Source organism: Kitasatospora sp. NPDC059146 (assembly GCF_042786665.1).
Lineage (GTDB): Bacteria > Actinomycetota > Actinomycetes > Streptomycetales > Streptomycetaceae > Kitasatospora.
The window spans coordinates 1-42,088 of record NZ_JBHZCY010000084.1; the positions used below are offsets into that span (position 1 = coordinate 1).

Consider the following 42,088-nt stretch of genomic DNA (forward strand, 5'->3'; position numbering starts at 1 on the left):
TCCGGACCGTCGCAACCCGCTACGACAAGCGGGCCTACGTCTTCCATGGCACGGTCACCGTCGCAGCGATCCGCCTCTGGCTCCGACCATGATCCGCCGGACAGAACCTAGTACTGGAGCGACTTGTACTGCAGGAACTCCTCCAGTCCGTGCCGCCCCAGCTCGCGGCCGAGCCCGGAGTCCTTGTAACCGCCGAACGGGGCCAGCGGGTTGAACCGGCCGCCGTTGAGGTCCACCTGTCCGGTGTCCAGCCGGCGGGCGAAGGCGGCGGCGGTGTCGGTGGTCGCCGCCCAGACGCCGCCGGCCAGCCCGTAGGCGGTGCCGTTGGCGATCTCGACGGCGTGGTCCTCGTCGTCGTAGCGCAGGACCACCAGGACGGGGCCGAACACCTCCTCCTGGGCCACCGTCATCTCCGGGGTGACGTCGGCGAGGACGGTCGGCCGGACGTAGTGGCCGGTGGGGAGTTCGGCCAGTGGCTCCGGACCGCCGGCCACCAGCCGGGCGCCCTGGGCGAGCGCGTCCGCCAGGTAGCCGCGCACCCGCTCCAGCTGCCGGGCGTTGACCAGCGGGCCGATCCGGGTCCGCGGGTCGGCCGGGTCGCCCGGGACGTACTTCTCGGCGGCCTTGGCGGCGAGCGCGACCGCCTCCTCGTACTGGTCCGCGTGCACCAGCAGCCGGGTCCAGGCGCTGCACGTCTGGCCGGAGTTGGCGAAGACGTTGGCGACGTTCACGTTCACCGCGCGGGCCAGGTCGGCGCCCGGCAGCACCACGTTGGCGGACTTGCCGCCCAGCTCCAGCGCGACCCGCTTGAGCCCGCGCCCGGCCGCCTCGGCGACCTGCCGGCCGACGGCGGTGGAGCCGGTGAAGGACACCACGTCCACCTCCGGATGGGCGGCGAGCGCCGCGCCCGCGACCGCCCCGGTGCCGGTCACCAGGTTGAACACCCCGGCCGGGAAGCCGGCTTCGTCCACCAGCCGGGCGAACAGCCGGGCCACCAGCGGGGTGTCCTCGGCCGGCTTGAGGACCACCGGGCAGCCGGCCGCCAGCGCCGGGACGACCTTGGCCACGATCTGGTGCAGCGGGTAGTTCCACGGCGTGATCGCCGCGACCACCCCGGCCGGTTCGGCGAACACCACCGAGTTGCCGATCCGCTCCTCGAAGGGGTAGCCGGCCAGCAGGCTCAGGTACGAGGTCGCCACGGTCAGCGGCAGCCCGGCGTGCACGGCCCCGGCGAAGCCGACCGGGGCGCCCAGCTCGGCGACCACGGTCGAGGTGATCTCGGCCTGGGCGTCGGCCAGTCCGTCCCGCAGCCGGGTGAGCGGCGCCAGCCGCTCCTCGCGGGTGGCGGCGGCCCAGCCCCGGGCCGCCCGGCGGGCCGCCGCGACCGCGGCGTCGACGTCGGCCGCCGCACCGGCCGGTACGGTGGCGAGCACCCGCTCGGTGGCGGGGTTGAGCACGGCGATCGTGCCGGAGTCCCGGGAGGGCCGCCAGGCGCCGTCGATGTACTGGTCGCCGTACTCCGCGTACTCCTGCTCCACGGATCGTCCTTTCCACTGGTCAGCCGCCGTTCGGCCGACAGGGCGAGTCGGAAGGTCAGTCAAGGCGGCCGGACGGCCGCGCACAAGAGCCGATCCCGCCTCGGCCGGACAGGGCACCCGCCGCAGTGGGCGGCGGACTCCGCGGCGGGGGCCTACTGTCGATGGGGGGCGCCTCGTGCACGAGCGGTGATCCGGTCCGTGCCCGGGGCCGGGCAGGCCGCCACCGCGCCGAGGTGCGGCTCGGAACCCGCAGGTCATCCGCACTGCTAAGGAGCATCCCGTGACCGACACCGCGTTGAAGGGCGAACCGCAGCAGCCCGTCGGGCCGGCCGTGTTGGAGGACGTACCGGGATGGTTCTGGGACCACGACCGGCACTCCTTCGAGTGGTTCCTCGGGCGCCAGGCGGAGCGGGGCGTCACCGGCCACCTCATGGAGATGGGCGCCTACCTCGGCCGCAGCGCGATCGTGATCGGGGAGCACCTCCGGCCCGGGGAGACGTTCACCGTCTGTGACCTGTTCGACTCGGACGCGCCGGACGACGAGAACTCCAGCGAGATGGACCACTCCTACCGGAAGACGCTGACCCGCTCGGCCTTCGAGGCCAACTACCTGTCCTTCCACGACCGGCTGCCGGACATCGTCCAGGCCCCGACCTCGGCGCTCGCGGGCGGACGGGTCCCGGCGGGGGCCTACCGCTTCGTCCACATCGACGCCTCGCACCTGTACGAGCACGTGGTGGGCGACCTCCAGGTGGCCCGGACCGCGCTGCAGGAGCAGGGCGTCGTGGTCCTGGACGACTACCGGTCCCAGCACACCCCCGGCGTCGCCGCGGCGACCTGGGAGGCGGTGTTCAACCACGGCCTCAGGCCGATCGTGCTCACCGAGTGCAAGTTCTACGGCACCTGGGGCGACCCGGAGCCGTTCCAGCGCGACCTGCTCGACCGGGTGGACCTCGCCGTCGGCTGCGAGCTCAGCGCCGAGACCCTCAACCACCGGCAGGTGCTGCGGATGACCGGCAGTACGGAGGGCATCCGGCCGTTCCGCCCCTCCCGGCACCGGCCGGGGGCGGCCGGGGCGCCGGCGCCCGAGGACGCGTACCGGACGGCCCGGGACGAGGCCGCGCTGGACCTCGCGGCCCGCCGCGCCCGCGCCGCCGAGGCGCGCCGCCCGGTCAACGTCGCCAAGCGCGCCGCCAAGGACCTGCTGCCCCCGCTGCTCACCTCGGCGATCCGCCGCGCCCGCCGGGGCTGACCCGGGCCGCCCCGGCCTCCCGCCCAGGTCTCCCGCCCCGGCGACGCCGAAGGGCCGGTCGGAAACCCGACCGGCCCTTCCTTGCTGTGTACCCGCTCAGACCCGCGAAGGCTCCGCGGCCCCGGCGGACGCCTCAGCCTCAGCCTCCGCCTCGGCCGCCAGCTCGCGGCGCACCTCGGCCAGCGAGGGGTTGGCCCAGGCGCTGGCGACGCCCCAGTAGTAGAAGGCCAGGCCGATCGCGGCCACGATCAGCAGGTCCCAGCCCTCCGGCAGGTAGCCGTGCCCGCCGAAGTCGGAGCTTCCGGCCCAGGAGACCCCGGCCATCACGAACAGGTAGGCGATCATCCAGGCGCCCGCCTTGAGGTGCGGCTTCAACTGCTCGAAGGGCTTGCGCAGCTCGTACCAGGCCCAGATCGGCAGACCGGCGGCCATCAGCAGGATGACCTTGCCGGTGAGCGGCCAGCGGGCCCAGTACAGCACCAGCGAGCCGAAGACCATCGCGACCGGCGCGATCACCGGCATGGCCTTGAGCTTCACCGGGCGCTGGAGGTCCGGCGCGAGGCGGCGCAGCGCCATCACGGCGACCGGGCCGGTGATGTACGAGATCACGGTGGCGACGGAGACGATCTCGGCCAGCGAGCCCCAGCCGCGGAAGACCGCGAGGAACAGGAAGGCGACCACCAGGTTGAGCAGCAGCGCCGGGCGCGGGATGCCGGTCTTGGCGTCGACCTTGCCGAAGAGCTTCGGCAGGTGGCCGTTCTCCTGCACGCCGTGGATCATGCGCGAGGTGGTGGCGGCGTAGATCATGCCGGTGCCGGACGGCGAGACGAAGGCGTCCGCGTAGAGCAGCAGCGCGAGCCAGTTGATGCCCCAGGCGATCGCGAGGTCCGCGAGCGGCGAGGTGTAGGAGAGGCTGCTCCAGCCGTTCGACAGGTCGGCGGCCGGGATGGCGCCGATGAACGCGATCTGCAGCGCGACGTAGATCACCAGGGCGATCAGGATCGAGCCGATGACGGCCTTGGGCAGCGACTTGCCGGGGTTGCGGGCCTCGCCGGCCAGGTTGAGCGGCGACTGGAAGCCGTTGAAGGCCCAGACGATGCCGGAGACGGCGACGGCGGTGAACACCGCGCTCCAGCCGTTCGGGGCGAAGCCGCCCGGCTGGGTGAAGTGCGAGGTGTCGAAGTGCGCGAGGAGCAGCGCGCCGGCGGTCAGCGTCGGCACGACGACCTTGAACACGGTGATCGCCGTGTTGGTCTTGGCGAACAGCGTGATCGCGAACCAGTTGAGGACGAAGTACACGACCAGCAGCACGCTGGCCAGTGCCACCCCGCTGAGGGTGAGTTCCTTGCCGTCGTACAGGCCCTTGGCCCAGTCGAAGTGCCAGGAGCTCATGTACTGGACGGACGCGGTGGCCTCACCCGGGATGACCGAGACGATGGCGATCCAGTTGGCCCAGGCGGCCAGGTAGCCGGCCAGCGAGCCGTGCGAGTACTGGCCGTACCGGACCATGCCGCCGGCCTTGGGGAACATCGACCCGAGCTCGCTATAGGTGAGCGCGATGGTGAGCGCCACGGCGGCGCCGATCACCCAGGCGAGGATCGAGGCGGGGCCGGCCAGCCTGGCGGCCCGCTCGGCGCCGAACAGCCAGCCGGAGCCGATGATCGAGCCGAGCCCGACCGCGGTCAGGCTGATCGTGCCGAGCGATCGGCGGTAGTTCTGGTGTGATGCCTTGGGCGAATCGGGCTCACTCAACGTATCGGTCCTCTCGCTCGGGGTTCAGCGGATGGTGTCGGCGCTTTTACGGTTTTGGGTCGGTATTCCGGACAAACCCCAGCAGCCTATGGTTCCAAATGGGGCGAATACCTCAGAGGAAGCTCAAACCGCCCGATCGTTGCCATCTCGTGTCCGGTTTCCGGACGGCCGGGACCGCTCAACGAGACCGGCGCCACACCGCCGTCGGCGGTGGATCGCGAGGGGGAGTCGGCCGTGGGCCGGAAAAAAGAAATTCCCCGCGGGATCCTTTCGGATTCCACGGGGAATTTCGATTGTGTCCGAGGGGGGACTTGAACCCCCACGCCCGATAAAGGGCACTAGCACCTCAAGCTAGCGCGTCTGCCATTCCGCCACCCGGACAGGGTGTGTGCTTCGGGGGCTTTTCTCTCGCCCCCTCGGCGACAGAGAGAACATTACCAGGCTTCCGGAGTGCTTCTCACCTGCGTTTCCTCGGCCCCACCGCGGCCTCCACCTCGGCCCCCACCGCCGTCCCCGCCACGCCCCCGTCCGAGGGGCCGGGGCCGTGGGGCGCCCGGCCCGTCCGGACCGGCCCGTCCGGACCGGCCGGGACGGCTCGCGAGGGGGCTCGCGAGGGGGCTCGAACACCGGGCGAAGCGGTGGCGAGGGCGAAGCAAACGATCCGTTAAGCCCCCGCCCGCGATCGATTCCGGTCGGAACCGATCCGACACGGGCAACTTGTCGACGCTGCCACGGAGGCACCGACCGCTCTCCTAGCCTCTGTGGACCGAGGGCGCCATGATGCGGATCGCCTGATTCCCGGGTCGCGGACGAAGGGCGGCTGGACGTGGAGCAGATCAGCGGGGCGGCGAAGGCCGAGCCGAGACGCGGCGCCCGGTCGGGCCGCCGACCGACGGCCGACGGTCCCGTCGAGGGCGTGTGGCGCTTCCGGGTGCCCGCCGTCGAGGCCTCCGTGCCGCGCACCCGCCACGCGGTGCGGGACCGCCTGCTGGCCCAGGGCATGACCGGGGTGCGCTACCAGGAGCTGGTGGACGACGTGCTGCTGATCGTCTCCGAGCTGGTCGGCAACGCGGTGAAGCACGCGGCCGAGCTGTCGCCCGAGGTGACCACCGAGCTGTCGGTGCGCCGGGGCTGGGTGCGGGTCTCGGTCGAGGACGGCGACCCGTACCGGCCGAAGGCCCTGGAGAGCGACACCGGCCGTACCGGCGGGCGCGGCCTGCTGCTGGTGAAGAGCGTCACCATCCAGGCGGGCGGGGTGTGCGACGTCGAGCACACGGGGGAGGGCGGCAAGGTCATCTGGGCCTCGCTGCCCGTCCCCCCGGAGCCCGGGTCCTGACGGGCGCCCTCCCGCACGGGGACGGCGCGACCCCGCACGAGGGCGGCCGCCCCCGGCCGGGGACGGCCACCCCCACGGACTCCCGTCCGCTACCAGTCCCGACCGGCGATCTCCCGGATCCCCGGCAGCGCGGCCTCGAAGACGGTCTCGAACCAGACCGAGAACGGCCGCTCGGCCCGCAGCTCGCGCAGCTCCTGCGCGGTCACGAAGGCGAAGTCCTCGACCTCCTCCGGGTTCGGCCGCACCGGCGCGGTGACCAGCCCGACGAACAGGTGGTTCCACTCCCGCTCGATCAGCCCGGTGGCCTCGTCCGGCAGGTCGTAGCGGACGGTGCCGGCCTCGCAGAGCAGCGCCGGCGCGAGGCCCAGCTCCTCGGCGGTGCGCCGGGCGGCGGCCACGAACGGCGGCTCGTCCGGGTACGGGTGCCCGCAGCAGGTGTTCGACCAGACGCCGGGGGAGTGGTACTTGCCGAGTGCCCGGCGCTGCAGCAGCATCCGGCCCTGGCGGTCGAACAGGAAGACCGAGAAGGCCCGGTGCAGCCGGCCCGGCTGCTGGTGGGCCCAGAGCTTCTCGCCGGTGCCGATGGTGACGCCCTCGTCGTCGACCAGTTCCAGCAGGATCCCGGTGCTCGCGGGGGCGGTGGCCCGGGGGTCGACCGTCACGTCTGTCTCCACGTCCAGGCCGCTGTCGATCTCGGCGGCGAAGTGGGTCGGGTCGGTCGGCGGACTCTGGGGCATGGGGCCTCTTTCGGAAGGGGGGAGCGGGAGCAACGGGAGCGTCGAGCGCGTCGTGGGCACCCGTCGGGGGGCTCGGGACGCGGCGCGGGCACCGGCGCCGTCGTCGGGCTCCAGTCTGCCGTATGGGTGGCGGTCCGGACGGGTCCCACGCACAACCGGGCGGATCATGACGCGGGGCGGTCCGGATCCGTACCGGAAACGGTCCGGGACGCCCCGGAAGGGTCATTCGTCCCGAAGGCCAGTTCGGTATCCGTTCCCATCCTGTTCGATCACCGCACCTCCACCGTGTCGTCACCCCGGCGCCTCCGGCCGCGTTCGGGTGCGTCGCCCGGGTCGCCTACCATCGCTTACGACACGCTGCCCGGATCTGTGCCGGTCCGGCGCGCCGCCGCCGGGCCCGGCCGTACGCCGGGCCGACCGGCGACAGCGCCGCCGGGCCCGTCGGCACATCCCCGCGCGGACCGCACGACGCACCACGGATCAGGAGACCCCGCATGATCGGCCTCGTTCTGGCAGCCGGCGCCGGCCGCCGGCTGCGCCCGTACACCGACACCCTGCCCAAGGCGCTGGTGCCGGTCGACGGGGAGCGGACCGTCCTGGACCTCACCCTGGGCAACTTCGCCGAGGTCGGACTGCGCGACGCGGCGATCGTCGTCGGCTACCGCAAGGAGGCGGTGTACGACCGCAAGGACGCCCTGGAGAGCAAGTACGGGGTCAAGCTCCACCTGGTCGAGAACGACAGGGCCGAGGAGTGGAACAACGCCTACTCGCTCTGGTGCGCCCGCGAGCTGTTCGCCGAGGGCCTGCTGCTGGCCAACGGCGACACCGTCCACCCGGCCTCCGTCCAGCACACCATGCTGGAGGGCAACCAGCGCCTCGTCGAGGAGGGCCGGGCCCCCGGCATCCTGCTCGCCCTCGACACGGTGAAGAAGCTCGCAGACGAGGAGATGAAGGTCGTCGTCGACCCGGCCGCCGGTATGCGCCGCATCACCAAGCTGATGCACCCGGCCGAGGCGACCGGCGAGTACATCGGCGTCACGGTGATCAACCCGGCCGCCGCCGCCGACCTGACCGACGCGCTGCGCGCCACCTACGAGCGCGACCCCCAGCTGTACTACGAGGACGGCTACCAGGAGATGGTCGACCGGGGCCTGCGGATCGACGTCCAGCCGATCGGCGAGGTCTCCTGGGTCGAGGTCGACAACCACGACGACCTGGCGAAGGCCCGGGAGATCGCGTGCCAGTACTGACCCGACTGGTCCCGTCGCCGCTGTTCGCGGAGATCCGCCCGGGCGCGCTGGACGCGCTCGGCGGCATCCTCGCGGACCAGAGGCTGTCGGCCTCGGGCCGGATCGCGGTGGCGATCAGCAACGGCTCCGGCGCCGCGATGCGCGCGCGCCTGGAGCCGGCCCTGCCCGGCGCCGACTGGTACAACGTGGACGACGGCAGCCTCGACAGCGCGGTGCGCTTCGCCGAGGAGATGCGCGGCAAGCACTACGACGCGGTCGTCGGCCTCGGCGGCGGCAAGATCATCGACGCCGCCAAGTACGCCGCCGCCCGGGTCGGCCTGCCGGTGGTCGCGGTGGCCACCAACCTCGCCCACGACGGCATCTGCTCCCCGGTCTCCACCCTCGACAACGACGCCGGCCGGGGCTCCTACGGGGTCCCCGGCCCGATCGGCATCATCGTCGACCTGGACGTGATCCGGCAGGCCCCGCAGCGCTTCGTGGCGGCCGGGATCGGGGACGTCGTCTCCAACATCTCGGCCTGCGCGGACTGGGAGTTGTCGCACACCGTCACCGGCGAACCGGTGGACGGGCTGGCCGTCGCGATGGCCCGCTCGGCCGGTGAGAACCTGCTCCGGCACCCAGGGAACATTCAGGACCAGGACCTCCTGACGGCCCTCGCGGAAGCCCTGGTACTGTCCGGCATCGCGATGAACATCGCGGGCAGCACCCGACCCTCGTCGGGCGCCTGCCACGAGATCTCGCATGCCCTGGACGTGCTGTACCCCAAGCGTTCCGCCCAGCACGGCGAACAGGTCGGCCTCGGCGCGGCGTTCGCCAGCTTCCTGCGGGGCGAGCGCGAGCTGACCGGTCTGATCGTGGAGCGCCTGGCGAGCCACGGGCTGCCGGTGACGGCGGCTCAGACGGGTTTCACCGAAGCGGAGTTCACCGAGGCGGTGCACTACGCTCCGAACACCCGCCCGGGCCGCTACACCATCCTGGAACACCTCGACCTCTCCCCTTCCGCAATCAGGGACGCGTACGCCGACTATGTCCAAGCCGTCAACAGCTGACCCCTCCACCGCGGGCGCCGAGCGGCCCCCGGTGGACCTGACCCGCCGGCCCTCGATCGAGGAACTGCGGGCGGTGATCCACCCGGAGGGCATGCTCCAGCGCCGCAGCGCCGAGCACTGGGCCGGGCGCCTCTACATGCGGAAGATCTCCTTGCGGATCACCCGCGTGCTGTCCACCATGACGGCGATCACGCCCAACGGCCTGACCTACCTGATGATGCTCACCGGCATCCTGGCCGGTGCCGCCCTGGTCGTACCGGGCATCACCGGCGCCGTCCTGGGCGCGCTGCTGATCCAGGTCTACCTGCTGCTGGACTGCGTGGACGGCGAGGTGGCCCGCTGGCGCCGGCAGACCTCGCTCACCGGCGTCTACCTGGACCGGGTCGGGCACTACATGTCCGAGGCGGCCCTGCTGACCGGCCTCGGCCTGCGCGCCACCGACCTGCTGCACCGCGAGGGCGGCGGCTCGCACTGGGAGTGGGCGTTCCTGGGCACGCTGGCCGCGCTCGGCGCGATCCTGATCAAGTCCGAGACGGACCTGGTGGACGTGGCCCGCGCCCGCAGCGGCCTGACGGCCGTCGAGGACAGCGCCTCGGTGCCGCGGTCCGCCTCGGTGGCCAAGGCCCGCCGGGCCGCCTCGCTGCTCAAGTTCCACCGCCTGGTCGGCGCGGTCGAGGCCTCGCTGTTCATCCTGGCGGCCGGGATCGCCGACGCGGTCCACGGCGGACTGTTCTTCACCCGGATCGCGGTCGTGGTGCTGGCGGCCATCGCCATGCTGCAGACCGTGCTGCACCTGCTGAGCATCGTCCTTTCGAGCAGGCTCCGATGACCACTTCCACGTCCTCCACCACCGCGGAGAACTTCCGCCTCGGCGTCGTCATCATCACCATGGGCAACCGGCCCGCCGAGCTCAACGCCCTGATCGACTCCGTCCGCGCCCAGGAGGGCCCGGAGGTCGAGTTCGCCGTGGTCGGCCAGGGCGCGAAGCTGCCGTCGCTGCCGGCCGGAGTGCGCAGCGTCGAGCTGCCGGAGAACCTGGGCATCCCGGGCGGGCGCAACGTCGGCATCGAGCTGTTCGGGCCGGACGGCCGGGAGGTGGACGCCGTCCTCTTCCTGGACGACGACGGCCTGCTGCCGCGCACCGACTCCGCCCGCCTGCTGCGCGAGGCCTTCACCGCCGACCCGGAGCTGGGCATCGTCTCCTTCCGGATCGAGGACCCGGACACCGGCGTCACCCAGCGCCGGCACGTCCCCCGGCTGCGCGCCAGCGACCCGATGCGCTCCTCCCGGGTGACCACCTTCCTGGGCGGCGCGAGCGCCGTGCGCTGCAAGGTGTTCGAGCAGGCCGGGCAGCTGCCGGCCGAGTTCTTCTACGCCCACGAGGAGACCGACCTCGCGTGGCGCGCCCTGGACGCGGGCTGGGCCATCGACTACCGGGCGGACGTGGTGCTGCACCACCCCGCCACCTCGCCGGCCCGGCACGCCGCCTACTTCCACAACGTGGCCCGTAACAGGGTCTGGCTCGCGAGGCGGAACCTTCCGGCCCCGTTGGTGCCTCTCTATCTGGGAACCTGGTTTCTGCTGACCCTGGCCCGACGTCCCTCCGCGGAGGGGCTGAAGGCCTGGCTGAGCGGTTTCCGGGCGGGCTTCCGCGAACCCTGCGGTCCGCGGAAGCCCATGCGATGGCGTACCGTCTGGCGACTGACCAGGATGGGACGTCCTCCGATCATCTGATTGGATCAGAGGATCGATCGCCGTGGCCGGTGACCACACACCGGCCGGAACCCCCCCCGTGACCCCAGGATCCCCATCGGCGCAAGGCCGGCGGACCCCCGCCGACCGGCCGCTCCGACCGATCCCGCGCGAAGGACGAATGTGTCGACAGTGAGTGAACCCGTCAGCCTCTCAGCCCCGAGGGGGGCGGACGCGGGCCTGACCCCGAAGCAGCTTGCGGACAAGTACGGTCTGTCGGTGAGCGGTGCCCGCCCCGGTCTGTTCGCCTACACCAAGCAGCTCTGGGCCAGGCGCCACTTCATCTGGGCCTTCGCCACCGCCCGCCTGGTGGCCCAGTACACCGACGCCAAGCTCGGGCAGCTCTGGCAGGTCGTGACCCCGCTGCTCAACTGCGGCGTGTTCTACCTGGTCTTCGGCGTGATCCTGAAGAGCAAGGACAACTTCCCGCCGAACACCTACATCGCCTGGCTCTGCATCGGCGTCTTCGTCTTCCAGTTCACCCAGAACGCGGTGCAGTCCGGCACCCGGGCGATCTCCGACAACCTCGGCCTGATCCGCGCGCTGCACTTCCCGCGCGCCAGCCTGCCGATCGCCTTCACCGTGATCCAGCTCCAGCAGCTGCTGATCTCGATGGTGGTGCTGGTCATCACCGTGCTGGCCGCCGGCATCACCCCCGGCAAGACCTGGCTGCTGATCGTCCCGGCGCTGTTCCTGCAGACCCTGTTCAACATCGGCGTCTCGCTGATCTTCGCCCGGATCGGTTCCAAGACCAGCGACATCTCCCAGCTGATCCCGTTCGTGATGCGGGCCTGGATGTTCCTGTCCGGCGTGATGTTCAGCATCCAGGACAAGGTCTCGACCTGGCCGCACTACCTCCAGACGATCATGGCCGTCAACCCGGCCTCGGTCTACATGGACCTGCTCCGGCACGCCTTCGCGCCGGTGATCTACAACAAGCACCTGCCCGCGCACCAGTCGCTGCCGCCGCACCAGTGGACCTACGGCATCGCCTGGGCGGTCGGGATCTTCGTCATCGGATACGTCTTCTTCTGGAAGGCCGAGGAGGAGTACGGCCGTGGCTGACACCGACCTGAGCAAGCGCGACGCCGTGGCCGACACCAAGATCGCCCGCGAGCCCACCGTCGTCGTCGACGACGTGCACATCGTCTACCGGGTGCACGGCGCCGGTTCCGGCAAGGGCAGCGCCACCTCGGCGCTGAGCCGCATCATCAGCCGCAAGCGCTCCTCCGGCGTGCGCGAGGTGCACGCGGTCAAGGGCATCAGCTTCACCGCCTACAAGGGCGAGGCGGTCGGTCTGATCGGCTCCAACGGCTCCGGCAAGTCGACCATGCTGGCCGCCATCGCGGGCCTGCTGCCGACCGAGAAGGGCGGCATCTACACCAACGGCCAGCCCTCGCTGCTGGGCGTCAACGCGGCCCTGATGAACGAGCTGAGCGGCGAGCGCAACGTCGTCCTGGGCTGCCTGGCGATGGGGATGTCGCCGGCCGACGTGCGGGCGCGCTACCAGGACATCGTCGAGTTCTCCGGGATCAACGACAAGGGGGACTTCATCTCCCTGCCGATGCGCACCTACTCCTCCGGCATGGGCGCCCGGCTGCGCTTCTCCATCGCCGCCGCCAAGACCCACGACGTGCTGCTGATCGACGAGGCCCTGGCCACCGGTGACCAGGCCTTCCAGCAGCGCAGCAAGAAGCGCATCGACGAGCTGCGCGGCTCCGCCGGTACGGTCTTCCTGGTCAGCCACGACAACAACTCGATCCGCGAGGTCTGCGAGCGGACCATCTGGATCGAGGCCGGCGAGCTGGTCATGGACGGCCCGACCGACGAGGTCGTCGGCCGCTACGAGCGCGGCGAGCGCCCGTAACGCCCAGCCGTCGCAGCGCCTGGCACCGCAGGGCCCCGGCACTCCAGGGCCGGCTCCGGGAACACCCCGGAGCCGGCCCTTCGGCGTGCGCCGCTACCCCGGGTGGCCCGCCGCCGCGGGGGTGAGCGCCACCGTGCGCCGGGCGGGGCGCTCTTCTCGGGCGCGGCGCGTGGTGTCAGGCTGGGGGCGCGGGGGCGGTGTGCCGTACGTGACGCCCGCGCTCGGACGCGTGTCCGAGTCGGACCGGTGGTACCGAGCGGTGTAGAACGGGGGAGTGACTGCAGTGTCGGCTTCGGCCCAGCCCAGAGATACGCCGGTGAACCCTTCCGCGGGACAGACCCTGGAGAAGGCGGGCGCGGAGAACTTCCCGGTCGCCCCCTTCTTCCTGCCCGCGGCCTGGCGCGACGACCTGATGGCGGTCTACGGCTTCGCCCGGCTGGTCGACGACGCCGGCGACGGCGACCTGGCCGATCCGGCCGCCACCGCGGGCCTGCTGGGGATCGAGCAGCGGCCCCCCGCCACTCCTTCGGCCCAGTCCGGCCCGCCGGGCCCGGCGGAGGTCTCCTTCCGGCTCGCCCTGCTCGACGGGCTGGAGCGCGACCTCGACCGGGTGTTCGAGACCGCGCTGCGCTCCGCCGGTGCCGAGCAGCCCCGGCACCCGCTGCTGGGCGCCCTCGTCCCGCTGGTCGACCGGCACGGCCTGACGCCCGAGCCGTTCCGCCGTCTGATCGAGGCCAACCGGGTGGACCAGACCACCGCCCGCTACGCCACCTACGACGACCTGGTCGGCTACTGCACGCTCTCCGCCGACCCGGTCGGCCGCCTGGTGCTGTCCATCGCCGGCGTCTCCACCCCCGAGCGGATCGCCCTCTCGGACGCCATCTGCACCGCCCTCCAGCTGGTCGAACACCTCCAGGACGTGGCCGAGGACCTCTCGCGCGGCCGGATCTACCTCCCCGCCGAGGACCTGGAGCGCTTCGGCGTCACCGAGGAGGAGCTCGCCGAACCCACCGCGACCGGTGCGGTCCGGGAACTGATCGCCTTCGAGGCCGAACGGGCCCGCACCCTGCTCGACCGCGGCGCACCATTGGTAGGTACGGTTCGGGGAAGGCTTCGACTGCTCCTGGCGGGATTCACCGCAGGCGGCTACGCGGCCCTGGCGGCCGTCGAGGACGCCGGGTACGACGTGCTCGCCCGGCAGGCGAAGCCGGACAAGCGCCGCCTCGCAGCGAAGGCGGCGGCCATCTTCGCGAAGGGAAGGTGAACGCCCGAGTGGCGGCATCACCACTGGCGTCGGCCCCGGTCATGGCGGCGTACCGGTACTGCGAGGCAGTCACCGGACTGCAGGCACGCAACTTCAGCTACGGCATCCGCCTGCTGCCCGAGCCCAAGCGACTGGCCATGTCGGCCCTGTACGCGCTGGCCCGCCGGGTGGACGACATCGGCGACGGCGACCTCCCGGCCGACCGCAAGGCCGAGGCCCTGGTGCGCACCCGGGAGCTGGTGGACGAAGTCCGCTCCGGGGCGGTCGCCGAGGACGACACCGACCCGATCAAGGTCGCCCTGGCCGACGCGGCCCGGCGCTTCCCGATCCCGCTCGGCGGCTTCGACGAGCTGATCGACGGCGTGGAGATGGACCTCAAGGGCGCCGAGTACCAGACCTACGAGGAGCTCAAGGTCTACTGCCGCTGCGTGGCCGGTGCCATCGGCCGGCTCTCGCTGGGCGTCTACGGCTGCGAGGACCCGGAGCGCGGGGCGCAGTACGCGGACACCCTGGGCCTGGCCCTGCAGCTCACCAACATCCTGCGCGACCTGCGCGAGGACGCCCTGACCGGCCGCACCTACCTGCCCACCGAGGACCTGGCCAGGTTCGGCTGCGAGCAGGGCTTCGCGCTGCCCAAGCCGCCGGTCGGCGCGGACTTCACCGGGCTGGTGGCCTTCGAGGCCGCCCGTGCCCAGGCCGCCTTCGAGGAGGGCCTGCGGCTGCTGCCCCTGCTCGACCGCCGCAGCCGCGCCTGCACCGCCGCGATGGCCGGGATCTACCACCGGCTGCTCGGCCGGATCGCCGCCGACCCGGAGTCGGTGCTGCGCGGCCGGGTGTCGCTCCCGGGCTGGGAGAAGGCGTACGTGGCGCTTTCCGGGCTCGCCGGGGGGCGTTCTTGATTCTCGCCACGGTTCTGTCACGCTGTGTCAGCGGGGAATCACATCAGGGTGGCGCCGTGTCGACCGCGGCGCCGGCCGTGAGCGCGCCGGCGGCAGCGACCGTCGCCGGGCGGTCCGGCGACTGCGAGGGGGAGGGCCGATGACCGGGCGAGCCGATGCCGCGCGCCCGGCCGCCGTCGTGGTCGGCGGCGGCCTGGCCGGGATCACCACCGCCCTGCGGCTGGCCGAGGCCGGCCACCGGGTCACCCTCGCCGAGGGGCGCCCCCGGCTCGGCGGCCTGGCCTTCTCCTTCCAGCGCGGCGACCTGACCGTCGACAACGGCCAGCACGTCTTCCTGCGCTGCTGCACCGCCTACCGCGGGCTGCTGGAGCGCCTGGGCGCCACCCGGATGACCCACCTCCAGGACCGGCTGGACGTCCCGGTGCTCTCCGTCACCGGCCCCGCCGGGGCCCCGGTGCGGACCCTCGGCCGCCTGCGGCGGGCCGGCCTGCCCGTCCCGCTGCACCTGGCCGGCAGCCTCGCCCGCTACCCGCACCTGTCCCCGGCCGACCGCGCCCGGGTGGTCCGCGGCGCGCTCGCCCTCAAGGGCCTGGACCTCGCCGACCCGGCGCTGGACGGGCTCTCCTTCGGCGAGTGGCTGCGCCGCAACGGGCAGAACGCCGCCACCACGGCCGCGCTCTGGGACCTGGTCGGCGTCGCCACCCTGAACGCCCGGGCCGACCAGGTGTCCCTGGCGCTCGCCGCGATGGTCTTCAAGACCGGGCTGCTCTCCGACCCGGGGGCCTCCGACATCGGCATCGCCGCCGTCCCGCTCGGCGCGATCCACCACGACCGGGCGCTCGCCGAGCTGGAACGCGCCGGCGTGCGGGTGCTGCTGCGCGCCCGGGTCGCGGAGCTCAAGCCGGCCGCGCCCCAGCACGCCGTCCGGCTGGAGGGCGGCCAGTCGGGCACCGGCGAGCTGCTCACCGCCGACACCGTGGTGCTGGCCGGCGCCCAGGACACCGCGGCCGCCCTGCTGCCGCCGGGCGCCGTCCCCCACCGGCTGGAGGACTTCGGCACCACGCCGATCCTCAACGTGCACGTGGTCTACGACCGCAAGGTGCTGCGCCGGCCGTTCTTCGCCGCGCTCGGCAGCCCGGTCCAGTGGGTCTTCGACCGCACCACCCACTCCGGGCTGGCCGGTACCCCGATCGGCCGCGCCCACCCCGGCGCCCAGTACCTGGCGCTGTCCCAGTCCGCCGTCCAGGACGAGATCGACCTGCCGGTCGCCGAGCTGCGCGAGCGCTACCTGCCCGAGCTGGCCCGGCTGCTGCCGGCCGCCGCCGGCGCCGAGGTGCTGGACTTCTTCGTCACCCGGGAGCGCACCGCGACCTTCGACGGGGCGCCCGGCAGCGCCGCGCTGCGGCCCGGGGCCACGACCGGCGTCCCCGGCCTGCTGCTGGCCGGCGCGTGGACCGCCACCGGCTGGCCCGCGACCATGGAGGGCGCGGTGCGCAGCGGCCACGCCGCCGCCGACGCCGCGCTGGCCGCGGCCGGTGCCAGGGTGCCGGTGGACCGGGGCGACGGGCGGTGGCCCAGGTGACGGCGGGGCCCGCGGCCGGAGAGCCCGCCAGAGCCGACGGGCGTACCGTCGGCCCCATCGGCCGTACCGACACCGAGCGCCGCGGCACCACCCGCTTCGGCGCCGCCCGCTTCGACACCAGCCGCACCGACAGTACCCGGCCGCCCCGTGCGGTCCGGCACCACGAGGGAGAGGGAACGCACGTGGAGTCACGCACCGGCATCGCCGTCGGAGGCACGGCGCACGCCGAACCGGTCTCGGTGCCGGAGCTGCTGGCCCGCAGCCGGACGCTCTGCGCCCCGCCGCTACGGGCCACCGTCGCCCGTCTGGCCGCACCGATGGACACCGTCGCCGCGTACCACTTCGGCTGGATCGACCGGGACGGCACCCCGGTGGAGGGCGACGGCGGCAAGGCCGTGCGCCCCGCGCTGGCCCTGCTGTCCGCCCAGGCGGCCGGTGCGGCGCCCGAGGTCGGGGTGCCCGGCGGGGTCGCCGTTGAACTGGTGCACAACTTCTCCCTGCTCCATGATGATCTGATGGACGGTGACGAGACCCGACGGCACCGGGCCACCGCCTGGACGGTCTTCGGCCCGGCCCAGGCGATCCTGGTCGGCGACGCCCTGGCGACGCTCGGCACGGAGGTGCTGCTCGATGCCGGGGTGACCGGCGGCGCGAGCCCCACCGACGCCGCGCGCGCCGTCCGGCTGCTCACCACCGCGACCCGCAGACTGATCGACGGCCAGGCCATGGACGTCGCCTTCGAACAGCGCGACAGCGTCACCGTCGCCGAGTGCCTGGAGATGGAGGGCGGCAAGACGGCGGCCCTGCTGGCCGCCGCCTCGGCGATCGGCGCCGTCCTGGCCGGGGCCGACGACAAGGTCTCGGACGCCCTCCAGCGCTACGGCCACCACCTGGGCCTGGCCTTCCAGGCGGTGGACGACCTGCTCGGCATCTGGGGCGCGACCGAGGTCACCGGCAAGCCGCACTGGGGCGACCTGCGCCAGCGCAAGAAGTCCCTGCCGGTCGCCGCGGCGCTCGCCGAGGGCGGCGCCGCCTCGCGCCGGCTGGCCGAGCAGCTCGCGGACCCGAAGGGCCGGGGCGAGGAGGGCGAGCCCGAGCTCGCCGCCCGGGCCGCGTTGATCGAGGAGGCCGGCGGCCGGGCCTGGACCCAGGAGGAGGCCCGCCGCCAGCACACGACTGCCCTCGCCGCCCTGGACGAGGTGCCCATGTCCGACGAGGTGCGCGAGCACTTCGTCGCACTCGCCGAATTCGTGGTGGTACGAGAGAGGTGACGTTACGTTGACAGCAACCGCGGACGGCCGGCTCGACCCTGAGTACGATTCCGAGCCGGTCGCGGTGGGCGACCGCCCCCCGACCCTGCTGGGTGCGGGGCGGTGGCAGCCCGAGGACACCGACCGGCCCCGGCCGGCCGGTGAGGCGGACCGGCAGCCCGCCGACGCGCGCGAGGCCCTCGCGCGCGCCACCACCCACCTGCTCTCGCTGCAGTCCTCCGAGGGCTGGTGGAAGGGCGACCTGGAGACCAACGTCACCATGGACGCCGAGGACTTACTGCTCCGCCAGTTCCTGGGCATCAGGACGGAGGAGCAGACCCGGGCCACCGCCGAGTGGATCCGCTCCCAGCAGCGGGAGGACGGCACCTGGGGCACCTTCCACGGCGGACCGCCCGAACTCTCCACCACCGTCGAGGCCTACGTCGCCCTCAAGCTCGCCGGCGACGACCCGGACGCCCCGCACATGCTGGCCGCCGCGCGCTACGTCCGCTCCGCTGGGGGCATCGCGGCCGCCCGGGTGTTCACCCGGATCTGGCTCGCGCTCTTCGGCTGGTGGTCCTGGGACCGCCTGCCCGAGATGCCACCCGAGATCATCTTCCTGCCCAAGTGGCTGCCGCTGAACATCTACGCCTTCGGCTGCTGGGCCCGGCAGACCATCGTCCCGCTGACCGTGGTCTCCTCGCACCGCCCGGTCCGTCCGGCCCCCTTCGCGATCACCGAGCTGCACACCGACCCGGACCACCCGTACCCCGACCGGCCGCTCGCCCCCGCCACCAGCTGGGACGGCCTGTTCGAGCGCCTCGACAAGCTGCTGCACGCCTACCACCGCCGGGCCTTCCGGCCGCTGCGCCGGCTCGCCGTCGCCCAGGCCTGCCGCTGGATCGTCGAACGGCAGGAGGCCGACGGCTGCTGGGGCGGCATCCAGCCGCCCGCCGTCTACTCGCTGATCGCCCTGCACCTGGAGGGCTACGAGCTGGAGCACCCGGTGATGAAGGCCGGGCTCTCCTCCTTCGACCGCTTCACCGTGCACACCGAGGACGGCATGCGCTGGATGGAGGCCTGCCAGTCCCCGGTCTGGGACACCTGCCTGGCCACCATCGCGCTGGTCGACGCCGGCGTCCCGGCCGACCACCCGGCCCTGGTCAGCGCCGTCGACTGGATGCTCGGCGAGGAGATCCGCAAGCGCGGCGACTGGTCCGTCCAGCGGCCCGCCCTGCCGGCCGGCGGCTGGGCCTTCGAGTTCGAGAACGAGACCTACCCCGACATCGACGACACCGCCGAGGTGGTGCTGGCGCTGCGCCGGGTCGCCCACCCCGACCAGGCCAAGGTCGACGCGGCGGTGGACCGGGGCGTGCTGTGGAACCTCGGCATGCAGTCCAAGAACGGCGCCTGGGGCGCCTTCGACGTCGACAACACCAGCCTGCTGCCGAACAAGCTGCCGTTCTGCGACTTCGGCGAGGTGGTCGACCCGCCGTCCGCGGACGTCACCGCCCACGTGGTGGAGATGCTCGCCGAGACCGGCCGGGCCCGGGACCCGCGCACCCGCCGCGGCATCGAGTGGCTGCTGCGCGACCAGGAGGCGGACGGCTCCTGGTTCGGCCGCTGGGGCACCAACTACATCTACGGCACCGGCTCGGTGCTGCCCGCCCTGGCCGCGGCCGGCGTCCCGGACGAGCACCCGGCGATCCGCCGGGCGGTGCGCTGGCTGGAGGACCGGCAGAACACCGACGGCGGCTGGGGCGAGGACATGCGCTCCTACGACGACCCGGCGCGCTGGGCCGGGCGCGGCGACTCCACCGCCTCGCAGACCGCGTGGGCGCTGATGGCGCTGCTCGCGGCGGGCGAGGGCCCGGAGGGCCGCTCCAACCCGGCGGTGGAGCGCGGGGTCGAGTGGCTGGTGCGCACCCAGCTGCCCGAGGGCACCTGGGACGAGCCGCAGTTCACCGGGACCGGCTTCCCGTGGGACTTCTCCATCAACTACCACCTGTACCGGCTGGTCTTCCCGGTCACCGCGCTCGGCCGCTACCTCAACGGCGGCCCCGGGATGGTGCGGCCGGGCGGCACGCCGTCGATCGGGGCGAACCGGTGACCACCGCCCCGCTGCTGGTGCTCTGCGCGCTGGGCCCCGAGGTGTGGGCCCTGCGCGGCGGCGACTGGCGCGGCTCGGCCGGCGGACCCCCGGTGCTGGTGCGCACCGGGGTCGGCCGACGGCGCGCCGGGACGGCCGTACGGCGCCTGCTCGGCTCCGCCCCGGGCGGCTACGGCGCGGTCGTGGTGGCCGGATTCGGCGCCGCGGTCGGGCCGGGAGTGGCGCCGGGCGAGGTGGTGGCCGCGGACGGCGTGCGCGACGCCGAGGGCCACCTCTACCCGGTCGACTCCGGGCCGGAGCTGGCCCGGGCGCTCAAGGAACACGGCCTGACCGCGCACACCGGGGTGCACCACACCGCCGACCACGTGGTGCGCGGCATCGAGCGGCGCGCCCTGCACCTCCAGGGGGCGCTGGCCGTCGACATGGAGGCCGCCGCCGTGCTGGCCGCACTGCGGGAGGTGCGCCCGGCGCTGCCGGTGGCCGTGCTGCGGGTGGTGGTGGACACCCCCGAGCACGAGCTGCTGCGGCCGGGCACGCTCCCGGCCGGGGTGCGCGCCTGGCGGACCCTGCGGGCGGCGGTACCCGCCCTGGTCGACTGGTACCGGCAGGAGCTCGACACCCGCTCCGCAGTCCTGAACCACCCCACATCCTCGACGCTCCCCCAGGAGGCGAGCTAGCCATGGCCATGCCGTTGCGCCAGACCGTGCGGGTCGGCACCTACCTGATGCAGCAGAAGCTGCTCAAGCGACGGGACAAGTTCCCGCTGATCGTCGAGCTCGAACCGCTGTTCGCCTGCAACCTCGCCTGCGAGGGCTGCGGCAAGATCCAGCACCCGGCGGGTGTGCTCAAGCAGCGGATGCCGGTCGCCCAGGCGGTCGGCGCGGTCCTGGAGTCGGGTGCCCCGATGGTCTCGATCGCCGGCGGTGAGCCGCTGATGCACCCGCAGATCGACGAGATCGTCCGACAGCTGGTGGAGCGCCGCAAGTACGTCTTCCTCTGCACCAACGCGCTGCTGATGCGCAAGAAGATGGACAAGTTCAAGCCCTCGCCGTACTTCACCTTCGCCGTGCACATCGACGGCCTGCGCGAGCGGCACGACGAGTCGGTGGCCAAGGAGGGCACCTTTGACGAGGCGGTGGCGGCGATCAAGGAGGCCAAGCGGCGCGGCTTCCGGGTCACCACCAACAGCACCTTCTTCAACACCGACACCCCGCAGACCGTCATCGACGTCCTGGACTTCCTGAACGACGAGCTCAAGGTCGACGAGATGATGATCTCCCCGGCCTACGCCTACGAGAAGGCCCCCGACCAGGAGCACTTCCTCGGCGTCGAGCAGACCCGGGAGCTCTTCCGAAAGGCCTTCGCCGGGGGCAACCGGAAGCGGTGGCGCCTCAACCACAGCCCGCTCTTCCTGGACTTCCTGGAGGGCAAGGCCGACTTCGAGTGCACCCCCTGGGGCATCCCCAACTACTCGCTGTTCGGCTGGCAGCGGCCCTGCTACCTGATGGCCGACGGCTACGTGCCCACCTACCGCGAGCTGGTCGAGAAGACCGACTGGAGCAAGTACGGGCGCGGCAAGGACCCGCGCTGCGAGAACTGCATGGCCCACTGCGGCTACGAGCCGACCGCCGTCCTGGCCACCATGGGCTCGCTCCAGCAGTCGCTGCGCGCCATCACCGAGACCGTCAGCTCCAACCGGGGGCGCTGAGCCCGGGCCGGGCCGCCCGGTACCGCAGCCGTCCCGCGTCCTGAGCTCCCGTCCGGCCCGGGCCGTCGTGCCCGGGCCGGCCCCGCCCCGGTGGGCGGAGGCACCACCGCACCGCTCCGAGTCGTGAGGTGTACCCATGTCACTGCTCTCCCGCGTCACGTCCCCGGCCGAGCTGCGCAAGCTCCCGGCCGCCGAACTGCCGCTGCTCGCCGACGAGATCCGCGACTTCCTGATCGACGCCGTCACCCGCACCGGCGGCCACCTCGGGCCCAACCTCGGCGTGGTGGAGCTGACCATCGCGCTGCACCGGGTCTTCGACTCGCCGTACGACCGGATCGTCTTCGACACCGGCCACCAGAGCTACGTCCACAAGCTGCTCACCGGCCGCCAGGACTTCTCCAGGCTGCGGATGAAGGGCGGCCTGTCCGGCTACCCCTCCCGGGCCGAGTCCGAGCACGACCTGGTGGAGAACTCGCACGCCTCCACCGCGCTCTCCTACGCCGACGGGCTCGCCAAGGCCAGCCAGCTGCTCGGCCAGTACGACCGGCACACCGTCGCGGTGATCGGCGACGGCGCGCTCACCGGCGGACTCGCCTGGGAGGCGCTGAACAACATCGCCGAGGCCCGCGACCGGCCGCTGGTCATCGTCGTCAACGACAACGAGCGCTCCTACGCCAGGACCGTCGGCGGACTGGCCCACCACCTGGCCACCCTGCGCACCACCCAGGGCTACGAGCGCTTCCTCGCGCTCGGCAAGGAGGCGCTGCAGCGCACCCCGCTGGTCGGCCAGCCGATCTTCGACGCGCTGCACGGCGCCAAGAAGGGCTTCAAGGACGCCTTCGCCCCGCAGGGCATGTTCGAGGACCTCGGGCTCAAGTACCTGGGCCCGATCGACGGCCACGACCTGGGCGCGGTCGAGCAGGCGCTGCGGCAGGCCCGGAACTTCGGCGGCCCGGTGATCGTGCACTGCCTGACCGTCAAGGGACGCGGCTACCGCCCCGCCGAACAGGACGAGGCGGACCGCTTCCACGCCGTCAACCCGATCGACCCGTACACCTGCCTGCCGATCTCGCCCAGCGCCGGGGTCTCCTGGACCTCGGTGTTCGGGGAGGAGCTGCTCGCGCTCGGCGCCGAGCGGCCCGACCTGGTGGCGATCACCGCGGCGATGCTCCAGCCGGTCGGGCTGGCGCCGTTCGCCAAGGCGTACCCGGACCGGACCTTCGACGTCGGGATCGCCGAGCAGCACGCCGTCACCAGCGCGGCGGGCCTGGCCACCGGCGGGCTGCACCCGGTGGTGGCGGTCTACGCGACCTTCCTGAACCGGGCCTTCGACCAGGTCCTGATGGACGTCGCGCTGCACCGGCTGGGCGTCACCTTCGTGCTCGACCGCTCCGGGGTCACCGGTTCGGACGGCGCCTCGCACAACGGCATGTGGGACCTGTCCGTGCTCCAGGTCGTCCCCGGGCTGCGGCTCGCCGCGCCGCGCGACGCCGAGCAGCTGCGGGCCCAGCTGCGGGAGGCCGTCGAGGTCGAGGACGCGCCGACCGTGGTCCGCTTCCCCAAGGGCAACGTCGGGCCGGTCGTCGAGGCGGTCGAACGGATCGGCGGGACGGACGTGCTGCTGCGCACCGGACCGGCGCCGGAGATCCTGCTGGTGGCCGTCGGGGTCACCGCCGCCGCCTGCCTGGACGCCGCCCGGCTGCTGCTCGCCGAGGGCTTCACCGCGACCGTGGTCGACCCGCGCTGGGTCAAACCGGTCGATCCGGCCCTGGCCCGGCTCGCCGCCGCCCACCGGCTGGTGGTCACCGTCGAGGACGGCGGCCGCACCGGCGGCGTCGGTTCGGCCGTCGCCCAGGCGCTGCGCGACGCCGACGTGGACGTCCCGGTGCGGGTGCTCGGCCTGCCGCAGGAGTTCCTCGGCCACGCCGCCCGCGGCGAGATCCTGGAGGAGACCGGCCTGACCGGCACCGGGGTCGCGGCCCAGACCGCCGTCTTCGCCAAGAACCTGCTACCGACCCGAGGAGCGAACCCGCGCCATGCCGGCTGACCCCGACCGCCCCGCCTTCGACCTCGCCGCCCTCCTCGCCGAACGCGGCGGTGAGCGGTACGAGCTGCACAGCCGCCACCTCAACCCGCAGCTGCCGCGGATGCTCCGCACCATCGGCTTCGACAAGTACTACGAGCGGGCGCAGGGCCAGTACTTCTACGACGCCGAGGGCAACGAGTACCTCGACATGCTGGCCGGCTTCGGCATCTTCGCGCTCGGCCGGCACCACCCGGTGGTGCGGTCGGCGGTCCGGCAGGTGATGGACCTGGACCTGCCGGACCTGGTCCGCTTCGACTGCTCGCCGCTGCCCGGGCTGCTGGCCGAGCGGCTGCTCTCGTACGCGCCCGGACTGGACCGGGTGTTCTTCGGCAACAGCGGCACCGAGGCGGTGGAGACCGCGTTGAAGTTCGCCCGGTACGCCACCGGCCGCCGGCGCGTCCTCTACGCCGACCACGCCTTCCACGGGCTGACCACCGGCTCGCTGTCCGTCAACGGGGAGAGCGGCTTCCGCAAGGGCTTCGAACCGTTGCTGCCGGACACCGCCATCCCGCTCGGCGACATCGGGGCGCTGGCCAAGGAGTTGAAGCGCGGGGACGTCGCCGCGCTGATCGTCGAGCCGATCCAGGGCAAGGGCGTCCAGGCGCCGCCGCCCGGCTGGCTGCGGGCGGCCCAGGCGCTGCTGCACGAGCACAAGGCGCTGCTGATCTGCGACGAGGTGCAGACCGGGATCGGCCGCACCGGCGCGTTCTTCGCCTACCAGCACGAGGAGGGCGTGCTGCCGGACCTGGTGTGCGCGGCCAAGGCGCTCTCCGGCGGGTACGTGCCGGTCGGGGCCACGCTCGGCAAGAGCTGGATCTTCGAGAAGGTGTACTCCTCGATGGACCGGGTGCTGGTGCACTCGGCCAGCTTCGGGTCCAACGCCCAGGCGATGGCGGCCGGGCTGGCGACCCTGGAGGTGATGCGCGAGGAGAAGGTGGTGGAGAACGCCCGGCAGGTCGGCGACCGCTTCCGCGAGCGGCTGACGGCCCTGATCGACCGGTACGAGCTGCTCGCCGAGGTGCGCGGTCGCGGGCTGATGATCGGCATCGAGTTCGGCCGGCCCAGGTCGTTGAAGCTGCGCACCGGTTGGACGGCCCTCCAGGCCGCGCGCAAGGGGCTGTTCGCGCAGATGGTGGTCGTCCCGCTGCTGCAGCGGCACCGGATCCTGACCCAGGTGTCCGGGGACCACCTGGAAGTGATCAAGCTGATCCCGCCGCTGATCATCACCGACCGGGACGTGGACCGGTTCGTCGACGCGTTCACCGAGATCATGGACGAGGCCCACCGGGGCAACGGCCTGATGTGGGACTTCGGCCGGACGCTGGTGAAGCAGGCGGTCGGCAACCGGTAGGGCCGCTCTTCCCGCTCCCGCCCGCGGCTCGGAGCGGGAAGTCGGCCCGGCCGGCTTCCCACTCCGTGGGAGACACCGCGTCAGAGCTCGGTCCGGCGGCGCCGGACGACCACCACGAGATCGACGACGGCGAACAGGGTGAGCAGCCCGAGGGCGACGGCGAAGCCGGTCAGGGTGCCCCGGCCGGGGGCGCCGTCCACCGGGGAGGAGGCCGCCCAGTACGCGAAGCCGGCCGTCCCCAGGGCGAACAGCGGGGTGAAGGTCAGCGACAGCAGGTAGCGGAGCTTGAGGTCGCTGCGGGCGGTGGCCGGCTCGGTGCCGCTGCGCCACCGCCGCGGCGTCGTGGCACGCATGCGCGTTCACCTCCGGGCCGCGCGGGTGGGGGCTACGATTCCAGCGTACGTCCGAGGGGGAGAGCCGGGGAGGCGCTGTGACGGGTGCGGACGCCGTGGGGGCGGGCACGACGGGGGAGGACGCCGAGGGCTACGCGGGGCTGCGGATCGAGCGGGCCCGGGAGCTGGCCCGGCGGCACGGCTGGGCCTCGGTCCGGGTGCTGGAACCGGGGCAGCTGATGACCATGGAGTACCGGGAGGGGCGGCTGAACCTCGCGGTGCGGGACGGTGTGGTGGAGCGCAGCTGGGAGGGGTAGCGCCCGCTCGCGGCGGCGGCGTCGTCGGTGGTGGCGGCAGGGTTCAGCGTGCGAACCGGCGGTGCAGCCGTTGTTCGGCCACCGCGAGCAGCGGCTCCAGCAGGGGCAGGGAGAGCAGCACCAGCAGCCCGGCGGCCCAGCCGGCCAGCACGTCGGAGACCCAGTGGGTGCCCAGGTAGACGGTGGTCAGGCCGATCGAGCAGGCGGTGGCGGCGGCGATCAGCGCGCCGGTGCGCTGCCAGCGGACCGCGAGGTAGGCCAGCACGCCCCAGGTCACCACGGCGTTGGCGGTGTGGCCGGAGGGGAAGATGGTGCCGCCGGAGAACAGCTCGGGGGAGCCGACGTACTGGGCGTAGTGCGGTCCGAGCCGGCCGGTGAGGATCTTGACGGCGCCGACCGTGATGTTGAGGAGCAGCAGGGCGACGCCCATCACCAGCAGCGGGCGCAGCCGCCCGAGGCGGTGGGCGCGCCAGAGCAGCCAGGCGAACGCGGCGATGGCGCTGGGTCCGCGCTGCCCGGCGATCACCCAGGTGTCGAGCAGCGGCTCCAGGCTGGGCCACCGCTCGTACGGGCGGAGCAGGCGCACCGACCAGTCGAGGTCGACCAGGTCGGTGTTGAGCAGGACGCCGGCCAGGACGAGCAGGTAGGCGGCGAGGGTGGCGGCGAACAGGGCGGCCCGGCGGCGGCTCATCGGTGGCCAGCCGGGCTCGCCGCGGTCGGGGCGGGGGAGCTCCCGGCGGTCGGCGGTGCGGCGATCCGGCCCCTGTCGCGGAATGCGAGCGGCGGTACTTCTGGATTGCACGGGGTGACCATACCCATCTGGGCGAGGCCATTCCTGAGGGAATTGTCATTTTCCCGGGAAATCGACAATTGGGGCTGCCCCGGGCGACCCGGGGAGTGATTTCCGCTATTCCTGGATCGAATGCCCGTGTGGTCTTCGAATGATTCTGCAAAAGCCCCGGTAAAGAAAACGGAGTGGGCGGCCGGTTCGACCGGCTTCCCACTCCGTGGTAACCCTGTGTAGGTTCAGTGCTCAGTCGAGGGGGCCACCCGCGACGTAGATCACCTGGCCGGAGACGAAGCCGGCGGCCTCGCCGGCGAGGAAGGAGATGGTGTTGGCGACGTCCTCGGGCTCTCCGACGCGCTGGACCGGGATCTGGGAGGCCGCGGCCCGCTTGAAGTCCTCGAAGTCCATGCCGACCCGGGCGGCGGTGGCCGCCGTCATGTCCGTGGCGATGAAGCCGGGGGCCACCGCGTTGGCCGTGATGCCGAACTTGCCCAGCTCGATGGCCAAAGTCTTGGTGAAGCCCTGGAGGCCAGCCTTGGCGGTCGAGTAGTTGGCCTGGCCGCGGTTGCCCTGGGCGGAGGAGGAGGACAGGTTGACGATGCGGCCGAAGCCGGCGTCCACCATGTGCTTCTGCACCGCGCGGGTCATCAGGAAGGCGCCGCGGAGGTGGACGTTCATGACCGTGTCCCAGTCGGACTCGGACATCTTGAAGAGCAGGTTGTCGCGGAGCACCCCCGCGTTGTTGACCAGCACGACGGGGGCGCCGAGCTCGGCGGCCACGCGGTCGACGGCGGCCTGGACCTGCTCGGCGTCCGCGACGTCGGCGCCGACGGCCAGCGCGCGCCCGCCGGCGGCGGTGATCCGGTCGACGGTGTCCTTGCCGGCGGCCTCGTCCAGGTCCAGGACGGCCACCGCGTAGCCGTCGGCGGCCAGTCGGACGGCCGTGGCGGCGCCGAGGCCGCGGGCGGCGCCGGTGACGACCGCCACCCGGGTGGCGGTGCTCTGCTCGGTCATGCTCGCTCTCGTCTCTCTCGGGGTGCCTCCGGGGAGTGGCCCCGGGGAGGGTGCCCATACCCTACCGGCGGGTAGGGGAGGCGGCCAGGGTGGAGAGGCGCAGGTGACGGTCGGTAAGGACCGACCGGTCGGCTTTCTGCTGAGAACGGGTTACTGCAAGGGTGTGGCAGCGCGTAAATATGCCAATGTTGCCGAACCTGCGTCTACTATCCGCCCCTGCCTGCCAGCAAGGGCCTGCCGTTTGTATAGTGTCCGCCAGCAGCCACCGGCTGCACGGCTGGAGCGCCCTCCCTCATAGCTGGACGCCCACTCGCCGTTACTGCCCCACCCGGGTGTCCCACACACACCGGGTGTGACATCGGGACGGATACATGGTGCTGGGGGAGATCCCGACAACCCGCGTGTCCGCGCGACTGCAGCAGTCGCCCGGACACCTCATTCGCGTTGCACAGCAGGTTCACACCCGTCTGTGGTCCGAGCACGTCGGAGCCGATCTCACGGCTCCGCAGTTCGCGGTCCTGCTGGTCCTCGCCCTCGAACCGGGGGCGGACCAGCGGACCGTCGGCGAGCGAGCCTCGCTGGACAAGGCCACGATGGCGGAGATGGTCGCGCGGCTGGTCCGCCGCGGCCTCGTGCTGCGACGGCGCGACCCGGCCGACGGCCGGCGCAAACTGCTCGCCCTCTCGCAGAGCGGTGCCCAGGCGGTGCGCGAGGCCACCGGTGGTGTGGTCCGCGTCCAGCGGGTGCTGTTCGAGCCGCTCACGCCGGACGAGCAGGTCGAAATCGTCCGGGTGATGGCCAAGATAGCCAGGCTGGAACCCGCGGCCGTGGCCGTCTTCACCGACGCGCGGCCGATACTGGACGCCCAGCGGGCGATCGGCTACCTGATCAGGGTCGGCCAGCAGGTGCACACCAAGCTCTGGTCGGAGCACGTCGGCGCGGACCTGACGGCCCCGCAGTACGCCGTGCTGGACGCGCTGGAGCTGGAGCCGGGCGCGGACCAGCGCACGGTCGGCGAGCTGGCCTCGCTGGACAAGGCCACGATGGCCGAGATGGTCAGCCGGCTGGTGCGCCGCGGTCTGGTGCAGCGCCGGCGCGACCCCTCGGACGGGCGGCGCAACCTGCTCTCGCTCTCACCGGCGGGTCAGGACCTGCTGCACCGCTCGGCCGCCGGAGTGGCCGAAGTCCAGCGCTTGCTGCTCGCTTCGCTCGCGGAGGAGGAGCACGCGACGGCGCTCGCGCTCATCGCCAAGGCGGCCAGGCTCTAGCCCAAGCTTTGGTAACAACAGCCAAAACGATTCACCAAGTCTCCTGAGGCCCACGGCCGTCGGTAGCGACCGATGGTCGGGGTCGGTGAATCCGGGCACGCCGAAGTACCGCTCGTCCCTCTCCGGAATGAGCGGTACTTCGATATGACCGACAGTCAGGATCGCTGTCGTCGTTGTCGGGGGCGCCGGGCCTGGTCGGCCGGCGCCCCCGCGGCGCCCGTCAGTTCCAGTCGAACCCCTGCGGGTCCGGGCCGATCCGCTTGCCGGTGGCCACGCCCGCGATCGCCGCGAGGTCCTCGGCGTCCAGCTCGAAGCCGGTGACGTCCAGGTTCTCCCGGATGCGGGACGGGGTGACCGACTTCGGGATGGCGATCACGCCGCTCTGCAGGTGCCAGCGGAGCACCACCTGGGCGACCGTGCGGCCGTGCTTCCCGGCGATCTCCACCAGCGCCGGCTCGGCCAGCAGCTCCCCGCCCTGGCCCAGCGGGCTCCACGCCTCGGTGGCGATGCCGTGCTCGGCGTGGAAGGCGCGCAGCTCCTCCTGCGGGAAGTACGGGTGCAGCTCGACCTGGTTCAGCACCGGGACGACCGAGGCCTCGTCGAGCAGGCGGGTCAGCTGCTCCTGGCCGAAGTTGGAGACGCCGATCGACTTGACCCGGCCGCCCTCCTTCAACTGCTCCAGGGCCTTCCAGACGTTCAGGAAGGTGCCGTGCATCGGGCGCGGCCAGTGGATCAGGTACAGGTCGAGGTAGTCGAGCCCGAGCTTGTCCAGCGAGGCGTCGAACTCGCGCAGCACCGCGTCGCGGCCCTGCTCGCCCGACCAGTCGCGGGTGCCCGAGTTCCACAGCTTGGTGGTGACGTAGAGGTCCTCGCGGGCCAGGCCGCCCGCCAGTGCCTCGGTGACGGCCGCGCCGGTGCCGGCCTCGTTCTCGTAGATCGCCGCGGTGTCGATCGAGCGGTAGCCCGCCGCGATCGCCTCGCGCACGGCGGGGGTCGCCCGGGCGTCCTCGACCTGCCACACGCCGAAGCCGAGCTGGGGGATCTGAGCGCCGTCGTTCAGGGTGACGCTGGGGATGTTGCTCACGGGAAGGGGTGCCTTCCTGGTCGTCCGTTGTTTCCAGAGGGGGCAACCGGTGCCCCGGCACGATTGTTCCCGCCGTTCGGGCGAATCTTTGGGGAAGCTTTACGACGGCGTGGCGTGCGCCGGGCCCGTGCCACGGGGGTGCGCGCCAGGGCGTGCGGAGGGCGTGCGGCGGGGGCGGCGGAAAACCTGTTGCGTGGATCACAGTGGGCTTGGCAGGCTCGCGGACATGACCTCCTGAGATCCGGGTCCTTCGTACCCATGCGCTGCCCGTCCGGCCGCCAGCCGCCGGACGCGCCGATGTCGCCGCGCCGTCGCGCCGCGCCTCCGGGTGTCCGTTCCCGCGCGACCGCGGGCCGCCCGTGCCTCCCGCACCTCCCGTACTCCCGCGCCCCGCGCACGTCTTGCACACCTCGCACCATCCGCACCCCTCGCACCCCTCGCATCGGAGTGTCATGCCGCTCACCCCACTGCCGCTGGCCGACCCCGGCAGTCCCGACCTCTCCTCGCCCCTGGCCTTCCTGCGCTGGCTGCAGCGCGCCCAGCGGCGCGGTCAGGTCCGTGCCACCTGCTGGGCGCTGATCGAGATGGGCGCCCAGGCCGCCCTGCCGGTGCCGCTCGGGCGCGGCGTCCAGGCCGCCGTCGACGGTGACGCCGGCGGGATCTGGCGGGCCGGCGCGCTGGCCCTGCTGCTGGCCGCCACCGCCTCGGTCGGCACCGTGCTGCTGCACCGGCAGGCGGTCTGGAACTGGATCCACGCCGCCTGCCACGTGCGGCAGTTGGTCGCCGGGCAGGCCTCGCACCTGGGTGCCGGGCTGTCCCGGCGGATCGCCACCGGCGAGGTGGTCGCGGTCGGCAGCGGGGACGTCGAGCGGATCGGCTGGTACGTCGAACTGGTCGCCCGGGTCCGGGCCGCGGTGATCGTCTGGCTGGCCGTCAGCGCGGTGGTGCTGGTGGTCGAACCGGTGCTCGGGATCGGGGTGCTGCTCGGCGTCCCGGTGCTGGCGGCCTCGGTGTGGCCGCTGATCGGGCCGTTCGAGCGGCGCTACACCGAGCAGCGCGAGCTCGGCGGCAAGGCGACCGAGCTGGCCGCCGACACGGTGGCCGGGCTGCGGGTGCTGCGCGGCATCGGCGGCGAGGACCTCTTCCTGGAGCGGTACCGGGCGGCCTCCCAGAAGGTCCGGGCGGCGGCCGTCCGCTCGGCCCGGCTGTGGTCGCTGATGCAGGCCCAACAGGTGCTGCTGCCCGGGCTGTTCGTGGTCGGGGTCACGTGGTACGGCGCCCGGCTGGCGGCCTCCGGCGAGCTCGGCGTGGGCACCCTGATCGGGGTGTACGGCGCGACCGCCTTCCTGGCCGCACCGCTGCGGATCCTGGGCGAGGCGGCGCACGCCTGGAGCGTCGCCCGGGTCTCCGCCGGGCGGGCCGTGCGGGTGCTCTCGCTCAGCCGGACCAGTGGCGGGGCCGACGGCGTGCTGACCGGTCCGGGCCGGTCCGACCTGCACGACCCCACCACCGGGCTGACCGTCCGGGCCGGCGAGCTGACCGCGGTGGTCTGCGGGGACCCGGACTTCGCCGGGGCGCTCGCCGAGCGGCTCGGCGGCCACGTCCCGCTGGCCGAGGGCGAGCGGGCCCTGCCCTCGGTGCGGCTCGGCGGCACCGAGCTGGACACCGTGCCGCTGGCCGAGGCCCGGGCGGCGGTGCTGGTCCACGACAAGGAGCCGGTGCTGCTCTCCGGCACGCTGGCCGAACTGCTGGACGTGCCCTCCTCCGGCCGGGTCCCGGTCGCGGACGCGCTCGCCGCGGCCCGCTCCGAGGACGTGCTGGAGGCGCTGGTGGACGGCTCGCCGGACTGCGAGGGCGACCCGATGCGGGCCCGGATCACCGAACGCGGGCGCTCGCTCTCCGGCGGGCAGCGCCAGCGGCTCGCCCTGGCCCGCGCGCTGCTGGCCGACCCGCCCGTCCTGGTGCTGGATGAGCCCACCAGCGCGGTGGACGCCCACACCGAGTCCCGGATCGCCGCCGGCCTGCGGGACACCCGGGCCGGGCGCACCACCGTGGTGTTCGCCACCAGTCCGCTGCTGCTCGACCGGGCCGACCGGGTGGTGCTGCTGCGGGAGGGGCGGGTGGTGGCGGCCGGGCGGCACCGCGAACTGATGCGCACCGAGCCGGCCTACCGGGCCGTGGTCACCCGGGACGAGGAGGCCGCGCAGGTATGAGCACCGCCGTCAACCGTCCCATCCCGTACGCGAGGAGTACGTCATGAAGCCCCCCGTCCACCAGGAGCAGGGGCCGGTCACCACCCTGCCGGTCGGCTCCCCGGCCGCCGTGCGCGGCTACCTGGGGGTGCTGGCCCGGCGGCACCGGGGCGGGTTCGCCACGGTGGTGTCGCTGCACTCGGTGGCCACCCTGGCCGGGCTGGTCGGGCCCTGGGTGCTCGGCAACCTGGTCGAGTCGCTGGCCACCGGTACCGCCGGGGCCACCATCGCGGTGGCGGTCGGCTGGTACCTGCTGGCGCTGGTCGTGCAGTCCGCGTTCACCGGCTGGTCGCGGCTGCGCGGTGCGGTGCTCGGCGAGCGGGTGCTGGCCGACCTGCGCGAGGACTTCCTGGTCCGCTCCGTCGCGCTGCCGACCGGCGTGCTGGAACGCGCCGGCACCGGGGACCTGGTCTCCCGCGGCACCACCGACATCGACCGGCTGGACAAGTCGGTGCGCGAGGCGGTGCCCGAACTCGCCGTCGCGGTGGTGTCCCTGCTGCTGGTGCTCGGCGCCCTGCTGGTCACCTCGCCGCTGCTCGCGCTGACCTCGCTGGTCGGGCTGCCGCTGCTGCTGGCCAGCTCTCGCTGGTACTTCCGGCGCGCCCCGCAGTCCTACCGCAACGAGGCGGCCGGGTACGCGGCGGTCAGCAACGTGCTGGCCGAGACGGTGGACGCCGGGCGGACGGTCGAGACACTGCGCCTGGGCGAGCAGCGGGTCCGGCTGACGGACCGCAAGCTGCGCGAGTGGCTGGCCTGGGAGCGCTACACCCTGTGGCTGCGCTCGGTCTGGTTCCCGACCATCGACGCCGTCTACACCTCGGCGGTGCTGGCCACCCTGGTGGTCGGCGGGCTGCTCACCCTCCGGGGTTGGCTCACCGTCGGCCAGTTGACCACCGGCGTGCTGTACGCGCAGATGCTCACCGGCCCGGTCGACCTGATCCTGCGCTGGTACGACGAACTGCAGATCGGGCAGGCCTCGTTGGCCCGGCTGGTCGGCGTGCACGAGGTGCCGGAGCACCAGGGCGACGAGTCGGCCCGCCCGGAGGGCCGCCGGGTCGAGGCCCGGGACGTCCGCTTCGGCTACCGCGAGGGCGCGGACGTGCTGCACGGGATCAGCCTGGACGTCGCCCCGGGCAGCCGGGTCGCGCTGGTCGGCCCGTCCGGGGCGGGCAAGTCCACCCTCGGGCGGCTGCTGGCCGGGATCTACGCGCCCGGCCGCGGCAGTGTCACCCTCGGCGGGGCGGCGCTGTCCCGGATGCCCGCGGAGCGGGTGCGGGCGGAGGTCGCCCTGGTCAACCAGGAGCACCACGTGTTCGTCGGCACCCTGCGGGACAACCTGCGGCTCGCCGCGCCCGAGGCGGACGACACCGGACTGCGGGCCGCGCTGGACGCGGTGGACGCCGGGGCCTGGGTGGACGCCCTCCCGGACGGCCTGGACACCGAGGTCGGCTCCGGCGGCACCGCGCTGACCGCGCCGCAGGCGCAGCAGCTCGCCCTGGCCCGGCTGGTGCTGGCGGATCCGCACACCCTGGTGCTGGACGAGGCCACCTCGCTGCTGGACCCGCGGGCCGCCCGGCACCTGGAGCGGTCGCTGTCCCGGGTGCTGGAGGGCCGTACGGTCATCGCGATCGCCCACCGGCTGCACACCGCGCACGACGCGGACGTGATCGCGGTGGTCGAGGGCGGGCGGATCAGCGAGTACGGCAGCCACCCGGAGCTGGTCGCGGCCGGCGGCCCGTACGCGGCGCTCTGGCGCTCCTGGCGGGACGAGCGCCAGCGGTAGGCGCGGGCGGGGGAGAGTGACGCGGGTTCGAAACCCGCTCGGGGCCGGATTGCCCCGTGCGGGTTACTCCCTCGCCGGTAAGGGCGCGTAACCGGGCAAATCGTCAGCCCGGACAGCAGACTGCTCCGGTGACCAAGACTTCAGACGGCTCGTCCCGGCCTCAGCGCAGCGAGATCGGCGGGATCCCCACGCGGTACATCGGGATCGGCGTCATCGTGATCCTCGCGGTGTGGTTCCTGTTCGCCAACCTCGACAAGGTCAAGATCCAGTTCTGGGTGTTCACCGTGACCGCGCCGCTCTGGATCGCGCTGCTGGCGACGCTGCTCGCCGGCGGGGTGCTTGGCTGGCTGTTGAAGGGACGGCGCGGCCGGTGAGCACCGCCCCCGAACCGGCCCCGACCGGTTCCCCGGCCTTCACCCCGCTGATCGAGCTGCGCGGGGTCAACAAGCACTTCGGCGAGCTGCACGTGCTGCAGGACATCGAGCTGACGGTCGGTCGCGGCGAGGTCGTCGTGGTGATCGGACCGTCCGGCTCCGGGAAGTCCACGCTCTGCCGGGCGATCAACCGGCTGGAGCCGATCGAACGCGGCACCATCCTGATCGACGGGCAGCCCCTGCCCGCGGAGGGCAAGGGGCTGGCCCGGCTGCGCGCCGAGGTCGGCATGGTGTTCCAGTCCTTCAACCTGTTCGCGCACAAGACCGTGCTGCAGAACGTCTCGCTCGCCCAGATCAAGGTGCGCGGCCGGGCCAAGGCCGAGGCGGAGACCAAGTCCCGGGCGCTGCTGGAGCGGGTCGGGCTGGCGTCGCAGGCCGACAAGTACCCGGCCCAGCTCTCCGGCGGACAACAGCAGCGGGTGGCGATCGCCCGGGCGCTGGCGATGGACCCCAAGGCGCTGCTGTTCGACGAGCCCACCTCGGCCCTCGACCCCGAGATGATCAACGAGGTGCTGGACGTGATGCGCCAGCTCGCCAGCGAGGGCATGACGATGGTCGTGGTCACCCACGAGATGGGTTTCGCCCGGGCGTCGGCGAACCGGGTGGTGTTCATGGCGGACGGCCGGATCGTCGAGGACCGCGCCCCGGAGGCCTTCTTCAACGCCCCCGAGAGCGAGCGCGCCCGGGACTTCCTGTCCAAGATCCTGAAGCACTGAGGGCGGCGCCGTGAACCGAAGGACGACGCCCGCCGCGCGGGTGCGCGCACGCCTGACCGCCGCGGCCCTGCTGCTCGCCGTGCTGGCGACCGGCTGCGGCAAGGCCGGCACCCCGCCCCCCAAGGGCCCCCAGCCCGGCGCGCTGCCCAGCTACCAGGTGCAGGACGCCGCCTCGATCACCGGCTCGTCGACCCTGGACGCCGCCCGCGGCCGGGGCCACCTGGTGGTCGGCGCCAAGGAGGACCAGCCGTACCTGGGCCAGAAGAACCCGGCCACCGGCGTGTACTCCGGCTTCGACATCGAGATCGCCAAGATGGTCGGCGCCTCGCTCGGCTTCCCGCCGGAGCGGATCCAGTTCAAGACCATCGCCTCGGCCAACCGCGAGACCGCGCTGCAGAACGGCCAGGTGGACTACTACGTCGGCACCTACACCATCAACGACAACCGGAAGAAGCTGGTCGGCTTCGCCGGGCCGTACTTCGTCGCGGGGCAGTCGCTGCTGGTGCGCAAGAACGACAACAGCATCCACGGTCCGCAGGACCTGAACGGCAAGAAGGTCTGCTCGGCGGCCGGCTCGACGCCGTACCAGCGCATCCAGTCGCAGTACCCCAAGGCGCACCTGATCGGCTACGACACCTACTCGGCCTGCGTGGACAACCTGATCACCGGCCAGGTCGACGCCGTCACCACGGACAACGCGATCCTGCTGGGCTACGCGGCCAAGGTCCCGGACGAGCTCAAGGTGGTGGGCCCGCTGTTCTCCACCGAGCCGTACGGGATCGGCACGCCGAAGAACGACACCGTGCTGCGCGGGGCGCTGGACGACGCGTTGGCGCACCACGAGCAGAACGGCGACTGGAAGAAGGCCTTCGACGCGACCCTCGGGCTGTCCGGGGAAGCCGCGCCCACCCCGCCGCCGATCGACCGGTACTGAGAGGGCCGCGCCGTGAAAACGCTGACCGACAACTGGTCGACCTACTGGGACGGCTTCCTCGGCACGCTCTCGCTGTTCGCGGTGAGCGCCGTGCTGTCACTGCTGCTGGGCGTGCTGATCGCGGGCTTCCGGGTCTCGCCCGTCCGGCCGCTGCGGGTGTTCGGGACGGTGTGGGTGACGCTGCTGCGCAACACGCCGCTGACCCTGCTGTTCTTCATCGTGGTGCTGGGCCTGCCCCGGTTCGACATCACGCTGCCCTTCTACACCTTCGCCGTGCTGGCGCTCGGCTGCTACACCTCGGCCTTCGTCTGCGAGGCGATGCGCTCGGGCATCAACACCGTGCCGCCCGGGCAGGGCGAGGCGGCCCGCAGCCTGGGGATGAGCTTCGGGCAGACGATGGGCCTGGTGGTGCTGCCGCAGGCGTACCGCTCGGTGGTGGCGCCGATCGGCAGCGTGATGATCGCGCTGGCGAAGAACACGGCGATCGCCGGTTCGTTCAGCGTGACCGAGCTGCTGGGCACCTACCGGACCATCAACGAGCTGGGCTACAGCATCGTCTGGACCTTCGTCTGGATCGCCGTCGGCTACCTGATCATCACCCTGGCCGTCAGTGCCGTCTTCAACCTGCTGGAACGACGAGTGGCGGTGTCCCGATGACCGTTGGAGCCTCGGCGCTGTACGACATCCCCGGCCCGAAGGCGCTGGCCCGGCACCGGCTGTACGGCGGGATCGCGCTGCTGCTGATCGCGGCGCTGATCGGCTGGATCGTCTACATGCTGTTCCACACCCACCAGTTCACCTACGCCAAGTGGGAGCCCTTCGAGTACCGGGGCGTGCAGGACCTGCTGCTGCGCGGGCTGGGCAACACCCTCCAGGCCTTCGGCTGGACGGCGCTGTTCGCGCTGCCCTTCGGCGCGCTGTTCGCGGCCGGGCGGCTGTCCGACCACCGGGTGGTGCGCTGGTTCTCCACGCTGGTGGTGGAGTTCTTCCGGGCCATGCCGCTGCTGGTGATGATCTTCTTCGTGTTCGTCGCCCTCAAGGTGCAGCCGCTCTGGGCGCTGGTGGCCGGGCTGGTGCTCTACAACGGCTCGGTGCTGGCCGAGGTGTTCCGGGCCGGCGTGCTCGCGGTGCCCAAGGGCCAGCGGGAGGCCGCGTACGCGCTGGGGATGCGCAAGACCCAGGTGATGACGTACGTGCTGGTGCCGCAGGCCAACCGGGCGATGCTGCCGGCGATCATCAGCCAGCTGGTGGTCGCGCTCAAGGACACCTCGCTCGGCTTCCTGATCACCTACGAGGAGTTCCTGCACGCGGGGAAGCTGATCGCCACCAACCTGGACTACGACCTGCCGTTCATCCCGGTGGTGATGGTGATCGCGCCGATCTACATCGGGATGTGCCTGCTGCTGTCCTGGCTCGCCCGCTGGGTCGAGCGGCGCAGCCGGCGCAGTCCGAGCGTGCGGGGCGGGGCACCGGTGGCCAAGGCGGGGGTGGCGATGGGGCTGCCGCCGTCGGCCCGGTGAGGACCCGGGCGGCCGCACCGGTGGGACGGGCGGTTCGGGACTGAACCATAGGTGCCGAAGGGGTCGAGGCCTGGACCTCCAAATTCCTCTTATGATTGCGGAGGCAGGCGGCAGACGACCGGGCGGAGGGGCCATGGAGCCGGTGTTCGACTCGCGGCACATCAGGACGTTCCACGAAGTCGTCCGGGCCGGTTCCTACTCGGCCGCGGCCCGGGAACTCGGCTACACCCAGCCCGCGATCACCCAGCAGATGAAGGCGCTCGAACGCACCGTCGGCGTCCCGCTGTTCACCCGCGCCGGGCGCGGCCTGCGGCTCACCGAGGCCGGCGAGGCGCTCTCCCGGCACGCCGAGCTGATCCTCGGCAGCCTCTCCGCGGCCCAGCAGCAACTCGCCGCGCTCGCCCGGCTGCGCGCCGGGCGGGTCCGGGTCTGCGCGTTCCCCAGCGCCAACGCCACCCTGATACCCGAGGCGATGGCCCGGCTGCTCGCCGAGCACCCCGGCGTCCGGGTCGAGCTGCTGGAGGCCGAGCCGCCGGACTCCGTCCAGCGGCTGCTGCGCGGGGAGTGCGACATCGCGCTGGCCTTCCGCTACCCCGGCCAGGCCACCGAGCTGCCGGACGGACTGGACGAGATCCCGCTGATGGAGGACCTGCTCACGGTGCTGCTGCCGGTCGGGCACCCGCTCGGCCGCCGGCACGCCGTCCGGCTGGCCGACCTCGACGGCGAGCGCTGGATCGCCGGCTGCCCGCGCTGCCGGGCCAACCTGCTGCACGTCTGCGCGGAGGAGGGCTTCGCGCCCGACATCGTGTTCTCCACCGACGACAACCTGGCGGTGCAGAGCCTGGTCGCCGCCGGGGTGGGGATCGCGCTGATGCCCGCGCTGGTGCTCTCCTTCATGTGCCACCGCAAGGTCACCGGGCGCGCCGTCGAGCCGCACCTGCGGCGGCAGGTGAGCGCGTACGTGCTGCGCGAGCACCGGCGGATCCCGGCCACCGGGCTGGTGCTGGACCACCTGCGGCAGGCGGCGGCGAGCCGGGTCGGCTGCTGACCGGGCGCCGCGGGCGCCGGCGGGCTGGGGTAATCCATAAGCATGAGTAGGGGTGATGCTTAGAAACCCTCGTTGGACGTGATAGGTCGGGTGGCCCGAACCTGCTGGCATGACACCCCCAGCCACGGTCGGCAGCGACCGGCTCACCGAGCGGATGACCGCACTGGTCAGCGAGATCCGCGCCGTCGTGGACCGCGGACTGCCCCCCGAACTCACCGCGTACCTGGTCGGCGAACGCCTCGCCCCCCACCTGCTCGCCGCCCCCGACGGCCCCGACGCGCTGCTCACCCCCGCCCAGTGCGAGGGCGACCCGCAGCGCTACCGCCAGCACGTCGTGCACGCCGAGGCCGACGGCAGCTTCTCCGTCGTCGCCCTGGTCTGGCTGCCCGGCCAGCAGACCCCGATCCACGACCACGTCTCCTGGTGCGTGGCCGGCGTCCACCGGGGCCAGGAGAGCGAGACCCGCTACCGGCTGATCTCCGACGGGCGCACCTCCCGCCTGGTCGAGACCGAGCACGTGGCCGGCCCGGCCGGGACGGTCGCCGCCTTCGCCCCGCCCGGCGACATCCACCTGGTGCGCAACGCCTGCGGCACCACCGCCATCTCCATCCACGTGTACGGCGCGGACGTCTCCCGGCTCGGCACCAGCATCCGGCGGGTGTACCAGCTCCCCGCCGACCAGGAGCGGTGAGCGGCGGCGTGGCACTCACCCTCCGCGAGCGGGCCACCCGTACCCGCTCGCTCCCCCCGCTCGGCGGGGACGCCCCCGGTCTGCTGCTCGCGGCGGTCGGGGTGGCCGCCGCGATCGCCGTCCACGCGGCCGTCCCCGCCGTGCCCAAGCTCACCGCCGCCGTCGTGCTCGGCATGGCGGCGGCCCACCTGCCCGGGCTGCGCCCGGTGGTCCGCGGGGTCGCCCGGTCCGGGCTGTCGACGGCCGGGAAGCGGCTGATGCGGCTCGGGATCGTGCTGCTGGGACTCAAGCTCAGCCTGGACGACGTGCTCGGCCTCGGCTGGGCCACCGTCGCGATGGTGCTCACCGTGGTCGCCGCCACCTTCGCCGGCACGCTCTGGCTGGGCCGGCGGCTCGGGCTGCCCGGCGACCAGCCGCTGCTGGTCGCCACCGGGTACTCGATCTGCGGGGCCTCGGCGATCGGCGCGGTCAGCCAGGCCGCGGGCAGCGAGGAGGAGGACGTCGCCTCCTCGGTCGCGCTGGTCACCCTGTGCGGAACCCTGGCGATCGCCGTACTGCCCTTGCTGCAGCACCCGTTGGGGCTCGGCGAGATCGAGTTCGGGCGCTGGGTCGGGGCGAGCGTGCACGACGTCGGGCAGGTGGTCGCCACCGCGCAGACCGGTGGCCCCGGCGCGCTGCGCGAGGCCGTGCTGGTCAAGCTGATGCGGGTGGTGCTGCTGGCGCCGCTGGTCGCGGGCGTGGCCGTGACGGTACGGCGCAACGCGCGCGCCGCGCGCCGGGCGGGCGCGGACGGTGCGGACGGTGCGGACGGTGCGGCGAAGGCCGGCCGTCGGCCGCCGATCGTGCCGCTGTTCGTGGCGGGCTTCCTGGCGATGATCGTGCTGCGGACCACCGGGGTGCTGCCCGAGCGGGCCCTCACCCTGGCCGGGGACGCGCAGGAACTGCTGCTGGCCGCCGCGCTGTTCGGGCTCGGCAGTGCGGTGCACCTGCCGACCATGGCGAAGACCGGTGGGCGGATCGCGCTGCTCGGGCTCGGGTCCTGGGTGGTGGTCGCGGGGGTGTCGTACGCGGGGGTGCTGCTCACGACCTGAGCGACCTGAGCGACCTGGGCGACCTGGGCGGTGCGGGCGCGGCAGTCGTACGCGTGTCCCGCCGCCCACCGGCCCGGTTCGATCACTCGGTCCGGTGGGCGGGACTCGGTTATCGTCGGGCGGGGATCGCCCCCCACGGGGCGAAGCACGCCGCCGAGTCCGCCGAGGAGAAAGCATGACCACCGCACTGCCCGAACGGGACGCCCACGAGGCCGTCGTCACGCTCGACCGGCGGGAGGGCCCGTACGGCGAGGTGGTGCTGCGGCAGCGCGGCCGGCACTACGAGATCATCGCCAACGGCTGCTTCCTGATGGACACCGCGGACGGGCGCTCCGAACGGCTGCTGATCCAGGCGGCCTTGGACGAACTGGACCGCACCGGCGCCGGCCCGGCCGCGCCGTCGGTGCTGATCGGCGGACTCGGGGTCGGCTTCTCCCTCGCGTACGCGGCCGCCGAACCGCGCTGGGGGCGGATCGCCGTCGTCGAGCGGGAGAGCGCGATCATCGACTGGCACCGCTCCGGCCCGCTCGGCGGCTTCTCCGACGGCGCGCTGGACGACGCGCGGGTCTCGGTGATCCACACCGACCTGCTGGAGTACCTGGCCGCCGCCGACGGCGAGCGCTACGACGCGCTGTGCCTGGACATCGACAACGGGCCGGACTGGACCGTCACCGACTCCAACGCCGGGCTCTACGGGGCGGACGGGCTCGCGGTGCTGTGGCACCGGCTGCGGCCCGGCGGGGTGCTGGCGGTGTGGAGCGCCCAGCCCTCGACGGACTTCGAGGAGGCGCTGCGGGCCGCCGGATTCTCGGACGTCGTGACCGAGGAGGTCCCGGTGAGCCGGGGCGTGCCGGACGTGGTGCACCTGGCGCGCCGGGCCGGCTGAACCCGGCGCCGCGCAGGCCGGTCGGGACCGGACGGTCGGCGGCCGGCGCTGCTAGCGTGGGCGGCCGCGACGCGAGGGCGTGTCGGGTCGAGCGGGTGGTGGTGTGGTGGAGAGCGGGTCGCCTTCGGAGCGGATCACGGCCGAGCTCCGACGTCGGATCGCGGCGGGGGAGTTGCGGCCGGGCGCCCGGGTGCCCTCGACGCGGCGGATCGTGCAGGAGTGGGGCGTGGGGATGGCCACCGCGACCAAGGTGCTGAACCGCCTGCGCGAGGAGGGCCTGGTGCGGGCCGTCCCCGGGGTGGGGACGGTGGTGGCGGCCCGGCCGGCGGCTCCGACGGCTGCGCCCGCCGGGAGTCCGGCTCCGGCCGCGGGTCCTGCCGCCGCTCCTGCCGTGACGCCGGTCGCGACCCCGGCGCCGACGGGCGGGCGGCGGCGGGCGAAGGGCGGCGAGCGGGAGCTCGGCCGGGAGCGGATCGTCGCGGTGGCGGTGCAGGTGGCCGACGCCGAGGGGCTCGCGGCGCTGTCGATGCGTCGGATCGCGACCGAGCTGGGCGTGGCGACCATGTCGCTCTACCGCCATGTGCCCGGCAAGGACGAGCTGTTGCGGCTGATGCTGGACAAGGCCTTCGGCGAACAGCCGCTCCCCGGGGCACCGGCGCCGGACTGGCGGACGGGCCTGGACGAGATCGCACGCCTGCAGTGGCGGATCTACCGGCGCCACCCGTGGCTGGCCTCCACCATGTCCTTCACCCGGCCGGTGCTGGCGCCCGACGCGGCGCTGCACACCGAGCGGTCGCTGGCGGCGCTGGCGGGGACGGGGCTGAGCCTGGCGGAGATGGCCCAGGCCTCGGTCAGCCTGGCGGCCTTCACCTGCGGGCTGGCGGTCCACTTCGAGCGGGAGGCGCAGGCCGAGCAGGACAGCGGGATGTCCGCGGACGAGTGGATGGACCGGCTGGACGACCGGGACCACGACCTGCTGATGACGGACCCGGAGCGGTTCCCGATGTTCGACGCGCTGAACCGGGGGCCGGAGATCGACATGGGCCTGGACGCGCTGTTCGAGTTCGGGCTGGCGCGGATGCTGGACGGGGTGGAGGCGCTGATCGCGGTGCGGGGGAGCGGCTGACGGCCGGCGGCCGGCGGCTTTC

At 73.0% G+C, this 42,088-nt stretch carries 38 protein-coding genes and 1 tRNA gene; 31 read left to right on the forward strand and 8 right to left on the reverse strand.

From position 1 onward, the window contains the following. Positions 1 to 107: 107 nt before the first annotated feature. Positions 108 to 1,538, reverse strand: coding sequence for an aldehyde dehydrogenase family protein (locus tag ACFXPX_RS29205; protein ID WP_380522611.1), 1,431 nt, complete (start codon positions 1,536 to 1,538; stop codon positions 108 to 110). 280 nt (positions 1,539 to 1,818) lie between these two features. On the opposite strand from ACFXPX_RS29205, the gene ACFXPX_RS29210 reads away from it, so the two are divergent. Continuing rightward, positions 1,819 to 2,790 carry a class I SAM-dependent methyltransferase gene (locus ACFXPX_RS29210; RefSeq protein ID WP_380644029.1) on the forward strand — a complete coding sequence of 324 codons (972 nt, stop codon included), beginning with the start codon at positions 1,819 to 1,821 and terminating at the stop codon, positions 2,788 to 2,790. 96 nt (positions 2,791 to 2,886) lie between these two features. Here the strand turns inward: ACFXPX_RS29210 and ACFXPX_RS29215 are convergent, their stop codons facing one another. Next, the gene (locus ACFXPX_RS29215; protein WP_375885077.1) at positions 2,887 to 4,542 is read right to left on the reverse strand and encodes an APC family permease; all 1,656 of its coding nucleotides are present in this window, start codon (positions 4,540 to 4,542) and stop codon (positions 2,887 to 2,889) included. A gap of 296 nt (positions 4,543 to 4,838) precedes the next feature. Next, positions 4,839 to 4,923, reverse strand: a tRNA-Leu gene (locus tag ACFXPX_RS29220). A 445-nt stretch (positions 4,924 to 5,368) separates the two neighbouring features. Here ACFXPX_RS29220 and ACFXPX_RS29225 point away from each other — a divergent pair. Beyond that, positions 5,369 to 5,878 carry an ATP-binding protein gene (locus tag ACFXPX_RS29225; protein ID WP_380522614.1) on the forward strand — a complete coding sequence of 170 codons (510 nt, stop codon included), beginning with the start codon at positions 5,369 to 5,371 and terminating at the stop codon, positions 5,876 to 5,878. 89 nt (positions 5,879 to 5,967) lie between these two features. Here the strand turns inward: ACFXPX_RS29225 and idi are convergent, their stop codons facing one another. Next, positions 5,968 to 6,615, reverse strand: coding sequence for an isopentenyl-diphosphate Delta-isomerase (gene idi, locus ACFXPX_RS29230; protein WP_380522615.1), 648 nt, complete (start codon positions 6,613 to 6,615; stop codon positions 5,968 to 5,970). 494 nt (positions 6,616 to 7,109) lie between these two features. Between idi and ACFXPX_RS29235 the strand changes: the two genes are divergently transcribed. The 15 genes from ACFXPX_RS29235 to ACFXPX_RS29305 all read left to right on the forward strand — a co-directional run bounded on the left by ACFXPX_RS29235 (position 7,110) and on the right by ACFXPX_RS29305 (position 24,783). Further along, on the forward strand, positions 7,110 to 7,865 hold the full coding sequence (locus ACFXPX_RS29235) for a sugar phosphate nucleotidyltransferase (RefSeq protein WP_380644030.1): 756 nt from the start codon (positions 7,110 to 7,112) through the stop codon (positions 7,863 to 7,865). Next, positions 7,853 to 8,914 carry an iron-containing alcohol dehydrogenase family protein gene (locus ACFXPX_RS29240; RefSeq protein ID WP_380644031.1) on the forward strand — a complete coding sequence of 354 codons (1,062 nt, stop codon included), beginning with the start codon at positions 7,853 to 7,855 and terminating at the stop codon, positions 8,912 to 8,914. Before ACFXPX_RS29235 ends, ACFXPX_RS29240 begins: the two co-directional genes overlap by 13 nt. Positions 8,915 to 9,005: 91 nt before the next feature. After that, positions 9,006 to 9,743 (forward strand): CDP-alcohol phosphatidyltransferase family protein, encoded by a 738-nt coding sequence (locus ACFXPX_RS29245; protein WP_375885317.1) that lies wholly within the window; start codon positions 9,006 to 9,008, stop codon positions 9,741 to 9,743. Beyond that, on the forward strand, positions 9,740 to 10,648 hold the full coding sequence (locus tag ACFXPX_RS29250) for a glycosyltransferase family 2 protein (RefSeq protein ID WP_375885241.1): 909 nt from the start codon (positions 9,740 to 9,742) through the stop codon (positions 10,646 to 10,648). Before ACFXPX_RS29245 ends, ACFXPX_RS29250 begins: the two co-directional genes overlap by 4 nt. Positions 10,649 to 10,789: 141 nt before the next feature. Beyond that, positions 10,790 to 11,731 carry an ABC transporter permease gene (locus ACFXPX_RS29255; RefSeq protein ID WP_375885242.1) on the forward strand — a complete coding sequence of 314 codons (942 nt, stop codon included), beginning with the start codon at positions 10,790 to 10,792 and terminating at the stop codon, positions 11,729 to 11,731. After that, on the forward strand, positions 11,724 to 12,533 hold the full coding sequence (locus ACFXPX_RS29260; RefSeq protein WP_375885244.1) for an ABC transporter ATP-binding protein: 810 nt from the start codon (positions 11,724 to 11,726) through the stop codon (positions 12,531 to 12,533). The genes ACFXPX_RS29255 and ACFXPX_RS29260 overlap by 8 nt, the downstream gene beginning before the upstream one ends. Before the next feature lie 316 nt (positions 12,534 to 12,849). Continuing rightward, entirely contained in the window at positions 12,850 to 13,797 is a 948-nt protein-coding gene (gene hpnC, locus ACFXPX_RS29265) for a squalene synthase HpnC (protein WP_375885247.1), read from the forward strand. 41 nt (positions 13,798 to 13,838) lie between these two features. After that, on the forward strand, positions 13,839 to 14,696 hold the full coding sequence (gene hpnD / locus ACFXPX_RS29270; protein ID WP_375885318.1) for a presqualene diphosphate synthase HpnD: 858 nt from the start codon (positions 13,839 to 13,841) through the stop codon (positions 14,694 to 14,696). Between the two features lie 139 nt (positions 14,697 to 14,835). Further along, the gene (gene hpnE, locus ACFXPX_RS29275; RefSeq protein WP_380589586.1) at positions 14,836 to 16,278 is read left to right on the forward strand and encodes a hydroxysqualene dehydroxylase HpnE; all 1,443 of its coding nucleotides are present in this window, start codon (positions 14,836 to 14,838) and stop codon (positions 16,276 to 16,278) included. Between the two features lie 182 nt (positions 16,279 to 16,460). Then, positions 16,461 to 17,549 carry a polyprenyl synthetase family protein gene (locus ACFXPX_RS29280; RefSeq protein WP_375885251.1) on the forward strand — a complete coding sequence of 363 codons (1,089 nt, stop codon included), beginning with the start codon at positions 16,461 to 16,463 and terminating at the stop codon, positions 17,547 to 17,549. Between the two features lie 7 nt (positions 17,550 to 17,556). After that, positions 17,557 to 19,638 carry a squalene--hopene cyclase gene (gene shc, locus ACFXPX_RS29285; protein WP_380644032.1) on the forward strand — a complete coding sequence of 694 codons (2,082 nt, stop codon included), beginning with the start codon at positions 17,557 to 17,559 and terminating at the stop codon, positions 19,636 to 19,638. After that, a complete protein-coding gene (locus ACFXPX_RS29290; RefSeq protein ID WP_380400457.1) occupies positions 19,635 to 20,315 on the forward strand; it encodes a 1-hydroxy-2-methyl-2-butenyl 4-diphosphate reductase in 681 nt (226 codons plus the stop codon). Before shc ends, ACFXPX_RS29290 begins: the two co-directional genes overlap by 4 nt. Positions 20,316 to 20,317: 2 nt before the next feature. Beyond that, positions 20,318 to 21,346: an adenosyl-hopene transferase HpnH gene (hpnH, locus tag ACFXPX_RS29295; RefSeq protein ID WP_360238793.1), complete on the forward strand. Its 1,029-nt coding sequence runs from the start codon at positions 20,318 to 20,320 to the stop codon at positions 21,344 to 21,346. 136 nt (positions 21,347 to 21,482) lie between these two features. Then, the gene (gene dxs / locus ACFXPX_RS29300) at positions 21,483 to 23,393 is read left to right on the forward strand and encodes a 1-deoxy-D-xylulose-5-phosphate synthase (protein WP_380644033.1); all 1,911 of its coding nucleotides are present in this window, start codon (positions 21,483 to 21,485) and stop codon (positions 23,391 to 23,393) included. Continuing rightward, complete coding sequence (locus ACFXPX_RS29305; RefSeq protein ID WP_380644034.1) at positions 23,383 to 24,783, forward strand: aspartate aminotransferase family protein; 1,401 nt, start codon at positions 23,383 to 23,385, stop codon at positions 24,781 to 24,783. The genes dxs and ACFXPX_RS29305 overlap by 11 nt, the downstream gene beginning before the upstream one ends. Before the next feature lie 80 nt (positions 24,784 to 24,863). Here the strand turns inward: ACFXPX_RS29305 and ACFXPX_RS29310 are convergent, their stop codons facing one another. Beyond that, positions 24,864 to 25,136 carry a DUF6343 family protein gene (locus ACFXPX_RS29310; RefSeq protein WP_380522622.1) on the reverse strand — a complete coding sequence of 91 codons (273 nt, stop codon included), beginning with the start codon at positions 25,134 to 25,136 and terminating at the stop codon, positions 24,864 to 24,866. A 77-nt stretch (positions 25,137 to 25,213) separates the two neighbouring features. Between ACFXPX_RS29310 and ACFXPX_RS29315 the strand changes: the two genes are divergently transcribed. Continuing rightward, the gene (locus tag ACFXPX_RS29315) at positions 25,214 to 25,432 is read left to right on the forward strand and encodes an I78 family peptidase inhibitor (RefSeq protein WP_375885266.1); all 219 of its coding nucleotides are present in this window, start codon (positions 25,214 to 25,216) and stop codon (positions 25,430 to 25,432) included. A gap of 43 nt (positions 25,433 to 25,475) precedes the next feature. On the opposite strand, the gene ACFXPX_RS29320 is transcribed toward ACFXPX_RS29315, so the two are convergent. Continuing rightward, positions 25,476 to 26,234, reverse strand: a complete 759-nt coding sequence (locus ACFXPX_RS29320; protein WP_375885269.1) for a phosphatase PAP2 family protein — start codon at positions 26,232 to 26,234, stop codon at positions 25,476 to 25,478. Between the two features lie 231 nt (positions 26,235 to 26,465). Continuing rightward, entirely contained in the window at positions 26,466 to 27,233 is a 768-nt protein-coding gene (gene fabG / locus ACFXPX_RS29325; protein WP_380522623.1) for a 3-oxoacyl-ACP reductase FabG, read from the reverse strand. Between the two features lie 401 nt (positions 27,234 to 27,634). On the opposite strand from fabG, the gene ACFXPX_RS29330 reads away from it, so the two are divergent. Further along, positions 27,635 to 28,501, forward strand: coding sequence for a MarR family winged helix-turn-helix transcriptional regulator (locus ACFXPX_RS29330; RefSeq protein ID WP_375885276.1), 867 nt, complete (start codon positions 27,635 to 27,637; stop codon positions 28,499 to 28,501). A gap of 220 nt (positions 28,502 to 28,721) precedes the next feature. On the opposite strand, the gene ACFXPX_RS29335 is transcribed toward ACFXPX_RS29330, so the two are convergent. Then, entirely contained in the window at positions 28,722 to 29,585 is an 864-nt protein-coding gene (locus ACFXPX_RS29335) for an aldo/keto reductase (protein ID WP_380644035.1), read from the reverse strand. A 452-nt stretch (positions 29,586 to 30,037) separates the two neighbouring features. On the opposite strand from ACFXPX_RS29335, the gene ACFXPX_RS29340 reads away from it, so the two are divergent. From ACFXPX_RS29340 to ACFXPX_RS29395, 12 genes are all read left to right on the forward strand, one after another. Next, positions 30,038 to 31,798 carry an ABC transporter transmembrane domain-containing protein gene (locus ACFXPX_RS29340; protein ID WP_380589601.1) on the forward strand — a complete coding sequence of 587 codons (1,761 nt, stop codon included), beginning with the start codon at positions 30,038 to 30,040 and terminating at the stop codon, positions 31,796 to 31,798. 43 nt (positions 31,799 to 31,841) lie between these two features. Beyond that, positions 31,842 to 33,620 carry an ABC transporter ATP-binding protein gene (locus ACFXPX_RS29345; protein WP_380644036.1) on the forward strand — a complete coding sequence of 593 codons (1,779 nt, stop codon included), beginning with the start codon at positions 31,842 to 31,844 and terminating at the stop codon, positions 33,618 to 33,620. A gap of 128 nt (positions 33,621 to 33,748) precedes the next feature. Then, entirely contained in the window at positions 33,749 to 33,994 is a 246-nt protein-coding gene (locus ACFXPX_RS29350; RefSeq protein ID WP_375885285.1) for a LapA family protein, read from the forward strand. 47 nt (positions 33,995 to 34,041) lie between these two features. Further along, positions 34,042 to 34,770 carry an amino acid ABC transporter ATP-binding protein gene (locus ACFXPX_RS29355; RefSeq protein WP_375885320.1) on the forward strand — a complete coding sequence of 243 codons (729 nt, stop codon included), beginning with the start codon at positions 34,042 to 34,044 and terminating at the stop codon, positions 34,768 to 34,770. A 10-nt stretch (positions 34,771 to 34,780) separates the two neighbouring features. Next, the gene (locus ACFXPX_RS29360; RefSeq protein ID WP_380644037.1) at positions 34,781 to 35,704 is read left to right on the forward strand and encodes a glutamate ABC transporter substrate-binding protein; all 924 of its coding nucleotides are present in this window, start codon (positions 34,781 to 34,783) and stop codon (positions 35,702 to 35,704) included. A gap of 12 nt (positions 35,705 to 35,716) precedes the next feature. Then, positions 35,717 to 36,361 carry an amino acid ABC transporter permease gene (locus ACFXPX_RS29365; RefSeq protein ID WP_375885288.1) on the forward strand — a complete coding sequence of 215 codons (645 nt, stop codon included), beginning with the start codon at positions 35,717 to 35,719 and terminating at the stop codon, positions 36,359 to 36,361. Continuing rightward, complete coding sequence (locus ACFXPX_RS29370) at positions 36,358 to 37,224, forward strand: amino acid ABC transporter permease (protein ID WP_375885290.1); 867 nt, start codon at positions 36,358 to 36,360, stop codon at positions 37,222 to 37,224. Before ACFXPX_RS29365 ends, ACFXPX_RS29370 begins: the two co-directional genes overlap by 4 nt. A gap of 142 nt (positions 37,225 to 37,366) precedes the next feature. Next, positions 37,367 to 38,272, forward strand: coding sequence for a LysR family transcriptional regulator (locus ACFXPX_RS29375; RefSeq protein WP_360238866.1), 906 nt, complete (start codon positions 37,367 to 37,369; stop codon positions 38,270 to 38,272). A 109-nt stretch (positions 38,273 to 38,381) separates the two neighbouring features. Then, on the forward strand, positions 38,382 to 38,963 hold the full coding sequence (locus ACFXPX_RS29380) for a cysteine dioxygenase (RefSeq protein WP_375885293.1): 582 nt from the start codon (positions 38,382 to 38,384) through the stop codon (positions 38,961 to 38,963). A gap of 8 nt (positions 38,964 to 38,971) precedes the next feature. Continuing rightward, the gene (locus ACFXPX_RS29385) at positions 38,972 to 40,054 is read left to right on the forward strand and encodes a YeiH family protein (protein WP_380522628.1); all 1,083 of its coding nucleotides are present in this window, start codon (positions 38,972 to 38,974) and stop codon (positions 40,052 to 40,054) included. 175 nt (positions 40,055 to 40,229) lie between these two features. Then, the gene (locus tag ACFXPX_RS29390; RefSeq protein ID WP_375885298.1) at positions 40,230 to 40,940 is read left to right on the forward strand and encodes a spermidine synthase; all 711 of its coding nucleotides are present in this window, start codon (positions 40,230 to 40,232) and stop codon (positions 40,938 to 40,940) included. A gap of 106 nt (positions 40,941 to 41,046) precedes the next feature. Further along, entirely contained in the window at positions 41,047 to 42,066 is a 1,020-nt protein-coding gene (locus tag ACFXPX_RS29395) for a TetR/AcrR family transcriptional regulator C-terminal domain-containing protein (RefSeq protein WP_380644038.1), read from the forward strand. The last annotated feature ends 22 nt before the right edge of the window (positions 42,067 to 42,088 follow it).

Excerpts from the sequence above, each read along its gene's own strand:
- idi (WP_380522615.1), bottom strand. The coding sequence starts at position 6,615 with ATGCCCCAGAGTCCGCCGACCGACCCGACCCACTTCGCCGCCGAGATC.
- ACFXPX_RS29235 (WP_380644030.1), top strand. The coding sequence starts at position 7,110 with ATGATCGGCCTCGTTCTGGCAGCCGGCGCCGGCCGCCGGCTGCGCCCG.
- ACFXPX_RS29245 (WP_375885317.1), top strand. The coding sequence starts at position 9,006 with ATGCTCCAGCGCCGCAGCGCCGAGCACTGGGCCGGGCGCCTCTACATG.
- ACFXPX_RS29250 (WP_375885241.1), top strand. The coding sequence starts at position 9,740 with ATGACCACTTCCACGTCCTCCACCACCGCGGAGAACTTCCGCCTCGGC.
- hpnD (WP_375885318.1), top strand. The coding sequence starts at position 13,839 with ATGGCGGCGTACCGGTACTGCGAGGCAGTCACCGGACTGCAGGCACGC.
- hpnE (WP_380589586.1), top strand. The coding sequence starts at position 14,836 with ATGACCGGGCGAGCCGATGCCGCGCGCCCGGCCGCCGTCGTGGTCGGC.
- hpnH (WP_360238793.1), top strand. The coding sequence starts at position 20,318 with ATGGCCATGCCGTTGCGCCAGACCGTGCGGGTCGGCACCTACCTGATG.
- dxs (WP_380644033.1), top strand. The coding sequence starts at position 21,483 with ATGTCACTGCTCTCCCGCGTCACGTCCCCGGCCGAGCTGCGCAAGCTC.
- ACFXPX_RS29305 (WP_380644034.1), top strand. The coding sequence starts at position 23,383 with ATGCCGGCTGACCCCGACCGCCCCGCCTTCGACCTCGCCGCCCTCCTC.
- ACFXPX_RS29310 (WP_380522622.1), bottom strand. The coding sequence starts at position 25,136 with ATGCGTGCCACGACGCCGCGGCGGTGGCGCAGCGGCACCGAGCCGGCC.
- fabG (WP_380522623.1), bottom strand. The coding sequence starts at position 27,233 with ATGACCGAGCAGAGCACCGCCACCCGGGTGGCGGTCGTCACCGGCGCC.
- ACFXPX_RS29340 (WP_380589601.1), top strand. The coding sequence starts at position 30,038 with ATGCCGCTCACCCCACTGCCGCTGGCCGACCCCGGCAGTCCCGACCTC.
- ACFXPX_RS29345 (WP_380644036.1), top strand. The coding sequence starts at position 31,842 with ATGAAGCCCCCCGTCCACCAGGAGCAGGGGCCGGTCACCACCCTGCCG.
- ACFXPX_RS29370 (WP_375885290.1), top strand. The coding sequence starts at position 36,358 with ATGACCGTTGGAGCCTCGGCGCTGTACGACATCCCCGGCCCGAAGGCG.
- ACFXPX_RS29380 (WP_375885293.1), top strand. The coding sequence starts at position 38,382 with ATGACACCCCCAGCCACGGTCGGCAGCGACCGGCTCACCGAGCGGATG.
- ACFXPX_RS29390 (WP_375885298.1), top strand. The coding sequence starts at position 40,230 with ATGACCACCGCACTGCCCGAACGGGACGCCCACGAGGCCGTCGTCACG.